The organism is Fodinibius salinus, from assembly GCF_008124865.1.
In the GTDB taxonomy this organism is placed as follows: Bacteria; Bacteroidota; Rhodothermia; order Balneolales; family Balneolaceae; genus Fodinibius; species Fodinibius salinus.
Genome location: NZ_VNHY01000005.1, coordinates 57,672 through 115,342, shown reverse-complemented (window position 1 = coordinate 115,342; position 57,671 = coordinate 57,672). Strand labels below are relative to the sequence as shown.

Annotated in this window: 45 protein-coding genes and 1 tRNA gene (1 of these 46 only partly in view); 35 read left to right on the top strand and 11 right to left on the bottom strand. The window is 42.3% G+C overall.

Translation table 11 applies throughout. The features are described from left to right. Nucleotides 1-8 precede the first annotated feature (8 nt). The 5 genes from LX73_RS12655 to LX73_RS12635 all read left to right on the top strand — a co-directional run bounded on the left by LX73_RS12655 (nucleotide 9) and on the right by LX73_RS12635 (nucleotide 13,808). Complete coding sequence (locus tag LX73_RS12655; RefSeq protein WP_148899890.1) at nucleotides 9-845, top strand: helix-turn-helix transcriptional regulator; 837 nt, start codon at nucleotides 9-11, stop codon at nucleotides 843-845. A gap of 636 nt (nucleotides 846-1,481) precedes the next feature. Beyond that, complete coding sequence (locus tag LX73_RS12650; RefSeq protein WP_148899889.1) at nucleotides 1,482-4,226, top strand: IPT/TIG domain-containing protein; 2,745 nt, start codon at nucleotides 1,482-1,484, stop codon at nucleotides 4,224-4,226. A 470-nt stretch (nucleotides 4,227-4,696) separates the two neighbouring features. Next, nucleotides 4,697-5,713, top strand: a complete 1,017-nt coding sequence (locus LX73_RS12645) for a helix-turn-helix domain-containing protein (RefSeq protein WP_148899888.1) — start codon at nucleotides 4,697-4,699, stop codon at nucleotides 5,711-5,713. Between the two features lie 611 nt (nucleotides 5,714-6,324). Beyond that, nucleotides 6,325-12,615: an Ig-like domain-containing protein gene (locus LX73_RS12640; RefSeq protein ID WP_170245693.1), complete on the top strand. Its 6,291-nt coding sequence runs from the start codon at nucleotides 6,325-6,327 to the stop codon at nucleotides 12,613-12,615. 53 nt (nucleotides 12,616-12,668) lie between these two features. Next, nucleotides 12,669-13,808, top strand: a complete 1,140-nt coding sequence (locus tag LX73_RS12635) for a hypothetical protein (RefSeq protein WP_148899886.1) — start codon at nucleotides 12,669-12,671, stop codon at nucleotides 13,806-13,808. A 227-nt stretch (nucleotides 13,809-14,035) separates the two neighbouring features. Here the strand turns inward: LX73_RS12635 and LX73_RS12630 are convergent, their stop codons facing one another. Further along, the gene (locus LX73_RS12630; protein WP_148899885.1) at nucleotides 14,036-14,494 is read right to left on the bottom strand and encodes a DUF4112 domain-containing protein; all 459 of its coding nucleotides are present in this window, start codon (nucleotides 14,492-14,494) and stop codon (nucleotides 14,036-14,038) included. A gap of 118 nt (nucleotides 14,495-14,612) precedes the next feature. Here LX73_RS12630 and LX73_RS12625 point away from each other — a divergent pair, with 118 nt between their 5' ends. The 4 genes from LX73_RS12625 to LX73_RS12610 all read left to right on the top strand — a co-directional run bounded on the left by LX73_RS12625 (nucleotide 14,613) and on the right by LX73_RS12610 (nucleotide 18,138). Continuing rightward, complete coding sequence (locus LX73_RS12625; protein WP_148899884.1) at nucleotides 14,613-16,520, top strand: M61 family metallopeptidase; 1,908 nt, start codon at nucleotides 14,613-14,615, stop codon at nucleotides 16,518-16,520. A gap of 249 nt (nucleotides 16,521-16,769) precedes the next feature. After that, nucleotides 16,770-17,345 (top strand): hypothetical protein, encoded by a 576-nt coding sequence (locus LX73_RS12620; protein WP_148899883.1) that lies wholly within the window; start codon nucleotides 16,770-16,772, stop codon nucleotides 17,343-17,345. A 2-nt stretch (nucleotides 17,346-17,347) separates the two neighbouring features. Beyond that, the gene (locus tag LX73_RS12615; RefSeq protein WP_148899882.1) at nucleotides 17,348-17,650 is read left to right on the top strand and encodes a winged helix-turn-helix domain-containing protein; all 303 of its coding nucleotides are present in this window, start codon (nucleotides 17,348-17,350) and stop codon (nucleotides 17,648-17,650) included. Between the two features lie 11 nt (nucleotides 17,651-17,661). Further along, nucleotides 17,662-18,138 (top strand): DUF2306 domain-containing protein, encoded by a 477-nt coding sequence (locus LX73_RS12610; protein ID WP_148899881.1) that lies wholly within the window; start codon nucleotides 17,662-17,664, stop codon nucleotides 18,136-18,138. Between the two features lie 94 nt (nucleotides 18,139-18,232). On the opposite strand, the gene typA is transcribed toward LX73_RS12610, so the two are convergent. After that, complete coding sequence (gene typA, locus LX73_RS12605; protein ID WP_148899880.1) at nucleotides 18,233-20,053, bottom strand: translational GTPase TypA; 1,821 nt, start codon at nucleotides 20,051-20,053, stop codon at nucleotides 18,233-18,235. Between the two features lie 216 nt (nucleotides 20,054-20,269). On the opposite strand from typA, the gene LX73_RS12600 reads away from it, so the two are divergent. The 3 genes from LX73_RS12600 to LX73_RS12590 all read left to right on the top strand — a co-directional run bounded on the left by LX73_RS12600 (nucleotide 20,270) and on the right by LX73_RS12590 (nucleotide 24,138). Then, complete coding sequence (locus LX73_RS12600; RefSeq protein WP_148899879.1) at nucleotides 20,270-21,046, top strand: SDR family oxidoreductase; 777 nt, start codon at nucleotides 20,270-20,272, stop codon at nucleotides 21,044-21,046. An 82-nt stretch (nucleotides 21,047-21,128) separates the two neighbouring features. Continuing rightward, entirely contained in the window at nucleotides 21,129-21,548 is a 420-nt protein-coding gene (locus LX73_RS12595) for a secondary thiamine-phosphate synthase enzyme YjbQ (RefSeq protein ID WP_148899878.1), read from the top strand. A 238-nt stretch (nucleotides 21,549-21,786) separates the two neighbouring features. After that, nucleotides 21,787-24,138 (top strand): FUSC family protein, encoded by a 2,352-nt coding sequence (locus tag LX73_RS12590; RefSeq protein ID WP_148899877.1) that lies wholly within the window; start codon nucleotides 21,787-21,789, stop codon nucleotides 24,136-24,138. 162 nt (nucleotides 24,139-24,300) lie between these two features. Here LX73_RS12590 and LX73_RS12585 read toward each other — a convergent pair. The 6 genes from LX73_RS12585 to LX73_RS12560 all read right to left on the bottom strand — a co-directional run bounded on the left by LX73_RS12585 (nucleotide 24,301) and on the right by LX73_RS12560 (nucleotide 29,234). Further along, nucleotides 24,301-24,390 (bottom strand) — tRNA-Ser (locus tag LX73_RS12585). An 83-nt stretch (nucleotides 24,391-24,473) separates the two neighbouring features. Further along, entirely contained in the window at nucleotides 24,474-25,031 is a 558-nt protein-coding gene (gene hpt, locus LX73_RS12580; RefSeq protein WP_148899876.1) for a hypoxanthine phosphoribosyltransferase, read from the bottom strand. A 6-nt stretch (nucleotides 25,032-25,037) separates the two neighbouring features. Next, the gene (gene tilS, locus LX73_RS12575; protein WP_148899875.1) at nucleotides 25,038-26,399 is read right to left on the bottom strand and encodes a tRNA lysidine(34) synthetase TilS; all 1,362 of its coding nucleotides are present in this window, start codon (nucleotides 26,397-26,399) and stop codon (nucleotides 25,038-25,040) included. Beyond that, entirely contained in the window at nucleotides 26,371-27,165 is a 795-nt protein-coding gene (locus LX73_RS12570) for a biotin--[acetyl-CoA-carboxylase] ligase (protein ID WP_170245692.1), read from the bottom strand. The genes tilS and LX73_RS12570 overlap by 29 nt, the downstream gene beginning before the upstream one ends. Before the next feature lie 73 nt (nucleotides 27,166-27,238). Next, complete coding sequence (gene ptsP / locus LX73_RS12565; RefSeq protein WP_148899873.1) at nucleotides 27,239-28,969, bottom strand: phosphoenolpyruvate--protein phosphotransferase; 1,731 nt, start codon at nucleotides 28,967-28,969, stop codon at nucleotides 27,239-27,241. Continuing rightward, nucleotides 28,953-29,234 carry an HPr family phosphocarrier protein gene (locus tag LX73_RS12560; protein WP_148899872.1) on the bottom strand — a complete coding sequence of 94 codons (282 nt, stop codon included), beginning with the start codon at nucleotides 29,232-29,234 and terminating at the stop codon, nucleotides 28,953-28,955. The genes ptsP and LX73_RS12560 overlap by 17 nt, the downstream gene beginning before the upstream one ends. Nucleotides 29,235-29,445: 211 nt before the next feature. Here LX73_RS12560 and gatC point away from each other — a divergent pair, with 211 nt between their 5' ends. The 14 genes from gatC to LX73_RS12490 all read left to right on the top strand — a co-directional run bounded on the left by gatC (nucleotide 29,446) and on the right by LX73_RS12490 (nucleotide 44,502). Further along, complete coding sequence (gene gatC, locus LX73_RS12555) at nucleotides 29,446-29,733, top strand: Asp-tRNA(Asn)/Glu-tRNA(Gln) amidotransferase subunit GatC (protein WP_148899871.1); 288 nt, start codon at nucleotides 29,446-29,448, stop codon at nucleotides 29,731-29,733. 103 nt (nucleotides 29,734-29,836) lie between these two features. Further along, a complete protein-coding gene (locus LX73_RS12550) occupies nucleotides 29,837-32,338 on the top strand; it encodes a DUF6541 family protein (RefSeq protein WP_148899870.1) in 2,502 nt (833 codons plus the stop codon). 6 nt (nucleotides 32,339-32,344) lie between these two features. Then, the gene (locus tag LX73_RS12545; RefSeq protein WP_148899869.1) at nucleotides 32,345-33,265 is read left to right on the top strand and encodes a glycosyltransferase; all 921 of its coding nucleotides are present in this window, start codon (nucleotides 32,345-32,347) and stop codon (nucleotides 33,263-33,265) included. A 46-nt stretch (nucleotides 33,266-33,311) separates the two neighbouring features. After that, entirely contained in the window at nucleotides 33,312-34,112 is an 801-nt protein-coding gene (locus LX73_RS12540) for a sulfotransferase family 2 domain-containing protein (protein WP_148899868.1), read from the top strand. Between the two features lie 86 nt (nucleotides 34,113-34,198). Beyond that, nucleotides 34,199-34,903 (top strand): sulfotransferase, encoded by a 705-nt coding sequence (locus LX73_RS12535; RefSeq protein WP_148899867.1) that lies wholly within the window; start codon nucleotides 34,199-34,201, stop codon nucleotides 34,901-34,903. A 41-nt stretch (nucleotides 34,904-34,944) separates the two neighbouring features. Then, complete coding sequence (locus tag LX73_RS12530; RefSeq protein WP_148899866.1) at nucleotides 34,945-36,027, top strand: DegT/DnrJ/EryC1/StrS family aminotransferase; 1,083 nt, start codon at nucleotides 34,945-34,947, stop codon at nucleotides 36,025-36,027. Between the two features lie 3 nt (nucleotides 36,028-36,030). Then, nucleotides 36,031-37,014 carry a sulfotransferase gene (locus LX73_RS12525; protein ID WP_148899865.1) on the top strand — a complete coding sequence of 328 codons (984 nt, stop codon included), beginning with the start codon at nucleotides 36,031-36,033 and terminating at the stop codon, nucleotides 37,012-37,014. A gap of 2 nt (nucleotides 37,015-37,016) precedes the next feature. Then, nucleotides 37,017-37,718 carry a WbqC family protein gene (locus LX73_RS12520; RefSeq protein WP_148899864.1) on the top strand — a complete coding sequence of 234 codons (702 nt, stop codon included), beginning with the start codon at nucleotides 37,017-37,019 and terminating at the stop codon, nucleotides 37,716-37,718. A gap of 1 nt (nucleotide 37,719) precedes the next feature. Then, nucleotides 37,720-38,541, top strand: a complete 822-nt coding sequence (locus tag LX73_RS12515) for a sulfotransferase family protein (protein ID WP_148899863.1) — start codon at nucleotides 37,720-37,722, stop codon at nucleotides 38,539-38,541. After that, on the top strand, nucleotides 38,511-39,476 hold the full coding sequence (locus tag LX73_RS12510) for a glycosyltransferase (protein ID WP_148899862.1): 966 nt from the start codon (nucleotides 38,511-38,513) through the stop codon (nucleotides 39,474-39,476). Before LX73_RS12515 ends, LX73_RS12510 begins: the two co-directional genes overlap by 31 nt. Nucleotides 39,477-39,556: 80 nt before the next feature. Further along, a complete protein-coding gene (locus LX73_RS12505) occupies nucleotides 39,557-41,044 on the top strand; it encodes a lipopolysaccharide biosynthesis protein (protein ID WP_148899861.1) in 1,488 nt (495 codons plus the stop codon). 18 nt (nucleotides 41,045-41,062) lie between these two features. Beyond that, nucleotides 41,063-42,049 carry an NAD(P)H-quinone oxidoreductase gene (locus tag LX73_RS12500; protein ID WP_148899860.1) on the top strand — a complete coding sequence of 329 codons (987 nt, stop codon included), beginning with the start codon at nucleotides 41,063-41,065 and terminating at the stop codon, nucleotides 42,047-42,049. A gap of 121 nt (nucleotides 42,050-42,170) precedes the next feature. Next, nucleotides 42,171-43,439, top strand: coding sequence for a histidine--tRNA ligase (gene hisS, locus LX73_RS12495; RefSeq protein WP_148899859.1), 1,269 nt, complete (start codon nucleotides 42,171-42,173; stop codon nucleotides 43,437-43,439). A 55-nt stretch (nucleotides 43,440-43,494) separates the two neighbouring features. Further along, nucleotides 43,495-44,502, top strand: coding sequence for a DUF945 domain-containing protein (locus tag LX73_RS12490; protein ID WP_148899858.1), 1,008 nt, complete (start codon nucleotides 43,495-43,497; stop codon nucleotides 44,500-44,502). Between the two features lie 91 nt (nucleotides 44,503-44,593). On the opposite strand, the gene nhaA is transcribed toward LX73_RS12490, so the two are convergent. Then, nucleotides 44,594-45,937, bottom strand: a complete 1,344-nt coding sequence (gene nhaA / locus LX73_RS12485; protein WP_148899857.1) for a Na+/H+ antiporter NhaA — start codon at nucleotides 45,935-45,937, stop codon at nucleotides 44,594-44,596. Between the two features lie 425 nt (nucleotides 45,938-46,362). Here nhaA and LX73_RS12480 point away from each other — a divergent pair, with 425 nt between their 5' ends. The 3 genes from LX73_RS12480 to LX73_RS12470 all read left to right on the top strand — a co-directional run bounded on the left by LX73_RS12480 (nucleotide 46,363) and on the right by LX73_RS12470 (nucleotide 50,741). Next, a complete protein-coding gene (locus LX73_RS12480) occupies nucleotides 46,363-48,201 on the top strand; it encodes a cation:proton antiporter (protein ID WP_148899856.1) in 1,839 nt (612 codons plus the stop codon). A 17-nt stretch (nucleotides 48,202-48,218) separates the two neighbouring features. Then, nucleotides 48,219-49,253, top strand: a complete 1,035-nt coding sequence (locus tag LX73_RS12475; RefSeq protein WP_148899855.1) for a S1 family peptidase — start codon at nucleotides 48,219-48,221, stop codon at nucleotides 49,251-49,253. Nucleotides 49,254-49,391: 138 nt separating this feature from the next. Further along, nucleotides 49,392-50,741: an aspartate kinase gene (locus LX73_RS12470; RefSeq protein WP_148899854.1), complete on the top strand. Its 1,350-nt coding sequence runs from the start codon at nucleotides 49,392-49,394 to the stop codon at nucleotides 50,739-50,741. 1 nt (nucleotide 50,742) lies between these two features. Here LX73_RS12470 and LX73_RS12465 read toward each other — a convergent pair whose 3' ends face one another. Further along, the gene (locus tag LX73_RS12465; RefSeq protein WP_148899853.1) at nucleotides 50,743-51,834 is read right to left on the bottom strand and encodes a hemolysin family protein; all 1,092 of its coding nucleotides are present in this window, start codon (nucleotides 51,832-51,834) and stop codon (nucleotides 50,743-50,745) included. A 124-nt stretch (nucleotides 51,835-51,958) separates the two neighbouring features. Between LX73_RS12465 and LX73_RS12460 the strand changes: the two genes are divergently transcribed. Further along, a complete protein-coding gene (locus LX73_RS12460) occupies nucleotides 51,959-53,914 on the top strand; it encodes an ABC-F family ATP-binding cassette domain-containing protein (RefSeq protein WP_148899852.1) in 1,956 nt (651 codons plus the stop codon). A gap of 49 nt (nucleotides 53,915-53,963) precedes the next feature. Here the strand turns inward: LX73_RS12460 and LX73_RS12455 are convergent, their stop codons facing one another. Further along, a complete protein-coding gene (locus LX73_RS12455; RefSeq protein WP_148899851.1) occupies nucleotides 53,964-54,392 on the bottom strand; it encodes a VOC family protein in 429 nt (142 codons plus the stop codon). Between the two features lie 69 nt (nucleotides 54,393-54,461). On the opposite strand from LX73_RS12455, the gene LX73_RS12450 reads away from it, so the two are divergent. From LX73_RS12450 to LX73_RS12430, 5 genes are all read left to right on the top strand, one after another. Continuing rightward, nucleotides 54,462-55,217, top strand: a complete 756-nt coding sequence (locus LX73_RS12450; protein WP_148899850.1) for an alpha/beta hydrolase family protein — start codon at nucleotides 54,462-54,464, stop codon at nucleotides 55,215-55,217. A 161-nt stretch (nucleotides 55,218-55,378) separates the two neighbouring features. Further along, entirely contained in the window at nucleotides 55,379-55,897 is a 519-nt protein-coding gene (locus LX73_RS12445; RefSeq protein ID WP_148899849.1) for a superoxide dismutase family protein, read from the top strand. A gap of 235 nt (nucleotides 55,898-56,132) precedes the next feature. Beyond that, nucleotides 56,133-56,393: an autorepressor SdpR family transcription factor gene (locus tag LX73_RS12440; RefSeq protein WP_148899848.1), complete on the top strand. Its 261-nt coding sequence runs from the start codon at nucleotides 56,133-56,135 to the stop codon at nucleotides 56,391-56,393. A 7-nt stretch (nucleotides 56,394-56,400) separates the two neighbouring features. After that, on the top strand, nucleotides 56,401-57,054 hold the full coding sequence (locus tag LX73_RS12435) for an SdpI family protein (protein ID WP_148899847.1): 654 nt from the start codon (nucleotides 56,401-56,403) through the stop codon (nucleotides 57,052-57,054). Between the two features lie 15 nt (nucleotides 57,055-57,069). Beyond that, nucleotides 57,070-57,671 carry the 5' end (the start) of an alpha/beta hydrolase family protein gene (locus LX73_RS12430; RefSeq protein ID WP_148899846.1) on the top strand. Its footprint extends 850 nt past the window's final position, so the window shows 602 of its 1,452 coding nt (coding positions 1-602); it begins with the start codon at nucleotides 57,070-57,072; its stop codon lies beyond the right edge, outside the window.

Here is a 57,671-nt window from a genome sequence, read left to right as displayed (position 1 = left end):
CGGCTATAATGCATGAATTTATCTTACCTCCCCAAAAATTATCTCCGTTTGTAAAACGGATATATGAAATTGATATCCCCCATCCCAGTACCTTTGAAGATAATAGAATCATCCCCTTTGGTACCGGGACTATTACCATCGTGTTAAAGGGGAACCCCCGGGTCGAAGATGCAAATGGTGTACATCACTTTCCCGATTACGCTCTTAGCGGCCAGTATTTCCCTACCTTCTCTTTTGACAGTGATATCCCTTTATTGTATTACGGCATTGCCCTAAAGCCCACAGCCACACACAAACTTTTTGATATTTACCTGGCGGACATCCAAAATGATTTCCTCCCTCTTGATGAAGTAATTGAGGATGAAGCCGACCAAATCCGGCAAGAAATTTTGAAGACCGAATCCACCGAAAACCGATTAAGATTGCTTACCGATTTTATGCTGAATAAAGTCCCGGACTCTATAAAATATACCCACCTGGATGTAGTTATTGACTACATTTACGAAAAGAAGGGCAAATTGAAAGTCCTGGATCTCTGTGAATATGAAGACGTGAGTAGACGCTATCTCGAGAAGAAATTTAACAAGTTTATTGGTTTTACTCCCGGTCAGTTTATTCGACAGGTGCGCTTTAATTTTACCTGTGCTGAAATTGCAGAAGGAAATTCTACCGTAAACGATATTTTATCAAAATTTGGCTATTACGACCGATCCCACTTTATGAAAAAGTTCAAGAGATATCACAGCGATGATCTCAGTGTCCTTACAAACGAAGATGGGAATCTGTTTAAAACCGTATTTTCCCGGATTATGCGTAGTGAGTCTGAAAATAATTTTCATCCATAAAGCAGTTATGATAAATACCATAGAGAGCACTAAGGAACAAAATGATTTTAAGTCTATCTTCAGAATGTGACAATCAAATACTATTAGTACGTTATAAAATATGGCCCTCCTTTAGTACAGACCGTACTCTGTAAATTTCTATCCGCTACTCTGCTGCAGATTCTAATAATCTGACAACCTCTTAATTACTCTGGGCATGTCTCCACCCTGGTTCCTGGGTCTCCGTAAGCATAAGAGCGGATAAAAAGTCCGAAGCTTATCAGTGAAATTACTCATGCCAAGCGCTCAGGATAGTGTTCCTTTTTGGAAGTTCCGACACCCCATATCCTTTACAAGAGTAATGCTACGTAATTTTAAATGGAGTTTCGATTCTTCGAAAGAAATTGAAAAATCCGTTATAAAACCTTGTAAAACCTAGCATCTCTTCCCGAACCTAAAACTAAACATCAATCAGTAAGCTAAAAATCCGTTCGCATTTTTACTTTTCGGTTAGAACCTAAATGTCTTTATTGACCACAGAAATTTTGTTGGCAAGCAAAAATGGTGTCCCAATTGGTATCAGGTACATGTATTGGATAAATATTTCGGGTAACAAATACTATTAAATAGCTAATTACATCACAATTTAACGGCATTATGTATAAGCAATTCATAAAACTCTTGGGTATTACCCTTCTTTCGGTCAGTATTACAGTAATAATTATCTCTTGCGGAAATTCAGGTCCCGAAGTCGGTACCAGCGAAATTACTTCCGTTACTCCCGATAGCGGGATGGTGGGAGCGGCTATAACCATCGGTACCAAGAATGTTAACACACAACAGTCTGAATGCCAGGTCAGCTTTGATGGAACTCCGGCCCCTGTACGCAGTACCAAAGCAGAAGAAATAATAGCCGAAGTCCCAGAAGGCGCATCCAGCGGACCAGTGAAACTTACTGCTGGTAACAAAACCATTAGCGGGCCTTATTTTAAAATCCTTACACAACAGCTTGTTGTTACCGGGGTATCTCCCGCAAAAGCTCCAACCGGTTCTCGTATTACCATTACAGGGGCTAATTTTCTGGGAAATACTCCAAATAAAAGCAGCAAAAAATCTCCTACTGCCTCTCAAAAAACTCACGGCAAGACTGCGCTCAAAAAGAAGGCAAATGCTGGAAAGCGCTCCAAAAAATTAACAGGATCCAATTCATCGCTGCCTAATCTTGATAATACAGTCAATAACCATCATTCAGATAATAATTCCAGGCTGAACAACTCCCCTGCTCACACTAATCAAATGAAATCAAGCTCAAATACTACTGATACACTAAGCAAGTCTGGCGGACAGCTTACAATATCTATTGACGGACAACCCGCCCCGATACTGAGTGTCACTGATACACTGATACTTACAGAAGTACCCCAAAATGCTACCCAGGGAACCATTACCATTACTGTGGGTGATAAATCAGTAACGTCTGATCGCTTTGAAGTTATTCCCTCTCCGAAAATTACCGGCCTGTCTTCTAAAGAGGGCCCTATCGGTTCATCAGTAACACTCAATGGAGTTGGATTTAATACCACAGCTGATGCCAATATCGTTACCTTCAATGATACCGAAGCCACCATAAGCAGTGCTAGCTCTACCAAAGTTGTAGCTACTGTGCCACAAGATGCTACCAGCGGACCGGTCAAAATAGCAGCCTTTGGACAAACAGCCACAGGCCCCAGTTTTAATGTGACAGAGAATCATTCCCCAAAATTCGCCAGTGCACAAAGCACTTATAAATCCAAAGAAAATAAGACCGCTGTTGAAACGCTAGTTGCCTTTGATCCAGATGGAGATGCTCTTACTTATAAGCTAAATGGTGGAACCGATAAAGGATTATTCTCCATTGACTCAAACTCTGGTGCATTAACATTCAACAGCGCCCCGGACTTTGAACAACCAGCTGACAATGATGCCGGCAATACCTACGAAGTGCAAGTAAGGGTTTCCGATGGGAACCTGAGCATCAGCAAGAACCTCACAGTATCCGTTCAAAATGTTAATGAGGCACCGGTATTTGTTAGTACCAAAATATCTACCAATACTACCGAATATAAAGCTAATCTATCGGGTGGGAATTATGTATTCAATGATGTCACGACCGGAACGAATCTGGCTAGTATCGATTCTTTTTATGTAGCTATGCAATCAGATTTAGATCCATTACAAGGGGCAACCATCAGCGGACCAGATGGGGGTATTTTTAGTGTTCAGACAGTAAACGATTATGTTATTAAACTGAGCGGTCCTACCCTGGACTACAATCACAGCGCCAATGGTACCGATCACCAATACCAATTTTCGGTCACAGCACAGAACGGGGCCGGCCAAACTATCAGCCAAACATTCATTATCACTGTAGACCCTTTTACGCAAGGCAGCGGTACACAATCAGATCCTTATCTGGTTTCAAATTTAGACCAGCTTCAAGGAGTCGAGAAATACTCAGATGCATATTTTAAACAAACGGCTGACATTAATGCTTCAGGAGCATCAACCTGGAATGGTGGAAAGGGATTCGATCCGATCCAAATTTCGGGCACTTACAATGGCAATGGACATACCATTACCGGGTTAACGATAGACCGCCCAAATATCGGCAAAGTCGCTCTTTTTTCGCAGGTAAGTTCTTCGGGGACAATCAAGAACCTACATTTGACTAATGTAAACGTTACGGCATCGACTAACTCAGGAACCCTTGCAGGAGCTAATTACGGTTCGATTACTAACTGCTCAGTTACCGGAACCCTTGATAGCTATCAGTCTTCAGCCGGCAATTACAATGTAGGAGGACTTGTGGGAAAAAATTCAGGGACCATTTCGAAATCATATGCAGATGTTAACACCAGTGCAACTGGTAATCCAGGGTCAATGCTGGGCACCGGCGGGCTTGTAGGTAATAATACAGGGATCATAAATAAAAGTTATGCTGCTGGGTCAGTTAGCGGTGACAATAATAATGGTGGTCTGGTAGGTACCAATGACGGTGATATCCAAAACTCTTATGCCACTGGTGCTGTCAGTGGCACTACAAATAATGGAGGACTGGTAGGATATAATAATGATCTTATTGAAAGCTCTTATGCTGCAGGTTCCGTGAGTGGTGGAAATAGCGGAGGTTTGGTAGGATATAATGGGGGATTTGGGTCAAATCCAGTAATTAATACCTCCTACTGGGATACCCAAAGCACTGGGCAGCCAAGCGCAATTGGAAATGGTTTAACCAGTAATAATGACAGTACAGGGCTCACAACTTCGCAAATGCAGGGATCTTCGGCACAAACTAATATAACCGGCTTTGATTTTACGAGCGTGTGGCAGACAAATGCTAGCTACTATCCAACACTGCAGTAGAAAAAATAATTACGAAAATATATCTGAAGGAGAACCATTAAACTACTTTTAAAACTAATGTAAAAAGGCGGTAATCGGGTACCTATCGGCCCGGACCGCCTCTTCTACTAAAAGTTGCTTTTGGGCAACAACATTTCCTCTCCTCCATGCTTTTTATAACAAATCCATCAAATGATTCGAAACCACTTAAAAATTTATTCGTGATACGAAACAACACATATTTATAAAGTGGTTTAGTGAGATAACTAATAAACCCGTTGACAAGTCTGCTTCTCTATCATTTCGGTTTTTTGCAAATAAGTGTATGTGAGATGCTGAAACACGTTTAGCATGACATGTCTGGATAATTTTACACAAACTTTTATTGTTTATGGGGGTTGTTATTAGAATTCTGAAATTTAATTCACTTTTTGTTAACCTAAATCAACAATAAAAATATACAAGGCGAATTAGGGATACTCCATATATTTATGCAAGAAGAACAGAATACTGTTGAGCTACAGCAACAGTTTTTCCCGATCTCTGACTTCCATACTATAATGGATAAATGGAGCGACCTACTAGACCATAACCCTACAAAGAATATCTACACGGCGGATAACGATTACCATTCCTTCACCTTTTCTTATCAGTTGCTGGGTGATGATGTGTTAATTCTGCATCAAAAAACCCATTGCTATGCTAAACACCGGATGGAACTGCTTCCGCGACATGAGGGTAAATTTTATACGCTCAAATACTTACTTAATCAAAATAAGTCCGCTCGGCTGATCTCCGGTGACGATCATTATGATATGTACCAAAGCACGATTGCCCTTTTTAGCAATTATGCCAATTACGTTACCGAATTGCCGGCTGGCTATCACGAAGAAAATCTGCAAATTGTTATCAGTCACAACTTCATTGACCAGTACATTAACAAGCAACACATCTCTCATCCTCGTCTGCAGAAAATTATCGATGAGCCAAATGACCTGATGTTTCTCCTACCACAGGCGCCGTCTCCCATTAAATCAAAAATCAAGCAATTAGCACAAACGGTGGGTGATCCTTCATCAACGCCCACGAATAAACTGCAAATACTTACCCATATTAGCAATACGCTGGATATGCTATTTCAATTACAGATAGAAAATCCAATGGAGCCTTCTTCCCTACCTGTGAATGTAGCCCAACAAGTAGCCGAATATTTGGACGACTATCTTAAGATGCCTTTCCCCGGCATGGATTTTCTGGCTGCCCAATTTGGAATATCTGTATCTGGGTTAAAGCGGCACTTCAAACAAGAAATGAACACCACTCCCTTCCGGTACTACCGTCATAAACAGATGCAACTGGCACAAAAAAAGTTACAAGGAACAAAAACTACTGTGTCAGAAGTAGCCTACCAACTTGGTTTTGACAATGCCTCGAATTTTATTCGGGCATTTAAAGCAGAGTTTGATATCACGCCGGGAAGATATCAGCAACAATATTCCACAGAATAGCAAATCGGCTAAGTGCCGGAAGACCTATCCTGCACTATCCCAACGTCTTATTACCGTTTAAAATAGCCGAAACCAATCCGTTCGCATTTTTACTTTTATACTCCCCAATAATATAGCCCTCCATAATCTACCTCTATAGGCTTTAACTCCACCTTTCCATTAACACAGGCATCATAAAAAAGGTTGGGCTAATCTGATTACTTCAATTTGAGCTTATATGAATATATTTTTTAGCTGTAATTTGTTTTCTTGTAGCGCAGAAAACGGACAGAATATTACGTTGATCTTATAGGATTGGTGATTATGGGGACTGGTGACTTATATGATACTTGCGTAATTCAGATTACACTGCAATAACAGAAGTATCTCCTCAACTCTACGCGCTATTACATTATTCCCATTGTAGTGAACGGACTTTTGCAGTATTCTTTCTGGAGTACCCCTCCCCTATAAAGATGCCTAACTATAATATCATTGGTGGCTTTTAATAACGATATCAAACAAAAGGGACGGCTTTTCGTATGTTCAACAACAACCAGTATCACATTATATCTCAGTTTAAAAGACTCATTTCCTCAATCCATTATTTAATAAAACCCCTGGCATCTCTGGTGATAATATTTAGTTGTTTATCATCAAATCTATATGCACAAACAGATTATACCTCTTCGAAATCCGGAGGAAGCAATCCCCTATCAGCAATACCTGATGTTGATACCGGCGTTATTACCGGTGACTTTGACAATGACGGGGATATAGATGTGTTGGGGTATGATGATAATTCGTATGCCACATTCAGCTTTTACGCCAATAACGGTTCCGGATCATTTTCTGAAGTTACCGGATCATCCAACCCGTTTAGTGGAATAGCCGACGATAATCTTTTTTGGGCGGCAAGTAGTACCATAGTTGCAGATTTTGACAACGACGGAGACCAAGATATTTGGGACTATAAAAGTGAAAATGGCAGTGATGGCCAAAATATCTATCTGGAAAATACCAGCAGCGGTTTTACCTCTTCGAAATCCGGAGGAAGCAATCCCCTATCAGCAATACCTGATGTTGATACCGGCATTATTACCGGTGACTTTGACAATGACGGGGATATAGATGTGTTGGGGTATGATGATAATTCGTATGCCACATTCAGCTTTTACGCCAATAACGGTTCCGGATCATTTTCTGAAGTTACCGGATCATCCAACCCGTTTAGTGGAATAGCCGACGATAATCTTTTTTGGGCGGCAAGTAGTACCATAGTTGCAGATTTTGACAACGACGGAGACCAAGATATTTGGGACTATAAAAGTGAAAATGGCAGTGATGGCCAAAATATCTATCTGGAAAAACAAGGCAATCCAAGTAGTAACACTGCACCAACCTTTAACGATGGAAGCTCGGCTTCTCTTACTATTAACGAAGATGCCTCCGCAACATCTATTAATGGATTGCTTGATATTACTGACACTGACTCCGGGGATAATCTCACTTGGTCTATTTCGTCTGCCCCTGCGAACGGATCTCTGGGCGGGTTTCCGGCATCCGCAACTTCAAACGGTGGTTCCATTTCCCCTACGGGACTTACTTATACCCCTAATGCCAACTACAGCGGCGCCGACTCTTTTGATATTCAGATTTCTGATGGCATCGGTACCGCAACTATTACCGTCAATATTGATATTACCGATATCAATGATGAACCTACCTTGTCAGCCACAGGTAATGATCCGGCCTTTACGGAAGGTGATGCTGCCCCGGGTGTAGATCTATATAGTGGAGTGAGTGCTTCAAATGCTGAGGGAGGGCAATATATCTCGAGCCTAACAATGACTATTTCCAATATAAGCGACGGAGCTTCAGAAATTTTGCGATTTGACGGCAGCAACATAGCCTTAACCGACGGTAATACGGTTAACACTGCCGGTAATAATCTTTTTGTAAATATATCAGTATCAGGCAGTACTGCTACGATAAGCTTTAGCGGAGCAAGCTTGACTACTGGCCAGCTGCAAACACTGGTAGAGGAACTAGCATATCGAAACACTTCGGGCGACCCCACAACAGGCTCAGATCGTATCGTTACGATTACAGAGATTACTGACGATGGTGGAACAGCCAACGGAGGCGATGATACGGCAGCGCTTTCACTCAGTTCTACCGTAAGCTTAACAGCAGTTAATAGTCCGCCGGTGATAACCAATCTTAATGGTGATAACTCTCCTGTACAAACTGGAGGCTCTGCAGTTACTATAGATGATGGAAAAGATGCTACCGTAAATAATGTAGATTCTCCGGATTATGATGGAGGATTATTAGAGATCAAGGATAAAGATATTAATAATACCGCCAACGGGAGCTTTAGCGTAGATGGCACAACGGTAGTTGCAGGTGGAAATGCAGAAATATCAGCCGGACAGGCCATCAAGGTTAATGGTACCTCTTTAGGTACCGTAGATGGAGTAAATGATGGACAGGGCGGAAATACCTTAACTATCAATTTTAATAGCGATGCTACCTCATCTCGTATTCAAACGCTCATCCGCAACCTGCACTGGGGAGCACTTACAGGCAGTGGACAACAGACCTTTACCCTAACGCTCTCTGATAACAACGGAACTGCTAACGGCGGGGATCAGGATGTAACCGCTGATTTTTCGATGACTTTAGGCAGTCCACCTGTCGTAGGTAACCTAGATGGTGATACCGTAGATTTCGAGGTCGGTGGGCCGGCGGTAAATCTCGATGACGGTGGAAATGCCACCCTGTCTGATGTGGATAACCCGGGCAGTTTAAACGGAGGAAACTTGCACGTAACAGTATCAGCAAATACAAATGCTGCAGAAGATCTGTTACAGTTAAATACCGGAGGTACAGTATCCGTATCAGGAACTACGTCTGGAAGTAATGTAAGTGTAGAAGGTACCATAGTAGGTACGCTAGGTAATGATATTACAGTTGGCAATGACCTCAGGATTAACTTTAACACCAATTCCACAATAGCACGCGTGCAGGAGCTACTGCGTGCAATCCAGTATAAAAACACAACAAGTCCGGTCTCAGTGTTTAGTCGGGAAATAAGCACTACAATCACAGATAATCTTGGACTTTCCAGTAGTTCTGCCACCGTATTTGTGAACCTGGCAGGAAATCCTCCAATTATGGTTTCCGGAAATGTGACAAAAACAATCGATGAACATACGGCATCGGGAACCTTGATTACTGACAGTGATGCCAAGGATGGTGACGGCGGAGCTGTAGATGCAAATATGACTTATGCCATCAGCTCAGGAAACCAAGATTATAATGGAAATGGGAATTCGGCTTTTGCCATCGATAATGAAGGAAAGATAACTGTTGATGATGCATTTGACCTGAATTACAAAGGTCCACAGACCTTTTCCCTAACGATTGAAGCCACGGACTCATTCAATCAAACAGTCACGCAATCTGTTACCGTAAATTTGAATGATGTTGCCGAAACTATTTATGTAGATGCCGGAGCCTCTTCCGGCGGGGATGGCAGCTCGTGGGGCAGTGCCTTCCAACACCTGCAGGATGCCCTAACGGTAGCGGGCGGTAAAGACGAAATCTGGATCGCCGAAGGCACGTATTATCCTGATGAAGGTACCAATCCTACCCAAGGCGATATAAATGCCTATTTTACCATTACCGGCGATCAGGACGGACTCAAGATCTATGGCGGCTTCGACGGGACAGAAACCCAGCTAAGCGACCGCGATATTTCGGGCAATCGAACAATCCTAAGCGGAGACATTGATCAGGATGATGATCCTTTTGCCCCCAATACCGACAGCGATGGCGACTCCAATACCTTTAGCGGCACGGATCATATTAATGGCACTAACAGTAATCACGTGCTATTTATAGATGGACGTAATAATGGAGTTATAACCAATGCTACACTTCTCGATGGGCTTATCGTTACAGGAGGGCAGGCGAAAAACAATGATCCTGAAAAACATGGGGGTGGACTTTTTTGTCAGGGTGGAGGATCTGGCAGCGAATGTAGCCCTATATTAAACAGACTCATTTTTAAGGGGAATACGGCTATTGCATCATTTGGTAATGGTGGAGCCATTTATATAGGTAGCAAAAGTAGTTCCATCATCATGAATACCATTTTTTATAGTAATAATGTATCAGGAGAATTTAGTAGAGGTGGCGCAGTTAGAATATGGGGTGCAGGGAAAACTGCTGATTTAATGCTTATAAATAGTGTATTTATCAATAACCACGCCTCAGATCAAGATGGAAATGGCGGTGCTATATCTACTCAAGGTATGGATACAACTCCACTCATCACCAATACTATTTTTTATGACAACTCGGCAGATCTGGGAGCGAATCACATAGATAATACGTCAGAATCTACTCTCACTATTAGCCACTCCCTTATTAACGGAGGGACTTCAGAAATATCAACAGGGCCCATAGCCGATACTTATTATCTGGATGCCAGTAGCAATTCGGTATCTTTTAGCAATAGCACTAATATTGACGCCAATCCTCAGTTTGTCAATACTTCGAATCCCAAGGGAGCTGACAATACTTGGTTTACGGCCGACGATGGACTAGTCTTACAGCTTACTTCGCCCGCCGTTGATGCCGGAGATAACGATGCCATTCCCTCGGGGATTACTACCGACATTGCCGGGAACCAACGCACTCGTGGCGGCACGGTAGATATGGGGGCGTATGAGGCGGCGAGCACCGGACCGAGCCTATCATCAATAAATGACCAAACAATCGACAAAGATGGCGTGTCTCTTATGGTGGACTTCACGGTTGACGATCCAAATACGAACCTATCCAATGTAACGGTCTCGGCCTCTTCCAACAATCAGACGTTGTTTCCTGACAACAATATCACCATAAATGGTACCGGCAGTGATCGAACTGTTGAGCTAACTCCCAGTCCCGGTCAAAACGGTACGGCTACGATAACGCTGAGCGCAAGTGATGGCAGTAAATCTGATCAAACTAGTTTTGATGTTACGGTAAATGTTACGGCGCCTCCCAAAGTTGTACTTACAAAACCGGGAGATAAAGAAGCAATCATTAATTTAACACCTACGCTGGAATGGAAGTCAGCTTCAGGATCGGACACTTACCAGCTACAGGTATCTACCTCTAGCACTTTTGACCAAAACAGTTCGGTTATTTCTAAATCGGGTATTTCCAAATCCAGCTACCAGTTGCAAAGTAACCTCCAGCGTAACACCAACTATTACTGGCGGGTTCGAGCTCGTAACAGTATAAGCTACGGGCAATGGTCTTCTCCCCAAGTTTTTACTATCAAGGCGGGGCCCCCAACCCTGGCCTTCCCTGGTGAAAAAGAACAAGATATCAGTATTGCACCACACTTGTCCTGGACTTCGAATTATCAAGATGGCCAATTTGAATTGAGAGTTAGCACTGATAATAATTTTAATACCGTGGTGACCGATACAATGGTTAGTAAACAGACGGTACAATTGAATGACTTAGATCCCAACACCACCTATTTTTGGCAAGTAAGAGTAAAAACCAAATTGACTTCCAGCCGCTGGTCATCAGCACAAAACTTTACCACGCGGATAGACCCCCAAAATAGTTCAATGGACGAGCATATTACTTTTGGAGACGGCAGCGGAGAAATGGACTCATTCGATTATCGGCTAGTTGGAGTGCCAACAAGTGAAACCATACCGGTAGAAACATTTTTTGAAGGTAATTATGGTACTGACTGGAAAGTATTTAAAGATGATGGCAGCGAAGATAATTTTCTCCAAGAGCATTCCAAAGACCAACCACTTGCTTTTCGAGCTGGTATGGGCTTTTGGGTATTGAGCAAACAGTCTCTTGATATTCAAGGTACATATCCTGCAGTTAAGCCATCCCCCAATGATACCTATAGTATTAGCCTGCAGCCAGGATGGAATATTATTAGTAATCCTTTCAGGCGTACAGATAATTGGGATGAGATTATGGCTTTTAATCAAGATTCACTTACGCTCTTTGGATATGATGGTAGTTTCTACGAAAGCAAGAAGATGGAGTCTTTTTCTGCTTACTATGTATTTAATGATGAGGATAAAGACATTAATATTGAAATACCTTATACCAGTATCTCAAAACGAAGACAACCAAAAAGTTCTAAAGAAACTACCAAGCTAGTCTCCCGGCCAAAAGAGGTTACTCTTGACATTGATATGGAGAGCCAAAAACGTCCGGCCAAAGTACATATTATCTACCATTCAAATAAGAAAAAGAGCAAAACTTTTACGCAATACCATCCCCCACTAAAGCTCAGTAATTTCGGAGCTGTAATTATTGACAAGGATAAAACGAAGCGAAAAAGAACCTTACACACCAAGGGCGATGTTTTGGACCGCGATCGCAAGCACTATACCATCGAGGTTAAAGCTAAGAAACAAGAGAAAGTTAGATGGACCCCCAAGATACCGGATCTTAAAAATGATATGTCTGTATTAATTGCTGATCCCAAAAAAGGACGTTCAAAAATATTGGAGCATAATGAGTCTTATTCATTGATGACTGCCAAAGGGCGCAAACAGTTTGAGATATATGTTGGAACAACTACCGAATTACAACAGGTTCAGAATAATTTGGGTCCCCAAGAAATTACGCTGACTCAAAATTATCCAAACCCCTTCAACCCCACAACAACTATAAAGTTCGGAATTAACAAACGCAGTGATGTATCGTTAGAAATATATAATATCCTCGGCCGAAAAGTACGTACTCTGGTTAATAAACCATTAAAAGCAGGTTGGCATCGGATACAATTTGACGGTACTCGCCTAGCCAGTGGAACATATTTCTATCGCTTAATTGTGGGACAGAAAGTCCAAACCAAAAAGATGGTACTGATTAAATAATTATGATTGACTCAAAAATTATCGATATGAACCAATTGAAGTATACACCTAAAATGAAATCCTTTACAGCAGGACTTTTTGTAATACTTCTTTTAAGTATTACCATTCCCGGTTATGGACAACAGAATGACATTACGCTTGTTGCAAATCCTGCAAATAGTGCCGCTCCTGCTATCAAAAATCATATCCTGCAAATTCGCCAATCAATTAATCATCCACAGGGTTGGAAAGGAATTAAATTGCCGGGCAATCATCCAGCTATCGGATTATTAAACCATCTTATCGACACAAATGAAATCACCTCCATTCGTTTGGGTGATACTCTTCATTTATTATCACATTCTGATGGCAACTACGAAGTCCGCGAAATATATGTCAAAACAGCCCATACCGATACTCTTGAATATCAGGCTCTTTCCTTAAAATTTAACCGAAAAGCAGAACTCACGGATGCTCAACTAGTGCCTGAGATATATAATTATCAGTTTGCACTTGATCGTAAGGTGCTGGCATCGGCCAAAGAAAGAGAAGTAGTTATCAGTAAGGTACACAAGTTTCAAGATGCACTTGTCAATAAAAGTACCAAAACGCTTTCTTCAATGTTAACGCCTGACGCTTATATCGTTAAAGGCGGAATTGACCGTTATTCTTATGAAGATTCCTTTGGCCCTTTTTATAAATATACAGTGTTACCAACCAAACGCTTTGTAAATGATGTCACTGATAAAAATACTCCTGAATATAAAATCCAACATTCTCATATAGAAGTTTATCAGTTCCCAAATGTCAAAAACACATTTGTCGCTACCTTTCAACAGGAGTGGGCCACTGGGACATACAGGGATAACGGTCATGTTGCCATGGTTGTCAACCTGGATAATGATGATGCAATTCCACTAAGAGTATGGAAAGAGCAACCATTTAAAACAGGATATTTAGAGTCCGAAATATCACCAATTACATCGATAACTACTCCCACATTAGGAACCCCGTACAATGGGCAAAAAGGACTTGCTTTCGATACCATTGAAACCAAGAAACGCTCCTCAAAACCTGGTTTTGTCGCAGCCAATAAGCGTTGGGTATTAATGGGTATAGGAGCTTCAGCTGCAATAACGGTTGGAAGCGTTCTATTGTCTGGAAGCAGTGACTCAGAGCTGCCCGATCCCCCCGGTCGGCCTGCCTTAAATTGATAGACAGTAATTTTTATCAATACCTCCCGGTCGGTGAAGCTGATTCCTAGAATCTTTTTGCAAAACCACATAATATGAAATTGTCATCGCGAGTCCTACTATATTGGACCGTGCCGATCCCCAATATAGTGGAGAAGCCCACATTTCGCTCATCCATTCACTCCATTTGCAATAACACAACGTTTTGCCAAACCCGTCTTATTATTCTAACCGGATACCAAACTGATTTATAAAATAGCACCAATGAGTTCTGCAATCAGCCAGCTGATAAGCAATAGTACTGCAATAATAATGACGACAAATTGAACAAATACAAACCAAACCCACAGCCGGCTTTCAGTCGTTGTTTGTTCGGGATTTTCTTTCAGTTCTTTCAGCAATTCAGCATTTCTTAGGTTCGCTTTCCAATAAATGTCAAAAACCTCACCTAAAATGGGAATAGATCCAATTAGTACATCCAGCAAAATATTAATAAACATACGCCCCAGCACCGAAGCCCGACCGCCCATCATAACTGCCTGTATCAAAAAGTAAAGTGATATTACTCCCGCCAGCCAGTCTCCGGCTCCCGGTATAAGCCCCAATATGGGATCAATTCCAAAGCGAATATTGGTATTAGGAATTCGAAATTTGCTGTCGAGTAACTCCGCTAATTTTTTTGTATTATCTGTTTCTTTATTGCTCATCACCGACTCTAATAGTTAAAAATTATTTTATAGTGTAACATTGTTGGCAGAAAACAGTATAAAATTCCGGAATCAGCACTACAATATTTATTTATAACTCACTAAGTATTTTATAACCATGCAAAAGCTTCTCAGTTTTCTAATACTCATTTTTATCGTAGCTGCCTGTTCTCCCAAAACTGGTGAACAGCTAGACAACACCGATGATTCAAATCAAAAAGTGGAACAGTCGGCAAAGAAAGTACCTATTTCTTCTTCTATTGATTTAACCGAAATCAACAACGACCGTGTTTGGGTTCAAGTTGATCCGGGAAAGTTTTCAGCTGATAGTGTTTTATTTCGGCTGCCCCGCGTTGTTCAGGGGACCTATGATGTAAGTAATTTCGGTAGCTTTGTGGATAGCCTGGTGGCCTATAATTATAAGGGAGATCAAATTACTGCTCGTAAAAAAGGAAAAAATACGTGGGTTATACCTGCAGCTAATTTTGACAAGGTAGGCTATTACGTTAACGACACTTTTGACATTGAGCGTACGGATAAGGCAACCCCCTTTTCACCATCAGGCACGAATATAGCCAAAGATAATTTTGTACTGAACCTCCATGGTTTTATCGGATATTTTGAAAATTTTGACGAACATCCCTATAAGCTCAATGTTACGGCTCCTGCCAATTATAAGAAGTCCTCGGCTTTGCCGGTTACTTCTACCTCTTACAATAGCGACAGTACAACAGTAACGAACACATACTCCGCTGATCGGTATTTCGACATTACTGACAACCCAATGTTTTATGGAGACCTCAGCGTCGAAAAGTTTAAGGTGAGTGATATTACTATTGTATTGAGCGTTTATTCGCCCAATGGTAACCACCCTGCTTCGAGTATAAAGAAAACTGTAGCCAAAATGATGAGGGCTCAAAAGGATTATCTCGGCGATTTAAAAACGACTGATCGCTATGATATCTATTTGTATCTGGCACCTCAAAATAAGTCGGCTCCTACTGGATTCGGAGCTCTCGAACATCATACCTCAACGGTAGTTGTATTACCTGAAGCAATGCAGAAATCTCGTCTCAGCAGCACTATGACGGATGTGGTATCTCATGAATTCTTCCATATTGTTACTCCATTAAGTGTTCACTCCGAAGATATTCACAACTTTGACTACAATACGCCCACCTTTTCCAAGCATCTGTGGATGTATGAAGGAACAACCGAATATTTTGCCAGTCACTTTCAGGTATATGAAGGTCTACAGCCCAAGCAAGAATTTTACAATAAAATAAATGGGAAAATCGAGTCTTCGATGGCTATGGCTGACACGATGAGCTTCACAAAAATGAGTGAAAATGTTCTTGATGAACCCTATGCCTCAAATTATCTGAATGTTTATCAGAAAGGGGCACTTATCAGTATGTGTATTGATATTCTAATGCGTGAAGAAAGCAATGGACAGCGTAGTATGCTTTCTCTGATGAAGCAGCTTTCGGATGAGTATGGCGTCGAAAAACCGTTTACTGATGATAAGCTGATTACCGAAATTGCAAATATGACTTATCCCTCAGTCGGTGAATTTTTGCGTACTCATGTTGTGGGAACAACCCCCATTGACTATTCTAAATTTTTCGATAAAGTAGGATTAAAGCGCGTAGCCAAAAAGAAACAAACGTCTCTGTTTTTGAATGGCCAAACACCCTTTATTGATGCTAACCAATCGACAAAACAACTCTTTTTCCGAGATATGAAGCTTAACTCCTCTCTTATTGATTTAGGTATTCAATCGGGAGACATCATAAAGTCCATCAATGGCACGGAATATACGGTATCGAACATCCGACAGCTTATCCCCAAAAGTATGCAGTGGAAAGCAGATACTAAGATTACAATGGTTGTAATCCGTGACGGAGAAGAAATTAAGATATCAGGCAAAGTTGGAGAGCCCACTGTTACGACAAAGAAACTCGTTGAAATCGATGATGCATCCAAAGAGCAAATCAAGCTTCGCAAACAGTGGTTAGGCAACTAATTGCACAAGTAATATTTACATTCAAAAAGCCCTTCGCTACGGAGGGCTTTTTTATTTATAAATTATTACTTCAGTTTTTCAGACCACCTTCACAATCTATTGATCCCCATAGAATAACGCTCCTTTCATTGTTTTAATATAACCCCACCTATTAAAGCCCGTTTGAGGCTGATAACGTTATTTTGCTTTATATTATAAAGTACTTTATTATTAATTATAGTTTAACTTAAGAACTTAAAAACTCTTGCTATGAATAATCAAAAGGGTTCAACAGACAATCAGCAACGCCTGCAAACTATTCACCAGATGATCACCCAGGCCAAAGGACACATTCAAAACAGCTCATTTTACTTGCTTTTGTGGGGATGGATTGTTGCAGCCGGCAGTCTCGGCCATTACTTGCTTTTGGAGTTCAGTAGTATAGCTCATCCCGAATGGGCATGGTCAATTGTCGTTGTCGGTATTATCGCTTCGGTAGTCAAAGGAATTAACGACCGCAGAAGCTCAGGGATAGCCACCTATGGCGAACACCTGATGACAATGATCTGGGTCACTTTTCTGATCAATTATTTTATCATTCTCATTTTTATTGCGAAGATTAACTTTTACATCACTCCAGTAATACTGGTACTAACGGCGGGATCAGTCTTCCTTAGTGGAATCCTGCTAAAGTTTAAACCTCTAAAATGGGGAGCAGGCTTTATCTGGGTAATGAGCATCGTAGCTTTTATGGTTCCCCTGCCTTATCAGTTATTGGCTACAACCGTGGCAATAGGCGGCGGATACCTGATTCCCGGCTATATCCTAAAAAACAATGAGAGGTAACCATGGCTTTTGATGACCTTAATCCTCTGCTACATTCCCAGTTGCGGCTAGCCATTATGTCGCTGCTGATCAGCGTAAAAGAAGCAGACTATAAATACATCAAAGAAGAGACCAGAGCCAGCTCGGGCAACATCAGTGTACAGATGAGCAAACTCGAGGATGCCGGCTATGTTGAGGTAACCAAAACCTTTAAAGACAACAAGCCCAATACCTCCTACACTATCACTCCCGAAGGTATCGAAGCTTTTGAAACATATGTGAACACCCTGCAACAGTATCTGGATGTAAATAGCAATGACAATTAACTATCGACACAATGGAAAATATCGTTTATGACTGGATTGGCGGACTACACCTGATAGCATCTATTGTTGCACTCATCACCGGAACGCTCATTCTGGCAATGGCAAAAGGCTCAGAAATTCACAAGAAGATTGGCTATATCTATGTTTCGGCTATGCTTATTGTAGTTGCTACGGCTTTTATGATCTACCGGCTGTTTGGCGGTTCGGGGATTTTTCACTGGGCAGCCGTCGTGAGCGGAGCTACCCTGGCCGGTGGCATGATTCCTGCACTGCTTCGTACACCTGATGATTGGGTAATCCTGCACTTCAGTTTCATGTACTGGTCTGTACTAGGATTGTATGCTGCATTTATCAGTGAAATATTGGTTCGCGTGCCCGAGAGTCCTTTTTTAGAAATGGTCGGTTTTGGTACCGGCGGCATTATGCTTGTCGGCGGGGGCTGGTTTTATTACCGTAAAGATTACTGGGAGGCAGAGTTTAGCAATTAACTTCTCTAACCGCCTAACAGACATATACGGTATGTAGAAGCTATATTTCCCAACGAACTATTTGGCAAAATAAAACGAAGAAAGCACCCATTCTTTACGCAAATTCATTCTGCTTTTTGGCTTTCTTTCGCTCATTAAAACTCAGGTACTTTTTACGGATGCGCAGGCTTTCGGGCGTTACTTCAAGCAGTTCATCATCGTCAACAAATTCAATGCATTGCTCAAGACTCATTTTCTTAGCCGGCGCAATTTTCACCTCATCTGCACTTTGTGTAGCACGGTGATTAGTAAGGTTCTTCTTTTTCACCACATTTACCACCAAATCATCAGAGCGGTTGTTGATCCCTACAACCTGTCCTTCATATACCGAGTCACCAGGCTCAACCAAGAAAGTTCCGCGATCTTGCAGACCTTCGAGCGCATAGCTGGTAACCTCTCCTTTTTCTAAAGAGATTAGTGTACCACTGTTGCGACCAGGAATTTCACCCGCATATGGTTCATAGGAATCAAACTGTTGGTGCATGATACCTGTGCCTCGCGTTTCGGTAAGCATCTCACCACGGAATCCAATAAGTCCGCGCGAAGGTACGTTAAAGATAATACGATTATTATCGCCCTCTTGCGTCATAGAAGTCATAATCCCTCTGCGCTGCTGCAGATTATCGATCACGCGGTTACTATAGTCTTTATGAACATCCACCACTACCTCTTCAAACGGTTCGTGGCGCTTGCCATCAATTTCTTTGTAGAGTACCTCGGGACGAGAAACAGCAAATTCATATCCTTCACGCCGCATGGTCTCGGTAAGGATGGCTAACTGCAATTCTCCGCGCCCTGAAACTTTATAAATATCGGGATTGTCGGTCTGCTCTACTTCAATAGACACGTTAATACGATCTTCGCGCATCAACCGATCTTTAATCTGATTGGAGGTTACGTACTCCCCTTCCAATCCTGCAAAAGGCGAATCGTTTACGCGAAAAAACATCGCCATAGTCGGCTGATCAATATCGGGATAGTCGATGGCCGTCATATCGGTGGTAGCAGTAAGTGTATCCCCGATATCTACTTGCTCATACCCGGCCAAGGCAAAAACATCACCAGCTACTGCTTTTTCTACGGGTTCGCGCTGCAACCCGTTAAATGTAAATAGCTTGGTAGCCTTCGCCTCTTCTTTTAGATTTCCATCGCTGTCGAGCAGTGCAATTCGCTGCCCTTGCTCAATGGTACCCTGCTCTACGCGACCAATGCCAATACGTCCGACATAATCATTCCAGTCGATACTGCTCACCAGCATTTTAAAGGAAGCATCCAGCTCCTGTTCCGGTGCCGGTATATGTTCCATTATGGTATTAAAGAGTGGAACAAGATCATCGTTATCATCTTCGAGCTCATACTTGGCAATGCCATTTATACCCTCGGCATAAATAATGGGGAAATCCAGCTGCTCATTGGTGGCATCGAGCATCACAAAAAGATCAAAAATTTCGTTGAGCACCTCATCAGGACGCGCATCCTTGCGATCAATCTTATTGATGACCACAATGGGTTCGTATCCCAACTCCAATGATTTGCGAAGTACGAACTTGGTCTGCGGCAACGGGCCTTCGGCGGCATCCACCAGAATAATCACCCCATTTACCATCTTGAGAATACGTTCTACTTCACCACCAAAATCTGCGTGTCCGGGTGTATCTACAATATTTATTTTGGTGTCATCCCACTTTATGGCAGTATTTTTTGAGCTAATGGTAATACCCTTTTCGCGTTCCAGATCGCCGGAATCCATAACGCGCTCGGCCACTTCTTCATTTTCGCGGAAGGTTCCACTCTGTTTCAGCATTTGATCGACCAGCGTGGTCTTACCGTGATCAACGTGGGCAATGATGGCTATATTTCTAATATCGTTGTACATAAAATGTCGTTAGTAATTAATCAATCTTGAGCGCATGGCATCTTGAAATTTCTACAATTCAAGCCTGCAAAGATACGGCTTTATTTGCGCAATTCATTATTAGAAAATACTATTATTCACTGCTTTCTATATCAGCGTACTAATTGCTCATCAGCACTCATTTTAGTATATATAACCTTTTCAACAACGGGTAAATAAACACAACTTTAAGCAACTATGGATTTAGAAATCAGGGATCAGCGTTTTATTGTTTGTGGGGCCAGCAGTGGGTTTGGGCGTGCCATTGCAGAATTACTACTGGATGAAGGTGCTCATGTTATTGCTATTGCGCGACGGGAACAAAAACTAAAAGAGCTAACAGAAGATTATCCCGACCGGGCCGATATTGTAGCAGGAGATCTTACGAATGATGAAACACACAATAAAATTGAAGCAGCTATAGGCAATGAACAGCTCCACGGCGTGGTGATTAATGCAGGCGGCCCACCCGCTTTGAGTCCACTGGAAACGGCTATTTATGATTGGGACCAGGCTTATGAAAATGTAATGCGCTGGAAAATTGAACTGGTGTTGAGATTGGTCTCATATTTCACTTCAAAAGATTATGGGCGAATATTATTTGTAGAAAGCCAATCGGTAAAGCAACCTATTCCTTCGTTGGTCCTCAGCAATTCATTTCGCGCCGGCATGGTGGGTTTTGCAAAATCATTGTCTCAGGAAATTGCCAAACAAGGCGTAACCGTTAATGTGCTGGCTCCAGGCTCCCATAACACACCTGCGATTGAACGTGTGATCGAAAAAGCAGCGGATGGTTCGGACAAATCCTTAGAAGAAGTACGCGAAGAAATGGAAGCTGCTATTCCGGTGGGACGCATGGGCGAAGCAGAAGAGCTGGCATCTTTAACAGGCTGGATTTTATCTCCACATGCATCATACGTTACCGGACAGACCATCAGCCACGACGGCGGGAATATTCAAGGTTTATTTGGATGAGTGTAACCGAGATCCTGAAACTAGTTCAGGATGACATGTTACTTTTTTACTTACTGTTCACTGTTAACTGACAACTGAAACGATGTGGTATCAAACTAACATAACGCTTACTGCCAAGTCACGGGGATATCATATTATTACGGATGAGATCCTCAGCGAAATTCCCGAGATCAAAAAGGTTCAAACAGGTATTGCTCATATCTTTATCCAGCATACCAGTGCCAGCCTGACGATCAACGAAAATGCCGATCCTTCGGTACGGCGTGACTTTGCCACTCACTTTAAGCGCATGGTACCCGAAGATACCTCTATGTATGAACACACGCTTGAAGGTCCCGATGATATGACCTCTCACATTAAAAGCTCCATGCTGGGCCATTCAGTATCTATCCCCATAACCGACGGGAAGTTAAACCTCGGAACCTGGCAAGGGATTTACTTATGTGAACATCGAAATAACGGCGGGCGGCGGAAACTGGTTGTTACCTTACACGGAGAATAATTACGCTTTAAAACAGGTTTCCATCAAATAAACAACAACGTGAAGTTGAGAAAGAGTTTAGTAATTCAGACTTAAAAACTGGCTTCCCAGCTACGTTCCCCTGAGGAAGAAGAAGGTGTTAATATTGAACATCAAAATAGATAAAATTCTTTTACCTCTTCTTTGCTGGAGATAACTTCTTATATTGGGGAGTAATAAATGAAAGACCTGTTTAATACAATAGAGAGTCATTACCATTTTGAGGATCACTGAGCGACTCCAAAAGGGGATTCAATACGTAAAAGAGGTTTCCCAAGACGAACAATTCTATCTTAGCCTGCGTCATGCTGCCGGGGCTTTAATTCCTCTTGTAATTAGCGAGATGCTGGGTTACGAAACAATTGGCCTGGAAATGATGCTGGGCGCCTTTTTTGTGTCAGGCGTTGATATTACAGGAACTTTCCAATCGAAGGCTAAAGCCCTACTTATTACTACGGCCCTGTCGATCTCGATCACTTTTTTATTGCTCGTTGCCGGCGGGCAACAGTTTCTGGTCTTGGGGCTACTCTTCATTTTTATCTTTGGCCTTGCCTATATTTCTCCTTTTAGTCTCCGCTATGCTCTTATGGGAATAATGGGATATCTGGCTATTATTCTGGCTATAAGTATGATAGGACGATTTAATTCAGTTTCTCAGATATTACACCACTGCTTTCTATTACTCTGTGGGTCGCTTTGGTATATCGTTTATGCTTTGGTCATACACTTTTTTACCGGCACTCGGGCTATCACCCGTCGGCTTGCTCGATGCATGAAACAAACTACACATTACTTTCAACAGCGTGTGGCTCTTGTTGAACCAGAGGTTAACCATGATCGGGGAATATTCAAATTAGCCCAACTTCAGCAGGAGCTCAATGAAACCCAGGAAAGTGTCCGCGAACTATTATTCAGCAACACCTCTTTGCTATCAGGACGAAGTTCTGAGCGGCGCCGGTACTATCTTATTTTTATTGAACTTGTTGACATGCATGAACTTGCCGTGGCAACCCCTATTGATTATCCCAAGGTCCGAGATCTACTCCATCGCTATCCTGAGTATAACATCATTCGGGAAATCATTGACAAGATTCACGATGAAATGGATCTGCTGGCTGAAGTCTTACTCAATGACAAAGAATACAAGCGTCCTCTTAAACTTCAAGAGGAACTGGAATCATTGGAACAGCATTTAATCCAACTAAAACAGGATGCTTTCAGCGACAAAGAACATGATGAAGAAGCGTACCACACCCTAAAGCGTATTGAGCTGTACCTGCATAAACAGCTCCAAAAAGTGGAGGTAATCCAAAATATTGTCCTAGACTACAAAACGTATAAAGAGAATCAGGAGGTAACAGATGAAGCACCTTCTAGCGACTTATCCACAACAGACTTGCCCCAGTTTGTTACGCCAAACCCATTAAATTGGGGAAGTATTATTGATAACCTCAGCTTTAATTCCAGTTACTTTCGGTATGCTATCAGAACAGCTACTACCGCTGTAGCCGGCTATTCATTGGCTCATTTTTTAGGTTTCCAAAATGCTTATTGGGTATTACTAACAATACTTGTGGTTATGAAGCCGGGATACGGTGTTACCAGTAAACGCTTCTTCCAGCGCATTGTCGGCACGCTCATTGGGGCTATTATTGCCTATGGATTATATCTACTTGATCCTACCCACGTGGCATCACTCGCCATTTTCGGCATTTCTCTAACTTTGGCCTTTACCTACGTTGTACGTAATTATGTTGTAGCCTCTTCTTTCTTTACCATTTTTGTGATATTTATGTATAGTTTTCTAAATCGTGAGATACCATCCATGGTAGTATTCCGCGTGGTCGACACTATCGTAGGTGCTGTCCTTGTAATCGGTTCGGTACGGTTTTTATGGCCTTCATGGGAATATCAAAAATTTCCGCTCTTATTACAGCACTCTCTCCGGGACAACAAAAGGTACTTACAAAGGGTCATAAATTATCTTTTTAAAGGAGACTATGATGAAAAAGAGTACCGTCTAGCACGTAAACAGGCGTATGTTAACATGGCCAATGTTATTTCTTCGTACCACCGACTTGCCGACGACCCTAAATCTAAGCAAAAAGGAGCACAACTGTCCTACGATTTAGCTCTGCTAAATTATATGATTCTATCTGCAACTACATCGTTGGGGATATTTTTGCAACGACATCCTAATCAACAGTTCCATTATAAAGAGTTTGAAATCATTGGGGAAGGCATTCACGATAACTTGGAACTTGCCGAATACTGCCTGAAAAAATCTTCTCATTCAGCACCCGAAGGTAAAGTTGCTAAATCTGATCGAATTGAAGAGGCCAGCGAAGCACTTTCTAAACAAATTTATACCCTGAAAGAACAACTGGAGGCCCGTGATATGCCCTCCGAGAATCCCACAGAAACGTATTTACATTATGCCCACTTTAATTATTTGAGCAGGCAATTACGCTGGATGCTTGAACTTAGCCGTTCAGTTCTAAATCGTGCTGCTTATCCTGAACGCTATACTGGCGATTCAGAACCTGTAGATACTAAAACAAGTTCAGCCTGAAATGGGAAGGCATAATTGGGTATGTAAGATATATGTAAAACTTACCGATTCTGAGCAATACAGTAAGAATTGAGCAATAGACCTGTTACCCCCCTATAAATAACAAAGGCTTCGCTAAACAAACATATGCTGTTTGCTCAACGAAACCTTGGCGTAATTGTGCGGAGAGGGAGGGATTCGAACCCTCGATATCCCGTTAAGGGATATACTCCCTTAGCAGGGGAGCGCTTTCGACCACTCAGCCACCTCTCCAAAGAAGAACGCAAATATAAGCTAGATTTCCTTTTTAATCAACGCTTTTACCAAAAATACTAGAAGCTCAGATGATCCGTATTCTAATCCTCATCTAAGATATAGATCTGAGCAAGATTCCGTCCCTCTTGGGCATAATCTAATCCATAGCCAAGTACAAAAAGGGTGGGTATCTCAAAGCCCACATAATCAAGTTGTACATCATGGTGGGTAGCTTCAGTCTTGTGCAGCAGTGTAACCGTGGCAATAGATTCGGGATTTTTCTTTTGTAGCTTATCCACCAAATAGTTCATCGACAAACCAGTATCTACAATATCTTCAACAAGGATTACATTTCGTCCTTCAATATCAGCGTCAATATCTTTGAGGTCAGTTACCTGTCCCGACGATACTTTTTCATCTCCGTAGCTGCTGAGCTTCAAAAAGTCAACTTCGCAGGGAATTTCAACAGCACGCATCAGATCGGAAAGAAAAATATAGGCACCGTTTAAGACGCCAATAAAAATAGGATCTTTATCCTTATACTTTTCCGACAGCTCATTCCCCATCTCGATAACGCGTTCCTGAATTTCATCCTGCTCTAAATAGATGCTGAATTTTTCTCCATTGCATTGAACGGTGTCGGGTTTGTATAAGGACATGAAGTATTAATTTCTGTACGTTATTTTCAGGCAGTTATTCGTTTCGTTATCACATTTTACTTGCTCAGAAATAGTGCCCGGTGTTGACTGATTTTTAATTGGCGGAAAGATAATAGCACAAATTGTTTTGTCAAAAGATTCAACCACCAAAGCCTCGTTTTTACGGGAGGCACTGACTTTTCGATTCGTCAGATGGTCAGCTACCTTTTGATGTCCATCCATTCCCAATGGCTGTAGCATATCTCCCTCCTCCCAGTAGCGTACAGTAAGTGGCCATTCGATTTTTTCGGCATCAAGATAAAGTTTCTGCCCAAAATCCGGATTTTGATAACGGCCAAGTGAAATTGCAACCTCACCAAATAGATATGGATTTTCCTCAACCTTACACTGCTCAATTGTTAACGGCTCAAAATTCGTTTCCGATTTATCATCAATGACATAGTAATCTCGATCACAAAGAATTGAGAATTCAGACGTCAGCGTAATTTCTTTACCTACTTGCAGATTCGCAAGCTCATCAATCCGGGCAAGGCTATCCTGTGAAATTTGTAATCCGGGTTTCTGCTCTTTCAGTAACCAAAGTACCACCGCTTTCTGCAGGCCGGATTCCAACGAATCAAATTCATCGCGATCGATACCACGACCATCCCTAACCTGATCAGCTATATAACCAATCGCCTGTTCGTAATGTTGGGCTGATTGGCCAATACTCAGCACATTTTCTTTCCATCCCGGAAAAAAATCAGAGAGCTTGTTGAGCCATTCATTTCTCAAAAAATTGCGGGCAAAATTATTCTCCAAATTTGATTCATCTGTGCGGTAGGGGATATCATTGCCTTGTACATACTGCTGAATTTCATCTTTCGACACATCCAACAATGGACGAAAAATATTCTCTTCCAAAATCCCCATCCCCGACCAACTGGCCAATCCCGCGCCGCGAAAGATCTTCTGCAAAATCGTTTCCACCTGGTCGTCTTTGTGATGAGCTAAAGCAATACCATCGGCATCGTGCTTTTGCATCAACTGTTCAAAAAAACGGTAGCGGTAATCACGCGCCCACTGTTGAAAATTGTCTCCCTCGGCTTCAGCGGGATCCGCAACAATACTATGACACTGGAATCCCCATTTGGCCGCTTTCTGTTCTACAAGGTCGGCGTCTTTGTCAGATGCCGTTCCCCTCTTCTGGTAATTAACATGCGCAACCCATCCCGAAATTCCGAGTTTGTTTAACGCATAGAGCAGGCACATCGAATCCATACCGCCACTTACTGCAATCACAAATTGGGCACGCTGATCGTCAGAAAAATAGCGATCAATATTCGTACGGATTTTTTGCTCAATCAGTGACAAGTCGGATTTGCTCATACGAAAATGATTTTAGTTCACCGTCTTCGCCTAATACTACCAACTGTCCGGCTTTATTAATACCAAGCATCTTAAAGGTATCTTCCAAGAGCTGACCGTTAACAATCAGTTCTATCCATTGGCCATAACCGATAATATTTCTGTTGATGGATTTAAGCAAATCCTGCCGGCGACGCTGCCACAAGTTATAATTATATTCAATGCGGCTAAGCAGTTCGCTCAATAAATTTTCCCTTTCAACAGTCTGTCCCTTTTCAATGGCAATAGAGGTAGCTTTGCCTGATACTTCGGATGAAAACGCTTTTTGGTTCACATTCAGGCCGATACCTATAATCAATCGATCAAGAGTATTACCGCTAAACATGGTTTCGGTTAACAGACCGGCAACTTTTTTCTGATCTATCATTACATCGTTCGGCCACTTGATACACACGTTCGAATTAGGCAGCAATTCATCAATGTAATCGACAATTGCCAAGGCACAAGCAAGAGTTAAAACATGAAACCGATCGGTGGTCTGCGGACGAAAGACCAGCGAAAAAGTCAGATTTTCTCCCGACTCTGATTCCCAATTACGCTCGTACTGTCCGCGTCCCTTTATCTGATCATCGGCCAGGCAAACCATTCCGTGCGTTACCTCTTCAGCTGATATATTTTTGACATGTGAATTGGTAGATTCCAGTTCCTCAAAATAAGAAAAGCTATGTCCCAGCCACTGCGTTGAAAGCTCCTGTTGGTATACCGATTGGTCAAATGTTGAATACAATATGTTGGATTTTTTTTGTAATCCTACCAAGGATAATTTCTCACTATCCGGAGATTTGTTTCAAAATTATTATTTACTTCTCCTTCCACTCACCATATACATTATCCACTTCTGAAATCGTCTGACAATGCTGTAAATCAGTGGCCAGCTGTTTCATCTCAGAAAGTGATCGCTGCCTCAACATCTTTTTGACGGGTGGCAATGCAGCGGGATTCATACTCAGTTCTGTAATACCAAGGCCCATCAACCCACAGGCAGAAACCGGATCTGAGGCCAGCTCACCACAAACATTCAGTGGCTTATCCGCCTCTTGAGCAGATTCAACCACATTCTTAATAAGTCTCCATACCATAGGATGCCGCTGATCGTACAAATGAGAAAGCTGTTCGTTGCCACGATCAACCGCCAACAGATATTGGGTTAAATCATTGGTCCCGATACTTAAAAAGTCCGCCTCTGTGCAAAACAAATCAGCCTGTAATGCCACATTAAGCACTTCTACCATAATACCCAGCGAAATGTTGTCATCAATTGAGATCCCTTCATTTTCCAGCTCTTGCTGGGTCTGCTGCAGTAAATTACGGACTTCTTTAAATTCCTCTAATGTGGAAACCATCGGAATAAGAATCCGAACAAGACCATGATAATTAGCCGCAACCTCACAAATTGCACGCAGCTGCTGCATCAGCAGTTCTTTTTTATTCAACAACCACCGTATTCCCCTGTTACCTAAAAATGGATTGGGATCATTACTTTCATAACCGGTAATTTTATCGCCGCCTGCATCAAACAAGCGAATAGTAACAGGATTTGGTGACGTTTGTTTCAAGATCGTGCTATAAAAAGACTTCTGTTTATCAATATCATCAAAATCTCTGCGCAAATATATAGACTCGGTCCGGAGGAGTCCGATGCCCTCAGCACAATATTTTTTTACCGTCTGGAGCTCTGCCTCAAATTCGATGTTGGCCCGCAGGGAAAATGGTAACCCATCACTAGTCTTGTTGGGCTTTTGACATATTTCCAGGTAATCGCGCAGTCGTTCTTCCCGTTGCTTCATCAGCTCCCGGTATCGGTCCTGGCTTTGCGCATCGATATTCATTAATACCTGCCCTGTTTGACCATCGAGTACCAACTCGTCACCCTTATTTATCTTAGCAGTGGCTTCGCGTGTTCCCAGAATCATAGGTAATCCTATTGATCGTGCAACAATTGCAGCATGGCCATCTACGCCACCGCGATCCATAACAATACCTTTAATATCATGCTCAGAACAAGTGATCACCTCGCGCGGGCTTAGCTCATGTGCCACCAGAATAGTACCATCCGTTATACCATCTTCATCAAAACCGTGCAAAAATTGAATCAGACGATCCCGCACATCTGTAATATCGACTACTCCCTTTTCATGGGATACACCCCCTCCACTCATTACTGATAAGAACGTGTCGAAAGCAGATTGAACCGCTAGATCTGCCGGTTGGTTTTTGTCGAGAATGTGTCGCTCTATACTATTATCTAATTCTGGATCTCTGAGAATGGCAATCTGCGTGCCAATGACAGCTTCAGCATTTTTATCGTTTTGCCGATCCATCATCTGCTGAAGTTCTTTTTCAACTTGGGAATACGCATTACGATACTTAGCAAGCTGCTGTTTGCGACGGTCATCCTCAATCCTATCAACCGTTACGGACAAGCTACTCCGCTCATACATGCTGGCTTTACCTATCGCAAATCCCTGTGCACCGCTCACTCCTTGAAGGATTACTCCAGCGGCAGCCGATCTGTTATTCGTCTTCTTCATATACTTCACCAAATCCGCTTTCGATTAACGCAATAATTTCTTCTGCCGCCTCTTCTTCATCCGGACCGTCAAGTTCCAGCTCTAATTCAGCGCCCTTTTCGGCAGCCAACGTCATTAGTCCCAAAATGCTTTTACCATTTACACGATAACCATACATATGGATATAAAAATCCGATTCATAGTTCGAGGCCAGCTTCACTATTGCTGCTGCAGGACGTGCATGCAAACCGGCATCGTTGACAATGGTCACTTTCTCTTTAAGCATTCGTTGTATTTAGATCAGAAATTAACATTTTTGGATGGGTAGTAAAATGACAATAATTCCGATTAAAAAACAGTCGTAGTTAGCAGAGGTCGAGATTGTTTCATCAGTATTTTACTGATCACTGTTTACGGCTTACTGAACACTGTGAACTGTAGTATTCTTTTATTAATTTAAGCTTCAATAGTTTGCATAAAATTAATACCAAAAATAGATGTCTGTAACCAAAGAAGAAGTTAATTACGTAGCAGATCTTGCACGGCTAAAGCTCAGTGAAGACGAAACGGAATCACTGGTGGGTGATATGAATCAAATTTTGGACCACATGGAGACGCTTGAAGAGGTTGACACCTCTGATGTGGAACCACTGGAACACGTTGTGGAACTAGAATACCAGCTGCGCGATGACAAGGCTAAAGAACCTGTCTCTCACGATGATGCTCTGAAAAATGCGCCCGATGCCGATACCGATTACTTTCGCGTCCCCCGGGTTATTGAATAAGAAATCTGATCATTTGAGATCAGCATCTAAATACAATTAACAGTAGGACCTGAAACAGGTTCAGGATGGCATGAGAGTTTAATAATCACCAAAACCTTTCACATTGACTTCCCAAAAACAGTTCGAAGATCTTAAAGAGGATTTCATCTCCCGGCTTTCGGCCAACAAGAAACATCTGATAGCCCTGTCAATCCTCTTTATCCTTCCGCTTATTTTGTACTCCGCTATCTTCTTTGGCGGTAAACAATTTATGGGTAACGATGTTCTGCAGTGGCGTGCCGGATCCCAATCAGTTATTGAATATGTTAAAAACCACGATGGTGAACACCCGAACTGGGCCAGCAATATGTTCTCGGGGATGCCCTCGTATGTACTTCACAACTCTCCCCCTCCCCAAAATGTTGATACATTTCTCAAATGGATCGGTGGAGATACACATCCCCTTCCCTTTTTCTGGATTTTACTCGGTGGGGCCTACTTCTTCTTTGTAATTCAGGGCGTGCGGCCTTTTTCATCCGCACTCGGATCGATCCTTATCGGCTTTACTACTTACCTGCCCATCATTATTGAAGCAGGCCATTATAGTAAATTTATGGCCTTTGCTTTTATCCCCTGGATGTTTGTGGGCTACTATCTGGTTTCGAGATCAAGCAAAAAGCTGGCTGCTTTCTTTATCTTTGCGCTGGCTATGACTTTACAGCTGCGCGCCAACCATCCGCAAGTAACATACTATTTTCTATACCTGTTGGGCTTCTGGTGGTTATATGACAGCTGGTGGGCCTATCAAAAAGATAATATTCAAGACTGGCTGCAACGCACAGGCATTGCCTTTGGAGCCGGCCTGCTGGCTATACTCTGCAGCATTAACTTATACTGGCGGATGTACGAATATGCCCAATACAGTATTCGGGGCGGATCGTCACTGGATGCAGCCCAAGGCAGTGGTTTATCCCTGGAATATGCTTTTAGCTGGTCGCAAGGCGTGGGCGAACTCTTAACCCTTATCATCCCCGGCCTTTACGGAGGTTCTTCGGGCGAAGCCTACTGGGGACCAAAATCATTTACCAGCGGCCCGCATTATTTCGGAGCTATTGCTTTTATACTGGCTTTAATTGGATTTTTCAAATACCGTAAAAAAATAAAATACCTGTTCTTTGGCGTTGGCTCGTTGACGATGTTATTCTCACTGGGCTATCATTTGCCTGCACTCAATGAGTTCATGTTTAACTACATGCCGTATTTTAACAAATTCCGTACGCCGGAGATGTGGCTCATCGTCTCCATTTTCTGCTTTTCGGTGTTAGCAGTGTATGGCATTGAATCTTTATTTGAGATCGCCCAAAACAAACATCAATCCCTTAACGACTTATTTCTTCCACTGGGTGTAGCACTTGGTATCGGGGTATTATTTGCACTAGGCAGCAATGCGTTGCTCTCTTTTGAAAAACCTAATGAAGCTCAGCAATATGCCCAACAATTGGCCCAGCGAAACAACGTATCTCCTGACAATCCCCAAGTACAGCAACGGGTGGAACAATTTATTAACAGCCGCATAAAGCCCAAGCGAAAAGAGATGGCCAGCAGCGACTCGATTCGTTATCTCATTCTTAGTCTATTGGCTGCAGGACTGATCGTCGGCTTTATGAAGAACAAGATCAGTAAGGGTTATTTGTTAATTGGGCTGGTTATCCTTACCGGCTACGATATGCTCAGCGTAGGCAACCGATACATCAGTGAAGATCGCATGGTTGCCGATCGGCTGGAGGCCGAGCAGCTAATCCAGCAGCGGCAGACGCCGGCTGATCAATTTATTGCGCAAAATATTAACAGTGGTCAAGACTGGCCCTACCGCGCCTATCCGCTGATGAGCAACCCCTTTAACAGTGCCATTCAGTCATACTTTTATCCCTCTATCGGTGGATATACAGGTGTTAAACTTGGCTACTATCAAGAAACGGTAGAAAACTTTTTGACGGGCAGCAGCGGCAATCCCACCATCAACCAAAATAGCCATGCTGTACTGGATATGCTCAACGCCAAATATATCACTGTTGGTCAACAAATCCCTTTCCCGGGTTACACCCAGGTATTCAGCCAAAACAATCAGCGTGTATATCGCAATGATGATGTACTGCCAAAAGCCTTTTTTGTGGATTCCGTTATCACTGTTGACAGTCCAAAGCAAGCCGTCAATCAAATGAAGGCCTCAGCTGGATTTAATCCCGCTACTACGGCCATTGTTGAAACGGATGAGTCACTGCAAGCCTCTGCAGACACTACCCGATCTGTTGAAGTGACCTCCTACAGTGCCAAAACTATTGAACTGGAGACCTCATCTAAGGAAAAACAATTTTTAGTGCTCAGCGAGATTTATTACCCCGATGGATGGAATGCGACTATTGACGGTAAGCCCATCCCCATAGAAAAAACCAACTTTATTCTTCGGGGACTGCAAATTCCGGCCGGTAATCATACTATTACCATGAGCTTTGAACCGGCTGCAACAATCTGGGGTGGACGCCTTGCCTGGTTTGGGCATATCATATTATGGATAGCCGGCATTGGCGCTTTTGTTGTTCGCTACCAAAACGGGGAGCAAGAATAAATAATTATGGCACGCTCTTCCCGTATTTCTATTATTATTTGTACTTATGATCGTGCCGATTACCTGCGGGATACGCTACAATCACTATTAAAAAACAAAGCCGATCCTGACCGGTATGAGCTGTTGATTATCGATAACAACTCCAGCGACAATACTCCTGCTGTTGCACATCAGTTTATTGATTCATTCCCAGATCACAACATCCGCTATATTAAAGAATCTCAACAAGGGCTTTCATTTGCAAGAAACCGGGGCATCCGCGAGGCTAAAAACCCAATTCTTCTTTTTTTGGATGATGATATTTTAACCGGTTCCCAATTTATTAGGCACTGGCTAATATTTTTCGATCAGCATGCTGATGCAAAGTGTGCCGGCGGTAGAATTGAAGTTCAGTTTGATGACCCCCGCCCCAGCTGGATGTCTCACTTTCTATTGCCTCTGCTCGGTTATCATAACTTAGGTAGTACGGTCAAAACATATGGGCAACGAAAATATCCTTTTGGAGGCAATATGGCTTTCCGGCAATCCATCTTTGATGAATACGGTTTTTTTAATACTGATCTGGGTCGAAAAGGCGAAGAACTTAAAGCAAGCGAAGAAAAAGAGTTTTTCCGCCGCCTCAAAAATGATAATATCGAAATATACTACCTGCCCGATGCCAAGCTTGATCACCGTGTGGATAATGAGCGGTTAACTCCAGATTATATTAAAAGGCAAGCAGTGGGATTGGGACAGAGCATAGCTCTGCAACTCCGCCAAAAAACTTTAGCCTCCAAAATAGCTAAGGGAAGCTCAGAACTATTTAAATTAATCGTATCGCTTGGACTGTTTTTGCCCTATACCTTCACTTTACAATGGTCAAAGGCAGTGATGCTCATCAAATTTCGAAAATGGATTCTAGAAGGATATCTTTCGGTCAGTCAATAAATTCGGCATTCAATTTTAAGATCAGCCTCTGTCAATACAACTGCTCATGGTTTTAACCAACGACTTTGTATTTATTCACTTTCCAAAAAATGCTGGTTCATTCGTTACAGAGTGTCTGCAAAAAGTTTATGACGGGCGATCCTCAAAAAAAGCCGATAAAAAATGGGGTGATTATATCACCTATCTTATCAACAGAGAAAACACACAATACGCCAAGAAGTATATTTCAAAATCTCTGGGATACACCGGCGAAAAAATCAAGAGTCAACATCAAGGTTGTGATGAAATCCCCATTCAACACCAAGAAAAGCCCATCCTGAGTACGATCCGCAATCCTTTTGACCGGTATGTATCACAATACAAATTTGGGTGGTGGAAGAAAAATCCGGTATTACCCCCAGAAAAACGTCACGAACTCTTTCCCAACTTCCCAGATTTAGATTTCGGGCAGTATCTTGATTTGGTGCTGAATTACCGGCTGGAAAATACCAGGCAAAAAAACAACATCAGCGCAGATATGGGTATTTACAGCCTGCAGTTTATCCAACTTTTCTGCAAAAATTATATGGATGTACTTTCTTCCATTAACGATATCCATCAATTGGATAATAACCATTTCTATACGGCAACTTTTCTTCACCAAGAACAGCTTCGAGATGAGCTCTACGATTATTTGCAAAAGCAAGGATGGCCCGAATCCAATATTTCTTTTATCCGCAATGCTCAAAAAGTGAACACCAGCAGAGATGATTTTTCATACCGGCGGTACTACTCACAAGAACAAGTAGACTTGATTAAAGAGAAAGAAGCCCTGATATTCCGTTTATTTCCAGATTATTCGTTCTAGGAAGCAGCCATCATACAACCCAGAATCCTTTATGTTCAATAAAAATTGCTGCCGATTAGAATATCCAAACCATATAAAATAACCAGATGGCGAGTTTAGCAACGGGATTTAAAATTATCGTGAAGCGGAGTCTAAAACGGCTCCACACGTCGCCCCAAAAAAGAGTCTTTTGTATATCAATGCAGCGTAATGGCACCACATCGGTTGGGGATTTTCTTTCCGATCACGGATACCGCGTTGCGCGATGGGTGGACTCGAACTATTACAACTGGTCGTATCAGGTATCTGCAGGAAAAATAGAATTGGTTTTTAACTCGCGACCTTTTAATGCCTACAATGCTTTCGAAGACTCCCCCTGGTATCATCCAGGCGTCTATAAAAAGTTATACCGGCGATTCCCCGAAAGTAGGTTTATCTTGCTTCATCGGGATAGCCAAGCATGGTTTAACTCTATGCTTCGTCATTCGAACGGTAAAACACCCGGCAATACTTTTCGGCACTGCCAGATATATGACCGGCTGCCCGAATTTTACCGGCGGCTGCAAAAAGATCCCAACTTTCTGCCCACCCTCAACGAAACTGATAATCTAATGAGCCTGGAGGGTAAAAAGGATCACTACATAAATGTGTATGAGAAATACAACAAAAATGTTATTACCTTTTTTGATCAGCATGATACACAACGACTTTTTGTTGGTCGGCTTGAAGATCCCAATAAGTGGCAAAAAATGGGAAACTTTTTAGATCTGGATGTGTCCGCCGATTATCAAGTGCACTCTAATAAATCATAAGGAAACGTTATCAGCTTTCTGCTACCAAAATATTTTCGTAGATGAGCAACCATATTCCCGTAACACAACCTTTTTTACCTCCCCGTGAAGAATACGAGTCTCTACTGGCCGACATTTGGGATCGCAACTGGCTTACCAATAACGGTCCTTTGGTAAAACGGCTGGAAGAAGAACTTACTGACTATTTAGATGTAACTCATCTTAGCCTCGTCAGCAACGGCACGGTAGCTCTGCAGATTGCTATGAAAGCATTGGATTTAGAAGGAGAGATTATTACCACCCCCTTCTCCTATGTAGCAACCACAAGCAGCATTAAGTGGGAAAATTATACTCCCGTCTTTGCGGATATTCACCCCCAAACATTTAATCTCGATCCTGCTAAAATTGAGGATGCTGTAACCACCAAAACATCAGCCATTATTGCTACGCACGTCTATGGTAATCCCTGTGACATTGAGGGAATTCGGAAAGTTGCCAACAAATACAATCTCAAAATTATTTATGATGCCGCACATTGTTTTGGTACCAAGTACAACGGCCAACCGATATTTAATTATGGGGATATAAGTACTAGTAGTTTTCATGCTACCAAACTTTTCCATACCGTTGAAGGCGGCGCATTAGTTACCGATAATGCTGCACTGCATAATAAGATCAACTTAATGCGCAATTTTGGACACGATGGGCTTAATAATTTTACCGGGGTCGGTATTAATGGTAAAAACTCGGAGCTGCATGCCGCGATGGGAATTGTCAATCTGAAATATATAGATGAAGTTCTTGCCCGACGTAAAAAGCTGAGCCGGCTTTATGATGATTATTTGGAGAATGTTGAAGTACAAAAACAGGCTATTCAACCAAACAGCAGCTATAACTTCTGCTATTATCCGGTACTTTTTGACAGCGAACAACAAACAGAAACTGTGCTGACAAACTTAAAAGAACACAACATTCAAACCCGCCGTTACTTCTATCCCCTGCTTTCTAAACTTGACTATGTAACGACCAATAACTCCACCCCGGTTGCGGAAAAAGTTTCAAAACGTATTTTATGCCTGCCGCTTTATCACGAACTGACAGAAGAAGATATCTCCAGAATTTCTGAGATCATAAAAGAGGGATAGGCAATGGATTGTAAACGAATTTACATTCTGTACTCCGAGCGATCTGGCAGTAACCTGCTGCGCCTTTTGCTAGGTAATCATCCGGAGCTATCGGCACCCGTTAGCCCACAACTTTTTGACAGTTTTATACCTTTTGCAGATCGTTTTGGTGATCTCCGAAATAAAAAAAACAGTATCCGCCTGCTTTCGCTGATGAAGAAATATGCAAACCATCCATTTAGTGACTGGCAGCTTGACACTTCGGCCGAGGAAATGTATTCGCAATCAGCTCCCAAAAGTTTTGTCGAAGCAGTAGATACATTGTATAGTACTAAGGCCCTGCAGGATGGTAAATCCGGATATGTCTGCAAAGAACGGCATCTCTTTAATTATAGCGGGCTTATCACTACAAGTCTTTCTGCTATCAACTGGGTGTACTTGTATCGCGATCCGCGGGACGTAGTAAGCTCCTGGCTTAAAAATAAGATGTTGTTTTTTACTCCTTACGGAGCAGCCCATGCATGGAAGGAAGACCAACAAAAATGTCGATCTCTGCACCTTTCACATCATCTCCCCTATCACCGGTTAAGCTATGAAGAGCTCATTACCTTAACGAAACAAACAATGACAAATCTGCTGCAATATCTCAATTTAGATATTGATGAACGGTGTTTCCAGAATCAACAAAAACGCGAAGAGGCCGATCGTAATGTGCTTTGGAAAAACCTAGACAAGCCCATTGATTCATCCAACACCCAAAAATACCGAGATCGTCTATCCCAGAAACAGGTGGCTATTGTTGAGAGCATTTGTCAATCGCAGATGCAGCATCTCGGATATCCTCTTGAAACCAACGGGCAGTGGACTCCCGCTATTGGTGACAAAAATTATCAGTACTTTAACAAAGTCAAAGAGCTGGTAAAGCAAAAAACACTGGCAAATAATAAAACATCAGAACTTTTACGCGATCGCAAAAAATTGAAGCAGCAACTAATTAGTCGTTTATAATAATGAGTCTAGCTATTGTTCAGCCGTATCTTTTCCCCTATTTAGGATATTTCCAGCTTGTATCTGCGGTAGATACCTTCGTGTTCTATGATGATGTCCATTTTATCACCCGCGGGTGGATAAACAGAAATAAAGTACTGATTAATGGCAACGAAAAGTACTTTACCATCCCCTGTAGTGATGCTTCGCAAAATAAGCTGATCAACGAAGTGGATCATGCGCTGACAGACAAAAAACGAGGCAAACTGCTTAAAAAAATAAAGTTTTCTTACAGCAACGCTCCTTTTTTTGATGACGTTTTCCCCATTATCAAAAGCGTACTCCATACCAACAGCAACGCTATTGGCAATCTGGCTATGGCAAGCGTGAGACAAAGTTCGGAGTATCTGGAAATTGATACAAACTTTAAGGTAAGTTCTCAAAATTATGACAACCGTGAGTTGGGGCGGGCCGAACGGTTGATTGACATCTGCCATCAAGAAAAGGCAAAAACGTATATCAATCCCACCGGCGGTAAAGACTTGTATTCCAAATCTACTTTTGAGGATGAAGGAGTAGAATTGAAATTTATTGAGCCATCACTGCCCGAATACGAGCAGTTCGGTGATGATTTTGTAACCGGTTTGTCAATTATTGATGTGCTGATGTTTAACAATCCCGAAAAAATACGTAATGATTTTTTAACTGCATTTACGCTGGTCTGATATGAATAACATAGCCATATTTGGCGTCCCGCGGTCGGGCACTTCCTGGCTGGGGCAAATTTTTAACAGTTCTCCTAATGTAGCGTATCGCTATCAGCCTATTTTTTCCTATTCATTTGATGAGGAAATTTCTGCCGACAGTAGTTCTGAAGATATTAATACTTTCCACAACGCACTGCTTGCCACCGATGATGAGTTTGTCTGCCAATCCACTAACCTGAGCGGAAATCCGACACCTTCGTTTAAAAAAGAAAACATTACCCATCTTGTATGGAAAGAAGTGCGATATCTAAATATTATTCCAACTCTTCTCCAGCAATCCGACACAAAGATTATTGGAATTGTTCGTCATCCCTGCGGGGTCATCAACTCGTGGCAAAATGCACCCAAAGAATTTGATAAGCAATGGAATATCAAAGATGAGTGGCGCTACGCAAATAAGAAAAATTCTGACATTGAAGATTTCTATGGCTATGAGCGCTGGGTCAAAGCCACCAAGCTAATGCTGGATATGGCACAGCAATTCCCAAACCAATGCTGCATACAGTCCTATGAAAAATTAGTCGGTAATCCTATACAACAAAGTCGAAAGGTACTTGAGTTTGCGGGACTCTCTTTGAACGAACAAACCAAGTCATTTTTACAAAACAGTACAACCTCACCTTCTGATGATCCTTATGACGTGTATCGTAAAAATAAAACAGGCTTTGAATGGAAAAGTCAGCTTAATCCCGTTATCATAAATGAGATTGCCAACGACGACCGATTTATTGAAATAGAAAAGCATTTTGAATGGAATACCTTGGAACAGAAAAACCGGTAAATAATATTACCCCACAGGTATCTGTCTGTATAACTACCTATCAGCATAGTAACTACATTCGGCAGTGCATTGAAAGTGTACTAAATCAGGAGGCAACCTTCCCGTTTGAAATTATTATTGGTGAAGATGAGTCCACCGACGGCACTAGGGAAATATGCAAAGAACTGGCCAAAGCCCATCCCGGAAAAATCCGGCTTTTCCTACGATCCCGGGACAACGTCCGATTTATTAATGGAAATCCCACCGGTCGACATAATTTTCTGGAGACCTTAAAAGCAGCACGGGGGCAATATATTGCGTTTTGCGACGGCGACGACTACTGGACCAATCCCGAAAAACTACAGAAACAGTACAACTATATGGAGTCTTATCCTGATATGTCTCTGTCTCTCCACAATGCCGTTGAGGTCGATGAAAATGGAAACAGGCGCTTTGTTTTTCCGAATATAAAAAGTCAGTCAATAGTTAAACCGAAAACAATTATCGAAAAAGGAGGCGGCTATTGCGCAACAAACAGCGTACTTTTCCGCCGCAGCATACTCAACGATATGCCTCAGTGGTTTGTAGATGCCCATGTGGGCGATTACTCGCTATACCTGCTGGCTATTTGGCACGGAGAGATCGGAGCACTGCCTGACATCATGAGTTGTTATCGTAGTGGCCACGCTAACTCCTGGAGCGATTTACGCAATCGGGCCAAAACTATACACCAATACCTTGCTTCATTAAAATCAATGCTGTTTGCCTTCAATAAATATTCAGAGCAAAAATACGAGAAAAGTATTCACATAAGGATTGCGCTGGAAGAAATTTACTCAGCAGTAAAAATCATAATGAGCGGGAAGCTACACTATTTGAAAACTCTTTCTATCACTGACAAACAGTATATCTGGCCGGCAATAAAGAAAATCATTAGCAGAAAACTTGGGCTGTAGTTTCTGTACATCTGCGGCAATAGATTGATCAAAAATATTATTACATTCTCACACCTCTATAAACAAAATATTCTACCGATTTGGGCGTCATATTTCGACAAAGCATCCAAAATTCAATTATCAATTATGCAGGCATTGCCATTGGCTTTGTGGTTACCATTTGGATGTATCCCAACATTTTATCCCCGGAAGAGTATGGGCTTACGCGTGTCCTCATTTCCCTTGCCATGGTATCGTCACAGCTTGCCAGCCTGGGGATGAAAAATACCGTCATCCGGTTTTTCCCCTTTTTCCGAGACAAGGAAAATAATCACAATGGTTTTCTCTTCCTTTCGATGGCTGTACCCTTTTTGGGGGTTATTTTACTCGCTGGTATCTTGGCAATATTCCGTCCCGGCATAACGCAGTATTTTATTGAACGATCGGAACTGCTGGTCGGCTACTACTGGTTTATCCTTCCGCTGGCATTTTCCATGCTCTACTTCCACGTTACCACCAGCTTTGTGCAGGCACTCTACGATACGGTGATGTCATCCTTCCTGATGAATGTGGCCGTTCGACTCCTTACGATGTTGCTTTTGGTCATTCATTTTATGGGATGGATCAGCTTTGAGCAGTTCATGGTCGGTTTTGTGATGAATTACGCGATCATACTGCTGGCACTAATCATCTACATGTACAGCATCGCAGATCTCTCACTCACTCCTCATATTGATTTTCTGGACCGCTCGCTGCTCAAGCGAATGGTCAAATATAGTCTGTTTGCCTTTTTCGGGGGCATAGCATCCATTATTGTTTCCAATATTGATATCATCATGCTCAGCTCCCTGGCCGGACTTGATGATACCGGTATCTACTCCATTGCTTTTTATATAGGCTCAGCTATCACAATCATGCGGCAGTCTATTTATAAAATATCATCGCCCATCATTGCCGATGCCTATGAAGAACAGAATTTTGATTTAATTGAACAGATCTATCACCGCTCGTCAATGAATCAGCTTATTGCAGCAGGACTTCTTTTCGCTGGAGTCATTGCCAATCTCGAAAATCTGATGGCCGTTCTCCCGCCAGAGTATTCCGGCGGCGCACTGGTTATCATCATTATTGGCACAGCCAACATTTTTGATATGGCCACCGGCGTAAACGGTGCTATTATTTTAAACTCCGATCATTACCGTTTTGATCTGTATTCAAGCCTCATCCTCATTGCCATTACCATCATCCTCAACTACATCCTGATACCCATTTACGGTATCGTAGGCGCAGCCATTGGAACAGCCTCTGCAGTACTGCTCTACAACATGCTCAAAGTACTTTTTGTGTGGATTTACTTTTCTATGCAGCCCTTCGAATGGCGAATGCTTTATATTCTGGGCGGCGGTGCAATAACGCTGCTTATCGTTTTTCAAATTCCGGTAATGGGTGGCGTGTATCTGGATATTTTAATTCGCTCAATTATTGTTACCCTGCTCTATGGGGTTCCGCTCTGGATGCTCGACATTTCTGATGAACTCAATCAACTGGTTGACACCACACTCAACGAAATCAACAAACGTATTTTCTAATAAGAAAGGACCTACTTTATGAAAGCAATACAGGTTATACAAGAATCATCCGGATCAGCTCTTAAAATCGGAGAAGTTCCTACTCCCGAACCTGATGAAAATGAACTGCTAGTTAAGATTAGGTCTACTGCCATAAACCGTGCAGACCTGCTCCAGCGAACCGGAAACTACGATCCACCCGAAGGAGCCAGTAACATCCTGGGATTAGAGATATCCGGCGTGGTAGAAAAAGTGGGATCGGAAGTCACTGAATGGGAAAACGGTGATCGTATTTTCGGATTGCTACCCGGTGGCGGATATGCCGAGTATTGCACCATCCACGAAGACATGGCAATGGGCCTGCCGGATAATTTATCCTTTGAAGAAGCAGCTGCTATTCCCGAAACCTTCTTGACCGCCTTTCAGACACTGGACTGGCTGGCAGAGCTCCAAGAGCAGGAAACGGTGCTCATTCATGCCGCGGGAAGTGGTGTTGGGACTTCCGCCATTCAACTGGCCTATTCCTTATATGAAGCAAGAATCATCGCAACCGCCGGCAAACAGCACAAACTCGATACGGCCAAAGAACTTGGTGCCAACTTCGCCTACAATTATAAAGAGCAAAATTATGCTGAAGAGATTATCAGCGACATCGGGGCGGATTCGGTAAATGTAGTTATTGATTTTATCGGCAAGCCCTACTGGCATAAAAATATGGAGGTACTGGCCATGGATGGACGCCTGGTTTATTTATCGTTTCTAGGTGGACACAAAGTGGAAAACATCAGCCTTATTCCCATTCTTCGCAAGCGATTGTCTATCATGGGATCAACGCTGCGAAATCGAACTGAAGAATATAAAATTGATCTAACCAAAGACTTTGCCTCCAAAACACTTTCGCTTTTTAAAGATGGGAAACTAAAACCAGTAATCGATTCTGTCTTTGATTGGTCAGAAACCGAAACTGCCCACCAACGTATGAAGAACAATAAAAACACTGGCAAAATCGTATTGACGGATATGTGAGTCGTGGTTTTAAGCAAGATTTCCATTCCGGGGCTACCCTTACGAAATTGAGTGAGAATTTCTACAGGCAGACTATTATCTTTGGAGCAAATTATTCTTAAAACCGAATCGATTTATATCCATGGCGCAACCGACCTTTAGCACACATGTGGGGATGGTAGATATCCTGCCCGACGAAGTAAGAAAATGGCACAAGCTGGAACAGATTATCCATCAGGAGGCCAAAAAATTTCACTTCGAAGAAATTCGCACCCCTATTATGGAACAAACCGAGCTCATTGCCCGCGGGGTGGGTGAAGGCACAGATATTGTATCTAAAGAGATGTTTGCCTTTGAACGCGGTGAGGATCAATATGTGCTGCGTCCCGAGTGTACCGCGCCGGTAGCACGCGCTTTTGTAGAACATCATCTGGAGCAGCGGGGCGGCACACAAAATCTGTACTACATTGGACCAATGTTTCGTGCCGAAAAACCTCAGAAAGGCCGCCAGCGACAGTTCCACCAGTTCGGGGCCGAGATTATTGGCGCTGACGATCCTGCTGCTGATGTAGATATTATTGCTTTCATGATGGCCATTTATGATCGCGTGGGCATCAGCAATACAACGTTGAAGATTAATTCTGTGGGAGAACCCGAAAGTCGTAAAGAATATATTGAAGCACTAAAAGATTATTTCCGTCCACATCTTGATAAGCTAAGCAGTATTTCTCAGAAACGCTTTGAAAACAATCCACTGCGTATTCTGGATTCTAAAGAAGAGGAAGATCAGTCTTTTATTGAAGACGCACCGGTCATCACAGATTTCTTAACCGAGGAGACAGCTGAACATTATCAGCGGGTAAAAGAGCTGCTCACTGAACTAGACATTTCTTTCGAAGAAGATCCGCACCTGGTACGCGGGCTAGATTATTACACACGTACTGCATTTGAGCTCATCAGTCCCGATTTAGGTTCCCAGGATGCACTTGGCGGCGGTGGACGCTATGACCTGCTCATCGAAGAAATTGGTGGTCAACATACACCTGCTGTCGGCTTTGCAGCCGGTATGGAACGATTGTTTATTGCTTGCCAAGAGCTCGACATCAATCTGGTGGAAGAAGAAATGCTGGATGTCTATATCGTTACGCTCGGTGAAGAAGCACGAAAATGGGGACTGGAACATTTACCCAAGCTTCGGGCTGCGGGACTTTCGGCCTCCATGGATTACATCGGTCGATCTATCAAATCACAAATGAAAGATGCTGACCGCGAAAATGCCCGTCATGTTATTATTGTGGGTGGCAACGAACTAGCTGAAGGTAAATTCACGCTTCGGAATATGAAAGCAAGTGAAGAAGACAGTTATACCTTCGATAAAATTCTGGATAAGTTGACCACAGATATAAACTGATTTTAAAAATTGGCGTTATCTATTTTAATCTGTACAAATCTGTGGTATAAAAACCATGCATAAAAGATATTACCTCATAGGCCTTGCGGGGCTCATGATTCTTATTGTGGGCTACCATTTTTACGCCGCTTCCCAAGCCGAACAGCAACTCGACGAGGCTATACAAAAGCAGGCTCAACAACATGGGAATATCTCTGCTCAGTATTCCTCAATCGATGTCACCCCCTTTGCAGCCGATATTACTGTTAACGATTGGACGGTCATCTTCAATAATCACATACAGCGAGCTAACCGCTTATCGTTTGATATCAGTTATCTTGACGTATTAAATATTTATTTTGGCGGGTTAAAATACGGACTCAAAAACCTTACCGAACTCAACCTCTCGGCTATACGTCCCTCCTATACTATATCATCCGGCATACAGGAAGTGAAATCAGATACATTAACCCTCAGCTATCAAGGAAATGCTCTGGACCTTATACAACAACTGACTGACAGTACAAACCGCTCTACAAATCATAATATCAAAGCCACATTTTCCGGATTTACAACTGTGCTGCCGGGTAACAGTCGTTCATCAATTAAAGCTCGTCACATGCAATATCAAGCAAGCATTCCACCGGATCGCCCATTGTCACTTTTCAATATCGCCCATCAGATTTCGGCACAAAATATTGTATGGTCCCCTACCTCCTCACAACAGCAAAAATACAGCTTTATCATTAAAGGACTGGGATATCCCACTGATACTATACCTTTTAAATCATTTAATATCAGTACTTCACCTACAAAAAAGTCCCGGTTGAAAGCCATTAATTGGATCCTCCAATCAGAACTTGCACTCATCTCAAGCTCGGGATTTCTACAAACTTACCGACCAATTGGTAATTCAGCATTTCAGGATACTAGAATTACTATTACTGATCTTTCACCGTCGTTCCAAAAAACATTGGAAAATATTGAAACCCTTTTTTCTTTTTCTCTTCCAAAGACGAAAAAGGGTATCCAAATACCTCTCCAAGGTACCATTGCTGACCCATCGATTTCATTGGATAATTAAGACGTATTACATCTTGCCTTAGGAAAATTTAATAAGCAATAAAAAAGGGCAGCTGTATCATACAGCTGCCCTAGAGTGAAACAACTAATGATTATTGCACTTCATTACCTTCAGGTACATCTAATGGTTCTTGGGTATCAGCACCGAAAGATGGCTGAAGACTAAGCACAAAGTATCCCAAACACCCACTCACTAGAGATCCTAACAGGATACCAATCTTAGCAAACTCCAGATGTTCGAAATCTGTAAACGAAAGATTGCCGATAAATAATGACATCGTAAAGCCTATTCCGGCAAGCAGAGCAACACCATAAACCACTTTCCAGGTTTCCTTATTATCAGCTAAATCAGTAAGTCCCAACTTGGTGAGAATCCAAGTAAATCCAAATATTCCTATCTGCTTACCCACAAACAGTCCAATAGCAACACCCCATGTCAAGGTAGAAACTAAAGCGTGTCCCATCACCTCAGGATCAAAGACAACCCCCGCGTTAGCAAAGGCGAAGATTGGCATAATCAGAAAATAGACCGAAAAATGTAATTTATGCTCTAAGCGATGCAGTGGAGATTCTGCATGATTCACCGTCTCTTCCATATGATTTAGGGCCTGCTCCTTAGTAACAGGCATATCTTCGTCTTCAGCCTGTTTAAACAAGTCAAAACCTTCTTGGGCATATTCTTTCAACCGCTCCAGGCTCCATCCTCGGCTAGCCGGCATTACAAATCCCAACATTACACCAGCAATTGTTGCGTGGACACCTGATTTAAGAACGGCCCACCACATGATAAATCCAATTATCATATACGGAGAAATTTTGTTGACTCCTCGATAGTTAAATAATAGCAATACGAGCAGGCATACCGCTGCAATTCCCAATGCCACCATACTAATTGATTCAGTATAAAAGAAGGCAATTATCAACACTGCAATAAGATCATCCACAACAGCGATAGCTGTCACAAATACTTTAGCCCACACCGGCACTCGTGTTCCTAGCAGTGCTACAACCCCAATGACGAAAGCAATATCGGTAGCCATTGGAATTGCCCAACCTCCCATATTTGCTGTCCCGGCATTAAATCCCCAGTAAATTAAAGCAGGTATCATAGCACCACCGACCGCTGCAACAGCGGGCAATAAAGCTGATTGCACAGTAGAAAGTTCCCCATACTTTAGCTCTCGCTTAATCTCCAATCCAACCAGCAAGAAAAATATGGCCATAAGACCGTCATTGATCCAGTGGTGAACAGTTTCATTAATAGTTAAATCACCAACACCCAGCTGGATATGCATCTCCATAAGATGGTGATACATTTCGTAAAGCGGACTATTAGCAACAACCAGGGCAAGAATGGTTGCAAACAACAACATCATTCCAGCTGCTGAATCTTTTTTGAAAAAATGTTTTATTTTATCAGATATACTAGTTGACACAATCTCAGACTTTTAGTTATTGCAAAAAGTTTATTCGAAATTCGAAATAAGGCTCATTAATATACATTTCTAATTTGTTTTTTCATTGCTTTATCTGTTTCAAAATGTTTAAAAATTATAAATAAAGGCAGTGTTGACAATTATAGCAATAATATTTGTTCGAATAATCCCGTCATGAATTTATCCTTTTTCAATTCTTGTAGTTATCTTCCATTTTGTGACAAAAGGAATTATATTAAGTGATTTTGAATGCAAATCATTCCCTTTTATTATCAGATGATCTATTCAATAGATCTATAAATAAACATTTATAAATTACGGATATTCGGAATGGTTAAGGAATAATCTTTGGTTATTATTTCATCTTTAATCATTTTAGAACCGGAAATTTTTACGTAAAAGTAACGTTTTAATTTTTTAGTTTTATGAGCGCTAATTTACTTATCGGAATAACGAGCATTCTCGTCTTTGGTATCGGGGCACAATGGTTGGCCTGGAAAACTAAACTACCGGCTATACTGCTTTTATTGATTTCAGGCATTTTGGCAGGGCCCGTTTTTAACCTGCTGGATCCTGATCTGCTCATGGGCGATCTGCTAACACCCTTTATCTCAGTTTCTGTAGCTATTATTCTTTTTGAGGGAGGCTTAAGTCTTCGATTCTCGGAATTGAAAGATGTTGGAAGTGTCATCGGAAAACTCGTCACTGTCGGTGTCGTCATCACTTGGGTTATCTCTGGCTTTGCAGCTTATTATATTTTTGATTTTGGAATGGAACTGTCCATTCTGCTGGGAGCCATACTTGTGGTTACCGGCCCTACGGTTATTATTCCATTACTGCGACAGGTTCGTCCCTCAGGACAAGTGGGGTCCATCCTAAAATGGGAAGGAATCGTAATTGACCCTATTGGCGCTATGTTAGCGGTACTTGTATTTGAAGTGATTTTGAGTACTAGTTTTTCGGCGGCTACCAGCGTAGCTATCATGAGTATCGTTAAAACTATTTTCTTTGGTACCATTGTTGGTCTTGCCGGTGCCGCATTAATTTACTTTTTACTAAAACGACACCTACTGCCCGACTATCTGCAAAACCCGGTTAATTTAATGGTGGTGGTGGCCGTTTTTACCATATCGCACATGCTGCAACACGAATCCGGCTTGTGGGCTACTACACTTATGGGGATTGCGCTCGCTAACCAAAAAACAGCACGCATTAATCATATTGTTGAATTTAAAGAAAACCTGCGTGTACTACTGCTTTCTGCCCTCTTTATATTGCTCGCTGCCCGAGTAGAACTCAGTAACCTGCTAGCCAGCTTAAACTGGGGAATAGTACTTTTTCTGGTGATTCTCATTGTTATTGCACGCCCGCTTTCAGTCTATATCTCAACCTTATTTTCTGAAGTTAACTGGCGCGAAAAATTATTCCTTTCCTGGATGGCTCCCCGCGGTGTAGTTGCTGCTTCAATTTCTTCTATTTTTGCTATCCAACTGGCAGCAAACGGCTTTGAAAAAGCCAACCAGTTAGTACCCATTGTTTTCATTGTCATCATCAGTACGGTAATTATATACGGTATCCCGGCAGCATGGGTGGCCCGAAAGCTGGGCGTAGCCAAACCAGTACCCAATGGGGTTCTTATACTGGGTGCACATAAGTGGTCTTTAAAAATTGCAGAAACAATTAAGAATGAAGGATTCAAAGTTCTCGTTGCCGACTCAAACTGGAAAAATACAGCTAAAGCTAAATCAAGAGGGCTAGAAACCTATCAAGGCAACATTCTTTCTGAACTTGCCCTCGAAGAACTCGATCTGGATGGTGTAGGACGGATGCTTTCGTTAACCCCCAATGATGAGGTTAACTCACTGGCCGCACTGCGGTTTGGTGAAATTTTTGGCCGTTCTCATGTTTTTCAGCTAGCACCCAACACACAAGGCCATTCTGACAATAAAGACGTAACCAGTCATCTAAGTGGAAGACTGCTATTTCATGACGCCCTGAATTTTGAACGAATTTCAAAAATTATCTCCCAAAAAGGAAGTATATCCGTTCAAAAAATTACCGATGAATTATCATTTGAGGAATTTAAAGAACAAAATGATAATTTTATTATTCCCTTATTCGTTATTGCATCGAACCACGTTATTAAACCATTTACTGTAGATAACCCACCGGGGACTACATCTGGAGATAAAGTATTTTATGTTTCTATTGAGGAAGAGATGCAACAAGAATTACAAACAGCAGATGCTACAACTCTAAACTGATGTAAAATAAGGATCGCATGAAAAATGTACTGCTTCTCATCTTGATTGGCAGTTTAGCCACTGGCTGCTCCAGTACTTCAAATGTATCTGATAATGTTGAAAGACAGGCAAAATCTAAATATTACACCAGTGCGTTCCCATCTCAAGGTACCTCGCAGTATCTTAAAAGAGCTGAAAGGTCAATTTTACGCATACTATCCACCGCCCATTACCAAAATTATTATTTCAAGAATCCTCGCATTACACTGAATGATATAAAGACGAATGATTTGTCAAAAATTGCTGATAGTCAGGTATCCACTGAAAACAGTTCGGCCGGCACTGCTATTGTATTGCAACAAAATAAAGACCGTTCATTACTAATCACGTGCTCCCACGTGGTCACCTCACCTGATACTACCATCAATTATTTCAAAGGTGACAATATCATAACCAACAAGTACATCAAATCAATCAAAATTAAGCAACAACAAAGTGATATAGGTTTCGATGGTCAAAAAGTAAACCAATTCAATATCATTGCGTCAGATCGTTTTGTGGACCTAGCAATGTTAACAATTCAAAGTGAGAAAGCTGAGTTTTCGAAAGCTTCTTTGCCTTTCGATATAGGGAATTCCAGAAATTTACAAGCAGGATCATTTCTTTATATTCTTGGTTTTCCCAAAGGGTACCCAATGGTTACGCGGGGTATTGTTAGCAAATTTACTGATACTGAAAGCCACCTTCTTACCAGCGATGCCATTTTTAACCCAGGCATAAGCGGTGGATTAGTATTAGCAAGTAAAGACAACTACAAAACGCTTGACTGGGTGGGTATGGCACGTTCTGCTTCTGTCTCCACAGAACGAATATTGGTTCCGCGTCCCGATTCTTCGAAATCTGATACTGCCATTAAACCATATACTGGCACTCCCTACATTGTTCCTAAAAAACGAATTTCGTATGGTATCACTCAGGTAGTACCCAGTTATTTTATCGCTGAGTTTATTAATGACCACCAAAAAGAAATTACTAAACAAGGTTTTAGCTATTCTGTTGATGTTGGATTATAACCTCTGCAAGAACGCTTATCTTTTATCTCATTTCATATCGAAAAAAGTATCACAATCTCGAGTGTTTGGTAAGATTTAAATATCTTCACATCTATTGATATCGAAACTCAACAATTAAAATTTTAAAATCGATTTTTAATGCACGTTCTTAAATTCGGCGGCACTTCGATGGGCGACGAAGATAGCTGGAGGCGGATTATTGATATTATTAATCGCTATGAAAAACCTGTTATTGTTGTTTCAGCTACAGCACGTACAACCCGAAAACTGGTAGCAGCCGCAGAAAAAGCGTTACATAATCTCCAAGAATCTCATGAAATAGCTGACAATATTAAGCAGCGTCATAAACAACTAATAACAAACTTTTTTACTGAGTTCTCAAATAAGCAACCAACGTCCGATAAATGTATCAACTGGATTGATAATCGGATTGATGAACTTAAAGACTATCTGACCGAAGTACATAATACCCAAGAACTTACAGCCGGCTCCAAAGATGCTATTTCGTCTATCGGAGAGCGTCTCTCTTCGTATCTGTTTGCCAAATGTGCTACAGCCAGTGGACGTCCTGCCAGTTGGATTGACGCTGCTGATATTATCCGTACAGATTCTAATTTTGGGGAGGCCAACCCCGACATGGATTTTATTCATCAACACAACAATCGGTTGATTGATATCTTGGAAGAAGGCAACATTCCCATACTCGGCGGTTATTATGGTCAGGATGAAAGCGGCCGTACCACTACCCTCGGATTTGAAGGCTCGGACTATACTGCCAGTCTCATTGGTGCAGCCCTTTCGGCAGAGGCTATTGAGATTTGGACTGATGTAAGCGGTATTTTTACCTGTGATCCTCGGCTCGTGTCGCAAGCTAAATCTATACCACAACTCAATTTTCGGGAAGCAACCGAACTAGCATATTTTGGCGCTAAAGTTCTGCATCCTTCAACTACAAAACCAGCCTCATTGAATGATATTCCTATCCGCGTAAAAAATATTTTTGCTCCCGAAGATGCAGGAACCGTTATTTCAGGTGACAACCAAACAGATAACGGCGTAAAAGCCATGACATCAAAACAAGACTGCAGTATACTTACTATTACTTCTTCTCAGACCGTAATGGGATATGAGTTTTTAGCCGGCGTTTTTGATATCCTTCGGTGGCACCACCTGCCGGTGGATGTCGTAACCACAACCGAAGCATCGGTATCCATAACAATCGGCAATGGACATAATCTGGATGAAGCTGCTGAGCAGCTCAGAACCTTTGGTACGGTCGATATCATCAATAAACAGGGAATTATCAGCCTTGTTGGTTGTCCACAGAAAGACATGCAATCTTTGATAGATAACGTACTATCCAGTCTAGACACCGACGCTGTAAATCTGGTATCCTACAGCAAGTCGAAAGGAAATCTTAATATTGTAACGGATGAGCATCTAATAGAATCATCCGTAAAAACAATTCACAAGCGACTTTTTGACTAAGCTAGGATGAGGATTCCATAGATGAAGCATCTTCAGCATCCTCCATGTCTTCTGGGACAATGCCCAAACGTTTTGCGCGTTCCATCCACTTTTTACGAGCCATCTTCTGCATATCTTCGATAGTATCCACCTCGTCAATAATTTCCATACCCAGCAGCGTCTCTACCAAGTCCTCCATGGTCACAACGCCGGCAAATCCACCATACTCATCAACCACGATAGCAATATGCTCTTGCTTGCTCATCAATCGCTCAAAGAGATCCTGCAATGGCATAATTTCGGGAACAATAAGAATATCACGCTTAAGCTCCTTTAGCTTTCGGTCGGTCTCTCCGCGGGCCATCATCAAAAGTAGATCATGCTTAAGTACATAACCGGCAATCTCATCGCGGCCTTCCCCATAAACAGGCAATCGTGAAAAGTGAAGTTGCTCAACTTTGTCGCTTACTTCTCCAACTGTCAAACCTGTATCAAAGCCTACCACCACCGTTCGGGGGGTCATAATATCCTTGACACGCAAGGAGTTAAAACGAATTAGATTTTTAAAGATACGCGATTCTTCCTCTTCAAAGACCCCTTCCTCAACCCCGAGATCAGCCAGTGCACTAAATTCTTCGCGGCTAAAGCTGGGGATATTATCTTCGTTCGATAGCCAACGTGTAATGGCCTGTGACATCACAACCAGTGGATACAGCAAGAACATCAATGCACGCATTGTTCGTGCCGCAACAGGTGCCAGCTCCCGCCAATAGGTAGCACCAATAGTTTTGGGAATTATTTCGGAAAGTACCAAAATAAGAAAGGTAAGTACTGCAGATGTAATGGCAACATAGGCATCACCGAATACAATTTGGGCCTGCGCACCCACACCGGCCGCACCTACAGTATGAGCAATCGTATTGAGACTTAGAATAGCCGAAAGCGGTCGATCAATATCTTCCTTGTAACGGCGTAACAGCTTACCGCTCCTTTCGCCTTTACGCTCCATTATCGCTATATAAGAACGGCTTACAGACAACAAGACCGCTTCCAGTATGGAACACAGAAAAGAAACACCGATGGCAAGCGATAAATAAAATATCAGTAAATACATAGGCGGAAAATAGCAGAAATGTGGCTCATTTGAAAAACTACTCTTGGTATTAATATTAATTCATCATTTAGCTCCATCGCTTTGTTGCTTATATTCATATTCAATTTGAACCGATCATTTTATATTGCTTCAGCTAGATAATATATCACTCACATTCGGGGGCGATTACCTGTTCGATAATATTAGTACTGTTATTAACCCCGGTGAACGAATTGGCCTCGTGGGCCCCAACGGGGCAGGGAAATCAACACTACTTAGAATTATTGCCGGTGAACTTGAAATTAGTTCAGGCGATATTACCATGTCAAAATCGGCCACTGTTGGATATCTGCCCCAAGACGGCGTGGATCCGGATCCCGAACTTACCGTCTACGAAGAAATGGAAAAAACATTTGAAGGCATCCGGGAGCTGGAGCAACAAGTACAGCAGGAACGCGAAAAGCTGGCATCACTCGAAGAGGATTCGGCCCAATATCAAAAAACAATGGAACGGGTAGGGTCGCTGCAAAGTCGCATAGAACACTCCGGGGCTTATTCGCTGGAATCAGACATCGAAAAAATATTAATGGGACTGGGATTTACTCCTGATGACTTTCATCGTCCTACCACCGAATTCAGCGGCGGGTGGCTGATGCGTATTGCCTTAGGCAAGCTTCTGCTTCGCAAACCAATGTACCTGTTGTTGGATGAACCCACGAACCATCTGGATATCGAATCATTACGCTGGATTGAGCAGTTCTTGCAAAATTATGAGGGCGCAGTCATTGTCGTATCTCACGACAAGGCCTTTCTCAATAAGATTACCAAGCGTACCCTTGCCCTTGAGCATGGTGACCTACTGGATTATTCCGGCAACTATGATTATTACGAAGAAAAACACGCCGAACGAAAAGAACACCTGCGAAAGGCTTATGAAAATCAACAGCAGGAAATTAAGGAGATACAGGAGTTTATCGACAAGTTTCGATATAATGCCAGCAAGGCGGCCCAAGTACAGAGCCGCATCAAGAAGCTGGAAAAAATGGATAAGATAGAGATTGACGAACGCGAGCAGGAAATCTCTTTTGAATTCCCGCCGCCCGAGCGAAGTGGGGCCGTAGTCATGGAGCTGGAAAACATTCGTAAACAATATGATAATAATGTTGTTTTTGAGGATCTCTCCTATTCTATTGACCGCGGTGATAAAATTGCGGTGCTTGGTCCTAATGGTGCAGGTAAATCAACGATGATACGTATGATCGCCGGCATCGAAGATATTGACCGTGGGCAGCGAGAACCGGGTCACAATGTAACAACCTCCTATTTTGCCCAGCACCAAGCCGACGAACTCAATCTCGATCATACCGTATTTGAAACAATGCGTGAGGCGGCCCCCATGGCTAAAGAAACGCGACTCCGTACGATTCTGGGATGTTTCCTTTTTCAGGGTGATGACGTTTTTAAAAAAGTGTCCGTGCTTTCAGGGGGCGAAAAAAGCAGGCTGGCCCTAGCGCGCATGCTCATGCAGCCAGCTAACTTTCTGATTTTTGACGAGCCGACAAATCACCTGGATATGCAATCTAAAAATATTTTACAGCAGGCGCTCAAGCAGTATGAAGGCTCGTTTATGATTGTATCCCATGATCGTGATTTTTTGGACCCAATTGTCAATAAAGTGCTGGAAGTACGCCCCAATGAAACCAATACCTTTTTGGGTAATGTCTCTTATTATCTGGAAAAAGTAAGAGAACGTGAAGATGAACAGAAAGAATCTGCATCGAATGAAAATTCATCCCAGGATAAAACGCTATCCCGAAAAGAAGAACGGCGGCTAGAAGCCCAAAAGCGACAACAAAAATATGAAAAGCTTAAACCACTGAAAAAACAGATAGATCCGCTGGAAGAAGACATCGAACTCATGGAGGCCCGAAAAGAAGAAATTGAAGAGCTAATGGCGGAATCTGATTTTTATGATGACCAAGAGCAGGTAAAAGAAATTTCAGTAGAGTATGAAAAGCTTAAGGCCGAACTTGTTGAAACATATGCCAAGTGGGAAGAGCTGGCCACTGAGATGAGTAAAATTGAGGAAGAGTTTAGTTAATGGTTATTAGTTAATTGAATAATCCTAATAACCATTAACCAATAAGAAACTACGTCGCGAAAATCTGCTCTTTATTCCGAAAAGCTTTGAATTCTAAGGCATTGCCGCTGGGATCAGTAAAAAACATAGTAGCTTGTTCTCCCGGCTCTCCCTCAAAACGTACGTAGGGTTCAATAATGAAATCTACATCCGCTTCCTGTAGGCGCTCGGCCAGCTGTTCCCATTGCTCCCACTCCAAAATAAGGCCGAAGTGTTTGGCCGGCACTGCATGTCCGTCCACATCATTCATACTGGATTTACCCGCTTCATCAGGACTTAAATGTGCAACTACTTGGTGTCCCCAAAAATCAAAATCAATCCACTGATCCGAACTTCTTCCAGTATTACAACCCAGTACATCGTGGTAAAAAGAAAGCGTTTCATCCAGATTAGCAACCGGAAATGCCAAATGAAATAGAGGTGTTTCGTTATCAGACATACGTAAGAACTTTTATATTGAAGTGGTCATTAACAAAGGTACTCTAAACATATAAATCAATTTTCGATCATGCGATCAGAAAAAATTACTTTTGAAGGAACCCAAGGTGATCCCCTTTCGGCCCAACTAGACCTGCCGGATACTGCAACAGATGTTTTTGCTCTTTTTGCTCACTGCTTTACCTGCTCCAAAAATTTAAGATCCGTAAAAAATATAAGTAAAACGCTGAATAAAAGAGGCATAGGCATATTCCGGTTTGATTTTACCGGGCTTGGAGAAAGCGAAGGCGATTTTGTGGATACCAATTTTTCATCCAATGTTGATGATCTGCTGCAGGCCGCCTCGTACCTGCGCAAACATCATCAGTCCCCCACAATATTGATTGGTCATTCGCTTGGCGGAGCAGCCGTGCTACAAGCAGCCGGTGATATCCCCGAAAGTAAAGCTGTGGCAACTATTGCAGCTCCTTCTGATCCCGAGCATGTAAAGAAGAACTTAGGTGCCAAACTGGATGAGATTGAGTCCCGAGGGAAGGCTACCGTTACCCTTGGCGGACGCAGTTTCACCATTAAAAAACAATTTATTGATGATCTCGAAGCTAACAAGATGGATGATGCTATTAAGCATTTGGACCGTGCACTCATGATCTTCCACTCTCCTACGGATAACACTGTTGGCATTGACAATGCCGCACATATTTACAAAACCGCCCGTCATCCTAAAAGTTTTGTATCACTGGCCGGCGCAGATCACCTACTGATGCATGAACAAGACAGCAAATACGTAGCCGAGGTGTTAGCTAGCTGGGCAGGAAGATATTTTTAAAAATTGTTGAATGCCTGTACCTTATCACCTGTTTGACGCTCTAACTATAGCCCAAAATTAAAAGCTCATAAATTATGACGATATTAAAGCGATGTTCACTAGGAATACTGCTCATTACATTTGCTGTATCCTGTGTTCAACAAGAAAGTAACAAGCAACAGATGGAGAAAGACAAAACAAAAGCAGAAATGAGTACTGATTACTCAAAAGCTGTTGCAGTTGTTCATCCCACAAAAGGCAATGATGTTTCAGGATCAGTTACATTTACCAAAACAGACGACGGCGTGCGCGTTCAAGGAAATCTTGAAGGATTGACGCCTGGAATGCACGGATTCCATATTCATCAGTATGGGGATTGCTCAGCATCAGATGGCACCTCCGCCGGTGGACACTATAATCCTGCCGGAAATAAACACGGCGCTCCAACCGATTCCGTTCGACACATGGGTGATATGGGCAATATCGAAGCCGATGCTGATGGCAACGCCTCTATTGATTTTGTAGATAATACCCTTTCACTCAACGGTTCAAATAGTATTATTGGACACGGCGTGATTCTGCACGGCGGCCAAGATGACCTGACCTCTCAGCCTTCTGGTGCTGCCGGTCCTCGCAAAGCTTGTGGTGTAGTAGGAATTGCAAAAGCAGAAATGATGGACGACTCTGGCAACGGCTCCTAACATTATCTTTTATGTTACATTTGCCCATCTTGGCTTATCGCTGAGATGGGCATTTTTATTTTCACAGGATTTCCAAAAGCCGTTTATATTATTCTGTCTCGAACAGCTAAGAACTATTTTAAACCCTATACCCATCCCAAGGAAAAATACTTCCGGTAGCCTTAGCTTTAATTATAGCCTTCCTTAGCCCGGCGATCTTGACTTTTATTATTTAGATAGTTATCTAAATATCTAAATGAATAATTTATTTAAAGCCTTAAGTGACCCCACGCGCCGTAATATCCTGCAGATGCTGCAGGACCGCGATCTCAGTGCGGGTGAAATTGCCAATGAGTTTGATATCAGCAAGCCCAGCATTTCGCACCATCTGGATATCCTGAAACAAGCCGAGCTGATCAGCGGAGAACGTGACGGGCAATTTATCCTGTATTCCATTAATACTACCGTGCTTGAAGAAGCCGCCAATTGGTTTTTGGAAATGATCAACAAAGAATAAACTTGTCATGAATACCCTTACCTACGCCTTCAAAAAAGAATGGTACAATATTTTACTCGTGCTTTTACCCTTTGCCCTGCTGCCTTTCATTTGGGATCAGCTGCCGGCACGCATAGCTATACAATGGAATTTTCAGGGCGAAGTGTCCGGCTATGGCAGCAAAACATTCGGTAGTTTAATAACCCCGGTTACCAATATATTTATCTATGCCGTGTTACTGTACCTGCCCAAAATTGATCCCAAAAAACGTATAACCATTGACCAAAAACCTATTCCCGTATTGCGTACTGCTTGTGTAGTATTTCTGGTAGCTATCCAGGGATGGATCCTGATCAACGCGCTGGGCTATACCATTCCCTCACAGGGAATTCTTTTTCTCGGAATTGCAGTATTTTTTCTGATTTTCGGCAATTATCTACGCATCATTAAACCCAATTATTTTATTGGGATCCGCGTGCCTTGGGCCCTCGAGGATGCCGATAATTGGCGCCAAACGCACAGAATAGGTTCTTATATTTGGGTAAGCGGCGGATTGCTGCTCATCATTTTATATCCATTTTTTGAGTTACAAACCTACAGCACCCTGTTTACTATTATTACTGTTCTGTTGGCACTCATCCCGGCCGGCTATTCCTTTTATCTGTATCAGAAATCTAACTAAGATCCGAAATTTATCATGTCCAAAGCAAAAACTATTCTTTCTACTCTCATTGTGATTTGTTTACTGCCACTGTTGGGATCGGCCCAATCCTTGTCCGGTGACTGGAGGGGCAACATCAATATTATGGGCCAGAAACTGCACATCATCACCCATTTTCAAAAAAACGACAGCTCATACTCGGGCACCATCGACATTCCCCAACAAGGCGCAAAAGGGTTAGGGCTTCAGAATATTAGCCGCACCGAAACCGATTCTATTTCATTCGGGTTCCCGGCCGGACCCGGCTATGCTTCCTTTGCTGGTATCTTCAAAAGTGACTCTGTTATCAGTGGCACCTTCTCCCAAAATGGGCGACAGTTTTCGTTTGAACTACACCGGTATGATAAAAAGGAAGAAGAACAGGCAAAAGCTGAACAACAAAAAGATCTACCCTATCACCACAAAGATCTTATAATTAAAAATGATTCGATTGATATTGGTGGCACGTTAACCTGGCCGAAAAACAACAAGCCAGAACAACTGGTTATCATGATGTCTGGCAGCGGGGCCCAAGATCGGGATGAGACGTTGCGCCCACTCAGCGATTTTAAACCTTTTGCCGTTTTGGCTGACTCTCT

Coding starts and splice junctions, on each gene's coding strand:
- LX73_RS12525 (WP_148899865.1), top strand. CDS start 36,031: ATGGATTGTAAACGAATTTACATTCTGTACTCCGAGCGATCTGGCAGT.
- LX73_RS12435 (WP_148899847.1), top strand. CDS start 56,401: ATGAATACCCTTACCTACGCCTTCAAAAAAGAATGGTACAATATTTTA.
- LX73_RS12520 (WP_148899864.1), top strand. CDS start 37,017: ATGAGTCTAGCTATTGTTCAGCCGTATCTTTTCCCCTATTTAGGATAT.
- LX73_RS12625 (WP_148899884.1), top strand. CDS start 14,613: ATGCAAAAGCTTCTCAGTTTTCTAATACTCATTTTTATCGTAGCTGCC.
- LX73_RS12535 (WP_148899867.1), top strand. CDS start 34,199: ATGGCGAGTTTAGCAACGGGATTTAAAATTATCGTGAAGCGGAGTCTA.
- LX73_RS12515 (WP_148899863.1), top strand. CDS start 37,720: ATGAATAACATAGCCATATTTGGCGTCCCGCGGTCGGGCACTTCCTGG.
- LX73_RS12650 (WP_148899889.1), top strand. CDS start 1,482: ATGTATAAGCAATTCATAAAACTCTTGGGTATTACCCTTCTTTCGGTC.
- LX73_RS12465 (WP_148899853.1), bottom strand. CDS start 51,834: ATGTATTTACTGATATTTTATTTATCGCTTGCCATCGGTGTTTCTTTT.
- LX73_RS12600 (WP_148899879.1), top strand. CDS start 20,270: ATGGATTTAGAAATCAGGGATCAGCGTTTTATTGTTTGTGGGGCCAGC.
- LX73_RS12545 (WP_148899869.1), top strand. CDS start 32,345: ATGGCACGCTCTTCCCGTATTTCTATTATTATTTGTACTTATGATCGT.
- LX73_RS12450 (WP_148899850.1), top strand. CDS start 54,462: ATGCGATCAGAAAAAATTACTTTTGAAGGAACCCAAGGTGATCCCCTT.
- LX73_RS12445 (WP_148899849.1), top strand. CDS start 55,379: ATGGAGAAAGACAAAACAAAAGCAGAAATGAGTACTGATTACTCAAAA.
- LX73_RS12635 (WP_148899886.1), top strand. CDS start 12,669: ATGAAATCCTTTACAGCAGGACTTTTTGTAATACTTCTTTTAAGTATT.
- LX73_RS12615 (WP_148899882.1), top strand. CDS start 17,348: ATGGCTTTTGATGACCTTAATCCTCTGCTACATTCCCAGTTGCGGCTA.
- hisS (WP_148899859.1), top strand. CDS start 42,171: ATGGCGCAACCGACCTTTAGCACACATGTGGGGATGGTAGATATCCTG.
- LX73_RS12610 (WP_148899881.1), top strand. CDS start 17,662: ATGGAAAATATCGTTTATGACTGGATTGGCGGACTACACCTGATAGCA.
- LX73_RS12470 (WP_148899854.1), top strand. CDS start 49,392: ATGCACGTTCTTAAATTCGGCGGCACTTCGATGGGCGACGAAGATAGC.
- LX73_RS12440 (WP_148899848.1), top strand. CDS start 56,133: ATGAATAATTTATTTAAAGCCTTAAGTGACCCCACGCGCCGTAATATC.
- hpt (WP_148899876.1), bottom strand. CDS start 25,031: ATGTCCTTATACAAACCCGACACCGTTCAATGCAATGGAGAAAAATTC.
- gatC (WP_148899871.1), top strand. CDS start 29,446: ATGTCTGTAACCAAAGAAGAAGTTAATTACGTAGCAGATCTTGCACGG.
- LX73_RS12620 (WP_148899883.1), top strand. CDS start 16,770: ATGAATAATCAAAAGGGTTCAACAGACAATCAGCAACGCCTGCAAACT.
- LX73_RS12480 (WP_148899856.1), top strand. CDS start 46,363: ATGAGCGCTAATTTACTTATCGGAATAACGAGCATTCTCGTCTTTGGT.
- LX73_RS12490 (WP_148899858.1), top strand. CDS start 43,495: ATGCATAAAAGATATTACCTCATAGGCCTTGCGGGGCTCATGATTCTT.
- LX73_RS12530 (WP_148899866.1), top strand. CDS start 34,945: ATGAGCAACCATATTCCCGTAACACAACCTTTTTTACCTCCCCGTGAA.
- LX73_RS12655 (WP_148899890.1), top strand. CDS start 9: ATGCATGAATTTATCTTACCTCCCCAAAAATTATCTCCGTTTGTAAAA.
- LX73_RS12595 (WP_148899878.1), top strand. CDS start 21,129: ATGTGGTATCAAACTAACATAACGCTTACTGCCAAGTCACGGGGATAT.
- LX73_RS12560 (WP_148899872.1), bottom strand. CDS start 29,234: ATGCTTAAAGAGAAAGTGACCATTGTCAACGATGCCGGTTTGCATGCA.
- LX73_RS12645 (WP_148899888.1), top strand. CDS start 4,697: ATGCAAGAAGAACAGAATACTGTTGAGCTACAGCAACAGTTTTTCCCG.
- LX73_RS12510 (WP_148899862.1), top strand. CDS start 38,511: ATGGAATACCTTGGAACAGAAAAACCGGTAAATAATATTACCCCACAG.
- LX73_RS12500 (WP_148899860.1), top strand. CDS start 41,063: ATGAAAGCAATACAGGTTATACAAGAATCATCCGGATCAGCTCTTAAA.
- typA (WP_148899880.1), bottom strand. CDS start 20,053: ATGTACAACGATATTAGAAATATAGCCATCATTGCCCACGTTGATCAC.
- LX73_RS12630 (WP_148899885.1), bottom strand. CDS start 14,494: ATGAGCAATAAAGAAACAGATAATACAAAAAAATTAGCGGAGTTACTC.
- LX73_RS12455 (WP_148899851.1), bottom strand. CDS start 54,392: ATGTCTGATAACGAAACACCTCTATTTCATTTGGCATTTCCGGTTGCT.
- tilS (WP_148899875.1), bottom strand. CDS start 26,399: ATGAGCAAATCCGACTTGTCACTGATTGAGCAAAAAATCCGTACGAAT.
- LX73_RS12475 (WP_148899855.1), top strand. CDS start 48,219: ATGAAAAATGTACTGCTTCTCATCTTGATTGGCAGTTTAGCCACTGGC.
- LX73_RS12540 (WP_148899868.1), top strand. CDS start 33,312: ATGGTTTTAACCAACGACTTTGTATTTATTCACTTTCCAAAAAATGCT.
- ptsP (WP_148899873.1), bottom strand. CDS start 28,969: ATGAAGAAGACGAATAACAGATCGGCTGCCGCTGGAGTAATCCTTCAA.